This is a genomic window from Amycolatopsis sp. NPDC104819 (genome assembly GCF_055583145.1).
Map to the genome: position 1 here is coordinate 876250 of NZ_JBVJON010000001.1, position 54507 is coordinate 930756.

56 protein-coding genes and 1 pseudogene (1 of these 57 only partly in view) are annotated in these 54507 nt (G+C 71.9%); 36 read left to right on the plus strand and 21 right to left on the minus strand.

Annotated elements, in window-relative coordinates:
• A protein-coding gene (locus ACZ63E_RS04465) for an alpha/beta fold hydrolase (protein WP_465334212.1) crosses the window boundary here: on the plus strand, nt 1-340 show its 3' end. 533 nt of this gene lie to the left of the window's left edge; 340 of the gene's 873 nt are visible here — the last part of the coding sequence; its start codon lies off the left edge, out of view; its stop codon occupies nt 338-340.
• Here ACZ63E_RS04465 and ACZ63E_RS04470 read toward each other — a convergent pair.
• Together ACZ63E_RS04470 and ACZ63E_RS04475 are read right to left on the minus strand one after the other, a co-directional pair.
• Nucleotides 327-953: a TetR/AcrR family transcriptional regulator gene (locus ACZ63E_RS04470; RefSeq protein ID WP_465334213.1), complete on the minus strand. Its 627-nt coding sequence runs from the start codon at nt 951-953 to the stop codon at nt 327-329. The genes ACZ63E_RS04465 and ACZ63E_RS04470 overlap by 14 nt on opposite strands.
• Nucleotides 954-968: 15 nt before the next feature.
• Nucleotides 969-2354: an MFS transporter gene (locus ACZ63E_RS04475; protein ID WP_465334214.1), complete on the minus strand. Its 1386-nt coding sequence runs from the start codon at nt 2352-2354 to the stop codon at nt 969-971.
• Between the two features lie 126 nt (nt 2355-2480).
• Between ACZ63E_RS04475 and ACZ63E_RS04480 the strand changes: the two genes are divergently transcribed.
• A complete protein-coding gene (locus tag ACZ63E_RS04480; RefSeq protein WP_465334215.1) occupies nt 2481-3335 on the plus strand; it encodes an ion transporter in 855 nt (284 codons plus the stop codon).
• On the opposite strand, the gene ACZ63E_RS04485 is transcribed toward ACZ63E_RS04480, so the two are convergent.
• Entirely contained in the window at nt 3324-4001 is a 678-nt protein-coding gene (locus tag ACZ63E_RS04485) for a TioE family transcriptional regulator (protein WP_465334216.1), read from the minus strand. The genes ACZ63E_RS04480 and ACZ63E_RS04485 overlap by 12 nt on opposite strands.
• A gap of 80 nt (nt 4002-4081) precedes the next feature.
• Here ACZ63E_RS04485 and ACZ63E_RS04490 point away from each other — a divergent pair, with 80 nt between their 5' ends.
• Nucleotides 4082-4963 carry an erythromycin esterase family protein gene (locus ACZ63E_RS04490; protein WP_465334217.1) on the plus strand — a complete coding sequence of 294 codons (882 nt, stop codon included), beginning with the start codon at nt 4082-4084 and terminating at the stop codon, nt 4961-4963.
• A gap of 58 nt (nt 4964-5021) precedes the next feature.
• Here ACZ63E_RS04490 and ACZ63E_RS04495 read toward each other — a convergent pair whose 3' ends face one another.
• Nucleotides 5022-7343: a chitobiase/beta-hexosaminidase C-terminal domain-containing protein gene (locus ACZ63E_RS04495; RefSeq protein ID WP_465334219.1), complete on the minus strand. Its 2322-nt coding sequence runs from the start codon at nt 7341-7343 to the stop codon at nt 5022-5024.
• A 289-nt stretch (nt 7344-7632) separates the two neighbouring features.
• Between ACZ63E_RS04495 and ACZ63E_RS04500 the strand changes: the two genes are divergently transcribed.
• The 3 genes from ACZ63E_RS04500 (at nt 7633) to ACZ63E_RS04510 (ending at nt 10488) form a co-directional block, all read left to right on the plus strand.
• On the plus strand, nt 7633-8259 hold the full coding sequence (locus tag ACZ63E_RS04500; protein WP_465334220.1) for a hypothetical protein: 627 nt from the start codon (nt 7633-7635) through the stop codon (nt 8257-8259).
• A 136-nt stretch (nt 8260-8395) separates the two neighbouring features.
• Nucleotides 8396-9268, plus strand: coding sequence for an RNA polymerase sigma factor SigJ (gene sigJ / locus ACZ63E_RS04505; RefSeq protein ID WP_465334222.1), 873 nt, complete (start codon nt 8396-8398; stop codon nt 9266-9268).
• A 242-nt stretch (nt 9269-9510) separates the two neighbouring features.
• A complete protein-coding gene (locus tag ACZ63E_RS04510) occupies nt 9511-10488 on the plus strand; it encodes a methyltransferase domain-containing protein (RefSeq protein ID WP_465334223.1) in 978 nt (325 codons plus the stop codon).
• Here ACZ63E_RS04510 and ACZ63E_RS04515 read toward each other — a convergent pair.
• A complete protein-coding gene (locus ACZ63E_RS04515; RefSeq protein ID WP_465334225.1) occupies nt 10485-13658 on the minus strand; it encodes an RHS repeat domain-containing protein in 3174 nt (1057 codons plus the stop codon). The genes ACZ63E_RS04510 and ACZ63E_RS04515 overlap by 4 nt on opposite strands.
• A gap of 194 nt (nt 13659-13852) precedes the next feature.
• On the opposite strand from ACZ63E_RS04515, the gene ACZ63E_RS04520 reads away from it, so the two are divergent.
• The 8 genes from ACZ63E_RS04520 to ACZ63E_RS04555 all read left to right on the plus strand — a co-directional run bounded on the left by ACZ63E_RS04520 (nt 13853) and on the right by ACZ63E_RS04555 (nt 21603).
• On the plus strand, nt 13853-15484 hold the full coding sequence (locus ACZ63E_RS04520; protein WP_465334226.1) for a S8 family serine peptidase: 1632 nt from the start codon (nt 13853-13855) through the stop codon (nt 15482-15484).
• Nucleotides 15481-16056: an RNA polymerase sigma factor gene (locus ACZ63E_RS04525; RefSeq protein ID WP_465334228.1), complete on the plus strand. Its 576-nt coding sequence runs from the start codon at nt 15481-15483 to the stop codon at nt 16054-16056. The genes ACZ63E_RS04520 and ACZ63E_RS04525 overlap by 4 nt, the downstream gene beginning before the upstream one ends.
• Nucleotides 16053-16538, plus strand: coding sequence for a hypothetical protein (locus ACZ63E_RS04530; protein WP_465334229.1), 486 nt, complete (start codon nt 16053-16055; stop codon nt 16536-16538). Before ACZ63E_RS04525 ends, ACZ63E_RS04530 begins: the two co-directional genes overlap by 4 nt.
• A complete protein-coding gene (locus ACZ63E_RS04535) occupies nt 16535-17236 on the plus strand; it encodes a DddA-like double-stranded DNA deaminase toxin (RefSeq protein ID WP_465334230.1) in 702 nt (233 codons plus the stop codon). Before ACZ63E_RS04530 ends, ACZ63E_RS04535 begins: the two co-directional genes overlap by 4 nt.
• Nucleotides 17237-17285: 49 nt before the next feature.
• Nucleotides 17286-17711, plus strand: a complete 426-nt coding sequence (locus ACZ63E_RS04540; protein ID WP_465334232.1) for an Imm1 family immunity protein — start codon at nt 17286-17288, stop codon at nt 17709-17711.
• A 102-nt stretch (nt 17712-17813) separates the two neighbouring features.
• Nucleotides 17814-20363, plus strand: coding sequence for a CHAT domain-containing protein (locus ACZ63E_RS04545; protein ID WP_465334234.1), 2550 nt, complete (start codon nt 17814-17816; stop codon nt 20361-20363).
• A gap of 131 nt (nt 20364-20494) precedes the next feature.
• Nucleotides 20495-20983: a DUF4232 domain-containing protein gene (locus tag ACZ63E_RS04550; protein ID WP_465334236.1), complete on the plus strand. Its 489-nt coding sequence runs from the start codon at nt 20495-20497 to the stop codon at nt 20981-20983.
• A 20-nt stretch (nt 20984-21003) separates the two neighbouring features.
• Nucleotides 21004-21603: a DUF4232 domain-containing protein gene (locus ACZ63E_RS04555; protein WP_465334238.1), complete on the plus strand. Its 600-nt coding sequence runs from the start codon at nt 21004-21006 to the stop codon at nt 21601-21603.
• Nucleotides 21604-21770: 167 nt separating this feature from the next.
• Here ACZ63E_RS04555 and ACZ63E_RS04560 read toward each other — a convergent pair whose 3' ends face one another.
• Both ACZ63E_RS04560 and ACZ63E_RS04565 read right to left on the minus strand, forming a co-directional pair.
• Nucleotides 21771-23093 carry a DUF2079 domain-containing protein gene (locus tag ACZ63E_RS04560; RefSeq protein WP_465334240.1) on the minus strand — a complete coding sequence of 441 codons (1323 nt, stop codon included), beginning with the start codon at nt 23091-23093 and terminating at the stop codon, nt 21771-21773.
• A 56-nt stretch (nt 23094-23149) separates the two neighbouring features.
• Complete coding sequence (locus ACZ63E_RS04565) at nt 23150-24487, minus strand: sensor histidine kinase (RefSeq protein WP_465334241.1); 1338 nt, start codon at nt 24485-24487, stop codon at nt 23150-23152.
• Between the two features lie 66 nt (nt 24488-24553).
• Here ACZ63E_RS04565 and ACZ63E_RS04570 point away from each other — a divergent pair, with 66 nt between their 5' ends.
• Nucleotides 24554-25390 carry a maleylpyruvate isomerase family mycothiol-dependent enzyme gene (locus ACZ63E_RS04570; protein ID WP_465334243.1) on the plus strand — a complete coding sequence of 279 codons (837 nt, stop codon included), beginning with the start codon at nt 24554-24556 and terminating at the stop codon, nt 25388-25390.
• Here ACZ63E_RS04570 and ACZ63E_RS04575 read toward each other — a convergent pair.
• Nucleotides 25387-26367: a small ribosomal subunit Rsm22 family protein gene (locus tag ACZ63E_RS04575; protein ID WP_465334244.1), complete on the minus strand. Its 981-nt coding sequence runs from the start codon at nt 26365-26367 to the stop codon at nt 25387-25389. The two genes, ACZ63E_RS04570 and ACZ63E_RS04575, sit on opposite strands and share 4 nt — an antisense overlap.
• A gap of 146 nt (nt 26368-26513) precedes the next feature.
• On the opposite strand from ACZ63E_RS04575, the gene ACZ63E_RS04580 reads away from it, so the two are divergent.
• From ACZ63E_RS04580 to ACZ63E_RS04590, 3 genes are read left to right on the plus strand one after another with little or no spacing between them, the layout of a single operon-like run.
• Entirely contained in the window at nt 26514-26936 is a 423-nt protein-coding gene (locus tag ACZ63E_RS04580) for a YciI family protein (RefSeq protein WP_465334246.1), read from the plus strand.
• Nucleotides 26936-27286 carry a YciI family protein gene (locus ACZ63E_RS04585; protein WP_465334248.1) on the plus strand — a complete coding sequence of 117 codons (351 nt, stop codon included), beginning with the start codon at nt 26936-26938 and terminating at the stop codon, nt 27284-27286. Before ACZ63E_RS04580 ends, ACZ63E_RS04585 begins: the two co-directional genes overlap by 1 nt.
• Before the next feature lie 39 nt (nt 27287-27325).
• Complete coding sequence (locus ACZ63E_RS04590; RefSeq protein WP_465334249.1) at nt 27326-28591, plus strand: RNA polymerase sigma factor; 1266 nt, start codon at nt 27326-27328, stop codon at nt 28589-28591.
• Here the strand turns inward: ACZ63E_RS04590 and ACZ63E_RS04595 are convergent.
• Genes ACZ63E_RS04595 through ACZ63E_RS04605 form a run of 3 tightly spaced genes read right to left on the minus strand, consistent with a single transcriptional unit; the run spans nt 28588 to nt 31658 of the window.
• Complete coding sequence (locus ACZ63E_RS04595; RefSeq protein ID WP_465334250.1) at nt 28588-29142, minus strand: HD domain-containing protein; 555 nt, start codon at nt 29140-29142, stop codon at nt 28588-28590. The two genes, ACZ63E_RS04590 and ACZ63E_RS04595, sit on opposite strands and share 4 nt — an antisense overlap.
• A gap of 9 nt (nt 29143-29151) precedes the next feature.
• Nucleotides 29152-30837, minus strand: coding sequence for an L-lactate permease (locus tag ACZ63E_RS04600; protein WP_465334252.1), 1686 nt, complete (start codon nt 30835-30837; stop codon nt 29152-29154).
• Between the two features lie 38 nt (nt 30838-30875).
• The gene (locus ACZ63E_RS04605) at nt 30876-31658 is read right to left on the minus strand and encodes an IclR family transcriptional regulator (protein WP_465334254.1); all 783 of its coding nucleotides are present in this window, start codon (nt 31656-31658) and stop codon (nt 30876-30878) included.
• Between the two features lie 390 nt (nt 31659-32048).
• Between ACZ63E_RS04605 and ACZ63E_RS04610 the strand changes: the two genes are divergently transcribed.
• The 11 genes from ACZ63E_RS04610 to ACZ63E_RS04660 all read left to right on the plus strand — a co-directional run bounded on the left by ACZ63E_RS04610 (nt 32049) and on the right by ACZ63E_RS04660 (nt 39450).
• Nucleotides 32049-33242: a MurT ligase domain-containing protein gene (locus tag ACZ63E_RS04610; protein WP_465334255.1), complete on the plus strand. Its 1194-nt coding sequence runs from the start codon at nt 32049-32051 to the stop codon at nt 33240-33242.
• Nucleotides 33235-33942: a type 1 glutamine amidotransferase gene (locus ACZ63E_RS04615; protein WP_465334256.1), complete on the plus strand. Its 708-nt coding sequence runs from the start codon at nt 33235-33237 to the stop codon at nt 33940-33942. The genes ACZ63E_RS04610 and ACZ63E_RS04615 overlap by 8 nt, the downstream gene beginning before the upstream one ends.
• Nucleotides 33943-34009: 67 nt before the next feature.
• The gene (locus ACZ63E_RS04620; protein WP_465334257.1) at nt 34010-35398 is read left to right on the plus strand and encodes a sensor histidine kinase; all 1389 of its coding nucleotides are present in this window, start codon (nt 34010-34012) and stop codon (nt 35396-35398) included.
• A complete protein-coding gene (locus ACZ63E_RS04625) occupies nt 35398-36078 on the plus strand; it encodes a response regulator transcription factor (protein WP_465334258.1) in 681 nt (226 codons plus the stop codon). Before ACZ63E_RS04620 ends, ACZ63E_RS04625 begins: the two co-directional genes overlap by 1 nt.
• Nucleotides 36079-36384: 306 nt before the next feature.
• Nucleotides 36385-36816, plus strand: a complete 432-nt coding sequence (locus ACZ63E_RS04630) for a gas vesicle protein (protein ID WP_465334260.1) — start codon at nt 36385-36387, stop codon at nt 36814-36816.
• The gene (locus ACZ63E_RS04635) at nt 36813-37538 is read left to right on the plus strand and encodes a GvpL/GvpF family gas vesicle protein (protein WP_465334261.1); all 726 of its coding nucleotides are present in this window, start codon (nt 36813-36815) and stop codon (nt 37536-37538) included. The genes ACZ63E_RS04630 and ACZ63E_RS04635 overlap by 4 nt, the downstream gene beginning before the upstream one ends.
• Nucleotides 37531-37704 (plus strand): gas vesicle protein GvpJ, encoded by a 174-nt coding sequence (gene gvpJ / locus ACZ63E_RS04640; protein ID WP_465334263.1) that lies wholly within the window; start codon nt 37531-37533, stop codon nt 37702-37704. Before ACZ63E_RS04635 ends, gvpJ (ACZ63E_RS04640) begins: the two co-directional genes overlap by 8 nt.
• The gene (gene gvpK / locus ACZ63E_RS04645) at nt 37701-37916 is read left to right on the plus strand and encodes a gas vesicle protein GvpK (protein ID WP_465334264.1); all 216 of its coding nucleotides are present in this window, start codon (nt 37701-37703) and stop codon (nt 37914-37916) included. The genes gvpJ (ACZ63E_RS04640) and gvpK overlap by 4 nt, the downstream gene beginning before the upstream one ends.
• A complete protein-coding gene (gvpJ, locus tag ACZ63E_RS04650) occupies nt 37917-38294 on the plus strand; it encodes a gas vesicle protein GvpJ (RefSeq protein WP_465334265.1) in 378 nt (125 codons plus the stop codon).
• Nucleotides 38291-38848: a GvpL/GvpF family gas vesicle protein gene (locus ACZ63E_RS04655; RefSeq protein ID WP_465334267.1), complete on the plus strand. Its 558-nt coding sequence runs from the start codon at nt 38291-38293 to the stop codon at nt 38846-38848. The genes gvpJ (ACZ63E_RS04650) and ACZ63E_RS04655 overlap by 4 nt, the downstream gene beginning before the upstream one ends.
• A 74-nt stretch (nt 38849-38922) precedes the next feature.
• Complete coding sequence (locus ACZ63E_RS04660; RefSeq protein ID WP_465334269.1) at nt 38923-39450, plus strand: NHL repeat-containing protein; 528 nt, start codon at nt 38923-38925, stop codon at nt 39448-39450.
• Here ACZ63E_RS04660 and ACZ63E_RS04665 read toward each other — a convergent pair.
• From ACZ63E_RS04665 to ACZ63E_RS04675, 3 genes are read right to left on the minus strand one after another with little or no spacing between them, the layout of a single operon-like run.
• Nucleotides 39447-39848: a CoA-binding protein gene (locus tag ACZ63E_RS04665; RefSeq protein WP_465334271.1), complete on the minus strand. Its 402-nt coding sequence runs from the start codon at nt 39846-39848 to the stop codon at nt 39447-39449. The two genes, ACZ63E_RS04660 and ACZ63E_RS04665, sit on opposite strands and share 4 nt — an antisense overlap.
• Before the next feature lie 23 nt (nt 39849-39871).
• Nucleotides 39872-40444 carry a hypothetical protein gene (locus ACZ63E_RS04670; RefSeq protein ID WP_465334272.1) on the minus strand — a complete coding sequence of 191 codons (573 nt, stop codon included), beginning with the start codon at nt 40442-40444 and terminating at the stop codon, nt 39872-39874.
• A gap of 57 nt (nt 40445-40501) precedes the next feature.
• Entirely contained in the window at nt 40502-41005 is a 504-nt protein-coding gene (locus tag ACZ63E_RS04675; RefSeq protein ID WP_465334274.1) for a VOC family protein, read from the minus strand.
• A 138-nt stretch (nt 41006-41143) separates the two neighbouring features.
• On the opposite strand from ACZ63E_RS04675, the gene ACZ63E_RS04680 reads away from it, so the two are divergent.
• Together ACZ63E_RS04680 and ACZ63E_RS04685 are read left to right on the plus strand one after the other, a co-directional pair.
• The gene (locus ACZ63E_RS04680; RefSeq protein WP_465334276.1) at nt 41144-41944 is read left to right on the plus strand and encodes a 2-keto-4-pentenoate hydratase; all 801 of its coding nucleotides are present in this window, start codon (nt 41144-41146) and stop codon (nt 41942-41944) included.
• On the plus strand, nt 41941-42696 hold the full coding sequence (locus ACZ63E_RS04685; protein WP_465334277.1) for a 2-keto-4-pentenoate hydratase: 756 nt from the start codon (nt 41941-41943) through the stop codon (nt 42694-42696). Before ACZ63E_RS04680 ends, ACZ63E_RS04685 begins: the two co-directional genes overlap by 4 nt.
• Here the strand turns inward: ACZ63E_RS04685 and ACZ63E_RS04690 are convergent.
• From ACZ63E_RS04690 to ACZ63E_RS04710, 5 genes and pseudogenes are all read right to left on the minus strand, one after another.
• Nucleotides 42680-43561: an alpha/beta fold hydrolase gene (locus ACZ63E_RS04690; protein WP_465334372.1), complete on the minus strand. Its 882-nt coding sequence runs from the start codon at nt 43559-43561 to the stop codon at nt 42680-42682. The two genes, ACZ63E_RS04685 and ACZ63E_RS04690, sit on opposite strands and share 17 nt — an antisense overlap.
• The gene (locus tag ACZ63E_RS04695) at nt 43561-44376 is read right to left on the minus strand and encodes a WS/DGAT domain-containing protein (RefSeq protein WP_465334373.1); all 816 of its coding nucleotides are present in this window, start codon (nt 44374-44376) and stop codon (nt 43561-43563) included. The genes ACZ63E_RS04690 and ACZ63E_RS04695 overlap by 1 nt, the downstream gene beginning before the upstream one ends.
• A 130-nt stretch (nt 44377-44506) precedes the next feature.
• Nucleotides 44507-45025 (minus strand): annotated as a pseudogene (locus ACZ63E_RS04700) (wax ester/triacylglycerol synthase domain-containing protein); the annotation flags it as partial.
• A gap of 487 nt (nt 45026-45512) precedes the next feature.
• Nucleotides 45513-47420, minus strand: a complete 1908-nt coding sequence (locus tag ACZ63E_RS04705; RefSeq protein ID WP_465334375.1) for an ABC transporter ATP-binding protein — start codon at nt 47418-47420, stop codon at nt 45513-45515.
• Between the two features lie 355 nt (nt 47421-47775).
• On the minus strand, nt 47776-48243 hold the full coding sequence (locus tag ACZ63E_RS04710) for a DUF1579 family protein (RefSeq protein ID WP_465334278.1): 468 nt from the start codon (nt 48241-48243) through the stop codon (nt 47776-47778).
• 49 nt (nt 48244-48292) lie between these two features.
• Between ACZ63E_RS04710 and ACZ63E_RS04715 the strand changes: the two genes are divergently transcribed.
• Nucleotides 48293-48736 (plus strand): MarR family winged helix-turn-helix transcriptional regulator, encoded by a 444-nt coding sequence (locus ACZ63E_RS04715; protein ID WP_465334279.1) that lies wholly within the window; start codon nt 48293-48295, stop codon nt 48734-48736.
• A 3-nt stretch (nt 48737-48739) separates the two neighbouring features.
• Here ACZ63E_RS04715 and ACZ63E_RS04720 read toward each other — a convergent pair whose 3' ends face one another.
• Nucleotides 48740-49195 (minus strand): winged helix-turn-helix transcriptional regulator, encoded by a 456-nt coding sequence (locus tag ACZ63E_RS04720; protein ID WP_465334280.1) that lies wholly within the window; start codon nt 49193-49195, stop codon nt 48740-48742.
• Between the two features lie 90 nt (nt 49196-49285).
• Here ACZ63E_RS04720 and ACZ63E_RS04725 point away from each other — a divergent pair, with 90 nt between their 5' ends.
• Nucleotides 49286-49873 carry a dihydrofolate reductase family protein gene (locus ACZ63E_RS04725; protein WP_465334282.1) on the plus strand — a complete coding sequence of 196 codons (588 nt, stop codon included), beginning with the start codon at nt 49286-49288 and terminating at the stop codon, nt 49871-49873.
• 12 nt (nt 49874-49885) lie between these two features.
• Complete coding sequence (locus tag ACZ63E_RS04730) at nt 49886-50269, plus strand: PPOX class F420-dependent oxidoreductase (RefSeq protein WP_465301641.1); 384 nt, start codon at nt 49886-49888, stop codon at nt 50267-50269.
• 2 nt (nt 50270-50271) lie between these two features.
• On the opposite strand, the gene ACZ63E_RS04735 is transcribed toward ACZ63E_RS04730, so the two are convergent.
• The gene (locus ACZ63E_RS04735; protein ID WP_465334283.1) at nt 50272-50853 is read right to left on the minus strand and encodes a TetR/AcrR family transcriptional regulator; all 582 of its coding nucleotides are present in this window, start codon (nt 50851-50853) and stop codon (nt 50272-50274) included.
• A gap of 74 nt (nt 50854-50927) precedes the next feature.
• Between ACZ63E_RS04735 and ACZ63E_RS04740 the strand changes: the two genes are divergently transcribed.
• Together ACZ63E_RS04740 and ACZ63E_RS04745 are read left to right on the plus strand one after the other, a co-directional pair.
• The gene (locus tag ACZ63E_RS04740) at nt 50928-53354 is read left to right on the plus strand and encodes a beta-glucosidase (RefSeq protein WP_465334284.1); all 2427 of its coding nucleotides are present in this window, start codon (nt 50928-50930) and stop codon (nt 53352-53354) included.
• Between the two features lie 151 nt (nt 53355-53505).
• Nucleotides 53506-54408 (plus strand): GNAT family N-acetyltransferase, encoded by a 903-nt coding sequence (locus ACZ63E_RS04745; RefSeq protein WP_465334286.1) that lies wholly within the window; start codon nt 53506-53508, stop codon nt 54406-54408.
• Nucleotides 54409-54507: the final 99 nt, after the last annotated feature.

The following is a 54507-nucleotide window of genomic DNA, read 5'->3' on the forward strand; positions in this document are numbered from 1 at the left end:
GCTGCCACCGGCGGACCCGGCCCAGTTCGGCATGCCCACCGAGGACGACGGCCGCCGTGACGACCCGCTGATGAGCGATCGGTCGGCGGCCGTTACGGCGTACTCCCTCGACGTCGACGCGCTGAAGTCGGCGTCCACGCGGGTCGTGATCGCGGTGGGTGAGGAGTCGATCGAGGTGATGACCGGCCGCGCGGCCCTCGCGACCGCCGCCGCGCTCGGCCAGGAGGCCACCGTCTTCCCCAGCCACCACGGCGGTTTCCTCGGCGGCGAGTTCGGTTACGCCGGTCAGCCGGAAGCCTTCGCGAAGAAGCTGCGGGAGGTGCTGTCTACTGTGGACTGAGGTGCTCGATCAGCTTCGCGAGCTGGTCGGCGTACTGCCGCACGAAGTCGGGTGAGCCGGGGTCGCTCCCGGTGAGCCCTTCGACGACGTGCGGCAGCGTCACCGGCGCCATGGCCGCGGCCATCAGCAGCACCGTGAAGCTCGCGGGGTCGACCCACTCGGGAAGCCGGCCTGCGGCCTTCATCGCGGCGATCTGCTCGACCGTCCCGGCGAGGCGCTGGGCGCGGGGCGCGTGGTCGGGATCGGATTCCGGGCCGTCGTACTCCAGGCCCGACCACGCCAGGAGCCGGATGCCGTCGCGGTTGGCCGTCGCCTCCAGCGCGTACCGGCGCAGCTGTTCCGAGAGGGGAAGGTCCGGCGCCATCAGCTCGTTCTGGCGCTGCCCCCAGCCCTCGGACATCGCGCGGTACAGGCCTTCCTTGCCGTCGAAGTAGTACGAAATCAGCTGCTGGTTCACCCCGGCCCGCGCGGCGATCGACGCGATGCGCGCGCCCGCGTACCCCTTGGCGGCGAACTCGGCGCCCGCCGCCTCCAGGATGAGACGGCGGGTGCGTTCCGGATCCCGTTGCCGCTCCTGCGGTTTCGGCGAACGGCGGGGCTTCGGCGCGGTCACGTCCGCGACTATACGTCAACCAGCTGCTTGACTCTGCCGAACGGATGGTTGACGGACGGCCGCCGCCAGCGCGAGCACCAGCACCCCGGCGGCGACGACGAGCGCGCCGGTGGTCGCGGACGCGTAACCGCCGTCCAGCCGGGTGAAGAACACCGTGCCGAACAAGGCGATCCCGGTCGCGGTGCCGAGCTGGACCGTCGTGTTCACGATGCCGGACGCCGCGCCCGCCTCCGTCGGGTCGACGTCCGCCATCGACGCCCCGAACAGCGCGTTCAGCACCGCGCCCATCCCGAGCCCGACGGCGATGACCGGCACCAGCAGCGTCCACGCGCTCAGCGTGGAACCTCGCACCAGCAGCGCGATCGCGACGAGTCCCGCCAGCAGCACGCCGATGGCGCCGACGGTGAAGACCCGGCCGAACCGCGGGGCGAGCCGCAGGCCCAGGACGTTGCCCGCGACGATGCCGAGCGTCGACGGGGCGAACGTCAGCGCCGCTTCCCACGGGGAGAACCCGAGGCCGAGCTGCAGGTGCAGCGTCAGGATGAAGAACACGCCGACCCCGGTGTTCACGCAGAGCAGGACCACCTGGCTGCCGGCCAGCCGCTTCAGCAGGTCCGGCGCGACCAGCGGTTCGAGGCCGCGGCGGGCCTGGTTCCGCTGGTGCAGCGCAAAAAGCCCGAACAGCGGGACGGCGGCGACGAGCAGCACGACCGTCCACATCGGCCAGCCCAGCTCGCGGCCCTGCACCAGCGGGTAGAACACGGCGAAGAGCGCGGCCGTCAGCAGCGCGAGACCGCCGAGGTCGAGGCGGTGGCGGCGGAAGCCCGGCCGGTCCGGCATCGTGACCAGCGCGCCGGCCAGCGCCAGCACGCCGATCGGCAGGTTCACCAGGAAGATCGCGCGCCAGCCGGTGCCGAACAGGTCGGCTTCGGTGAGTGCCCCGCCGAGCAGCGGCCCGGCGAGCCCGCCCAGCGGGAACGCGGCCGCGTACCAGGTCATCGCCTTCGGGCGCTCGCGCTCGTCGAACTCCGCGTGCACGAACGACAGGACCTGCGGCACCATCAGCCCGGACCCGACCCCCTGGACCACCCGCGCGGTGATCAGCACGCCGACGTGCCCGGCGAGGCCGGCGGCCAGCGAAGCGGCGGTGAACACGACCATGCCTGCCACGAACAGCTTTTTCGTCCCGTAGCGGTCGCCGAGCCGGCCGCCGGTGATCAGCGTCAGCGCGAACCCGAGCGCGTACCCGGCCGAAATCCACTGCAGCGCGGCGTCCCCGGTGCCGAGCTCCCGCCGGATCGTCGGCAGCGCGACCGCGACGATCTGGTTGTCGATCATGTCGACGAGGACGGCCAGCACCGCGACCGCCAGCGCCCACCACCTGAGTGCGTGTTTCTCCACGACTTCCCCCTGTCCGCTTGGTCGCTCCGATAATCAGTCATCCATTCGACTGTGTCAACCATCTGTTTGATTAGCGGCACGCGGGAGTGGCACGGCTGATCAGCGCGGTGCGTGCCATCATCGGGCATGGCCACCCTTCGCGACGCCCGTGAGCCGGAGCTCAACAGTGGGATCCTGCCCGGGAACGTGCGCGCCGATGACTGGATCATGCTCATCCTGGCCGCCGGCTCGGTCGGGCTGCTGGGGTTCATGCTGCTGAGCCCGCCGGCGCGCGACGCCGGGCTCGTGATCTTCTACATCGACTGCGGGATCTGCGGGATCTTCCTGATCGAGTTCCTCTGGCGGTGGCGGAAACGCCGGTGGGTCAAGAAGTTCCTGGTGCGCAACTGGTACGAGCTGTTCGCGATGATCCCCGTCGCGCACCCCGCGATGGCCGCGCACAAGTTCATCAGCGTGGTGCTGCTGCTCATCCGGATCGGGCGGGCCGCGGACCGGGCCGTCGGGGAGCAGTTCACCTACCGGCTCGTCGACAAGCTGTCCGAGCCGATCGTGAAGGCCATCAAGAAGCCGGTGACCATCGCGGTGCTCGACGAGGTCGTCAAGGTCCTGGAAACGGGCAACTACCCCGAAAACCTCGCGAAGTCGCTCGGGGCCAACAAGGACGAGCTGCGCACGATCATCGCCGAGAAGATCGCCGCCGACCCGCAGCTCGGGAAGCTCAAGCGGCTCCCGTTCCACGACGAGATCGTGCGGACCGTCGTCGACACCTCGTTCCGCGTGCTCCTCGAAGTGCTGCTCGACCCGCGGATCGACGACTTCTTCTCCACCGTCGTCCGCGACAACCGCGAGCAGATCCGGCTGGCCGTCCAGCTCGGCCTCAACGAGATCGAGGACGACGACAAGGAGAAGTCCCTGCCGGTGCGCACCCAGCACTCGGCCGCGCTGGAGTACGACCGGCTGCACCCGAAGTCACGTTCGTAGGTACGCGCCGAGCAGGCCGCCCGCGGTGAGCATGGCCCGGCCGCGGTCGTTCAGCTTTCCCTGCCAGGTGACCAAAGCCCCGGCCAGCGACTCGGTGCCGCCGGCCGTGCGGACCTGGGCGACCACCGTCGCGATGTGCTCCAGCGGGTAACCGCCGCGGCGCAGGAGGTGCGCCAGCTCCGCGTCCCGGACGTCGGCCGCGCGGAAGACGCGGTAGCCGGTCGCCGGGTTCCGGTCGGGCACGAGGATGCCGGCACGCTCCCACGCCCGGACGGTCGCCGCGGTGACACCGAGGCGGTGGGCCAGCTCGCCGATGCTCCGGACGGCTCCCGACGGCTCGGGCGCCGCCGTCAGGTGGCCGATCGCCTTCCGCACCGCGGCCAGGGTTTCGCGGTCGCGGAGCAGCTGGGCGTGGCCGCGGTCGACCAGGGTGAGCGCGCGGTCGAGGTCGTCGCTGTGGACGGCGTTCATGACCCCGCCCGCCGTCGCGTGGCCGTACGCTGCGACGAGCGCGAGAAAAGCGCGCAGCGCGGCGGCGTGCGCCTCGGTGTAAACCCGGTAGCCGCTCGCGGTGCGCGAAGCGGGCGGGAGGAAGCCGTCCTGCTCGTAGTTGCGGACGGCCTGCGTCGAGATCCCGTGCTCGCGGGCGAGGTCGGCTGGTCGCACGAGTTGAGACTTTAGCCGAGGCTCAGCAGCTGAGGCTGTCTCAACTTTCAATAGAACCTTCAGCGATACGATCGAATCTCATGGACAACGCAGACTTCCTGGCCCACGGCGAGCCGACCCACGACGATCCGGCCATCGGGCAGCTCCGCAACACCCGGTTCGAGGAGCTGGCCGCTCGGGGCGTCCGGTCGATCGCGCTGGAGTCCGATCGTGTGGCCGGGCTGATCGTCGACGACTTCGTCCGGGACGGCGTGGGCACGCTCGACGAGGTGATGCGCGAAGGCTTCTCACACGGCTTCGGCGCGTTCGGCTTCAACCGCGACCTGGTCACCTGGATGCGCGAGTACAACGACGGCCGTCCCGCGGACGAACGCCTGGCCTTCCACGGCTTCGACGCCTCGACCGAGATGATGAGCGCCCCCAGCCCGCGCACCTACCTCGAGCACACCCGCGACTACCTGGGCCTCGACCTCGACATCGCCGGTCTCGCCGGTGACGACCAACAGTGGAGCCGTGAAGACGCCGCGCTGAACCCGGCGGTGTCCGTCGGGGACACGGCCGAGGCCCACCGGCTGCGCGTGCTGGCCGACGACCTGGTCACCGAACTGCACCTGCGGGCGCCGGAGCTGATCGCGGCGACGTCGCGCGCGGCGTGGTTCCGGGCCAAGACCCACGTCACCGCCGGGCTCGGCCTGCTGCGCTACCACCGTGAGGCGGCGCAGCCGGGGGACCAGCGCACGCGGTTGTGCCGCCAGTGCGGCGTCCGCGACGTGATCATGGCCCAGAACCTGCTCGACATCCGGGACGTCGAAGGCGGCCGGGGCGCGACCATGGTGTCCGCGCACAACAGCCACCTGCAGCGGGAAATCAGCCTCTGGCGTTCGCCGATGGTCGACTTCGAGTGGTGGAGCGCCGGGGCGATCGTCGCGTCGCTGGTGGGCGAGCGGTACACCTTCGCGTGACGCACGGCGGCCCCCGCACCGGGGTCGGGTCCGGTGCGGGGGCCGCCGATCACCCGGGTTACGGGTAGTTCACCACGTTCACCGGCACCGTGCCGGTGGGCGTGACGCCGCCCGCGTCGTTGATGACGTGGGTGATCGTGCCGCGGTAGTTGAGCGAAACCGTCAGCAGGTTGTGGAACCGGACGCCACTGGTGTTCGGCACCTCGAACGCGTGATAGCTGGACACCGCCGGGTTCGTGTCGAAGAAGCAGTAGCTCCCGAGCCCCCAGGCCTCATGGGACGTCACGTTCGCCCCGACCTTGTAGGCCGCGTACCCCGCGACTCCCGATGGCGCGTTCCACGACGCCTGGTTCGGCACGTCGTAGGGCATCTCGTTCTGGAAGAAGATCGTCTTCCCGCCCTGGCCGTTCCAGATCACCTGGTACTTCTGGTAGTGCTCGACGAACAGGCCGGTCGCCAGCACGTTCGCGCCGTTGACCACGAGCCCGGTGTCGGCCGTGTTCGTGTTCCAGCCGACCGTGCCGCCGTTGCCGTGGTCGGCGCGCCACGCCCAGATGTGGTCGATGACCGTGTTGGCGCTGTTGACGATCAGGCTGTTCGTCGCCTTGCCGGCGATCGCGCCGCCGATCCGGAAGAACACGTCCTGGACCGTGGTCGGGTTCGCCGCGTGGTTCGCCGACGACCCCGACTGGCCGACCGTCAGCAGCGCCTGCGAGTTCTGCGTGCCGGCGTCGAACAGCAGGCCCTTGAGCCGGACGCCGTCCACATCGGACACCTGCATCGCGTTGACGCCGTTGTCGGGCACCAGTGTCGGGTAGCCGATGCCGAGGATGGTCGTGTTCGCACGGGTCACGTTGAGCGTCTGGTTGAGGTGGTAGATGCCCGGCGTGAAGAACAGGTTGCAGCCCGCGGCGAGCGCGTTGTTGATCGACGCGGCCGTGTCACCGGACTTGACGACGTAGAACTGGCTCATCGGCGCCGACGTGCCGGGGGTGCTGCCGTTCGCCCAGCTCGGGCCGGACGCGTTGGTGCGCAGCGAAGGCAGGAAGACGCGGTACTTGCCGGTGCCGTCGACGTAGAGGTAAGGCACGTCGCGTGAGACCGGCGTGGTCGCCAGCGTCGTCTCGGGCGGGTTCGGGAAGGTGTTCGCCGGCGCGCCGCTGGTGCCGGAGAAGACCATGTTCCAGACCCCGCCGTTCCAGCTGCCGAGCTGAGAGTCTCGGGTGTACCACTGCTGCTGCGACACCGACGCGGCCTGGCCGGCCACCTTCGTGTCGGCGATGTAGCCGCCGCTGGCGTAGCCGTAGCTCGCCGGGTACAGCTGCAGCCCGCCGCGGACGTCCATCCGGCGGAACGGCGCGGCCTGCGCGACCGCCCAGCGCTCGTTGCCACCGGACGGGTTGACCGCCATGTTCTCGGCCGAGCGCCAGAAGTTCTGCAACGCGACGCCGTTGTCGGAGGCGTTGAAGGCGTCGACGGTGACGTCACCGTTGATCAGGACGTCGCCCGGGTTCTGGCCGAGGCCGGCGACCGAGGTGTAGAAGCCGACGTTGTCGTGCACGTTGTTGTACGTGCCCGGCTTGAACAGGTGGGCGACGCGCCGGTCCGCCATCTGCGCGGTGAGCGTGTCCTTCTGGTTGTTGAAGTCGGTGTCGAGCTGCGCCTGGATCGTCGCCGCGGACATGCCCGGGTCGAAGATCCGCACGTTCGGCCCGAAGTTCGGGGTGTCGGACTGCGTCGGGCAGCCGGCCTGGGTGCCGATCGTGTAGGTCGCGCTGGACACCGCGGACGTCGTCGAACCGGACTTGAGCGCGATCGCGTTGACCGTGCGCGAGGTCGGGACGCTGATCGGCGCGGTGTACTGCGGCGACGACGCGGTCGGCGTCGAACCGTCCACTGTGTACCGGATGGTGGCGCCCGAGGTGGCGCTGCTCAGGGTCACCGTCTGGGTGCTCGAGTAGGTGCCGCCGGGCGGGCTGAACGTCGGCGCGGCGACCGTCGTCGTGCTGCCGCCGACCGTGTAGGTGAAGTGCGGGGTGTCGTACTGCGGGCCGCTCTTCTCGTAGGTGAACCAGTAGTCCAGCGTGTTCCCGGTGCTCAGGCCGTTGACGGTGGTCCGCCAGGTGCCGGAGGAGTTGGTCATGCGGACGTTCTGCTGCCCGACACCCGGCACGCCGGTGTAGTGGACGTCCACGTACAACGCGGCCGTCGTCGGGGTGAAGTTGAGCTGCAGCTGGGTCGAGCTCAGCTGGGTGACGCTCTGGGTGTAGTCGTCCGCGGCGAGCGCGGCGGGGGCGTTGAGCCCGGCGCCGAGCAGGAGGGCCACCGCCGCGAAGGCGACGGCGCCGCGTCGTCGAAACTTGCCAAAGGTCCGGTTCACGCCGTGACACCTCCGCCGTTGGGGATCCACGAGCATTTGTTGCGAGTCACAACAAAGTAGCTTCCGCTGAACGGTACTTCGATTACTTTTTGGTAACACTTGTCTGGACCAATTACCCGGCCTGCCTGGGCGCGCCGGACCACGGGGTGCTGAGCCTTCGACCCGGCTCGGCGCGCGGTTCAGGCCGCGGTGAGCAGCGCCGCTCCCGCCGGGTGCGGCGGCAGACACGGACGGGTGACGTTCGCGTGTGGCATTTTCGCGCGTCGCGGTGCGGGGTAACGATGTCTGCATGCTGGACACCGATGTGCGGTCGCGGGGGCTCGCCGTGGTCACGCCCGCCGGCGCCGTGCGGTTCGCCGTGCGGGCCGACGGCTGGGACGTGCCCGCGCGGCCGGAGTTCACCGAGAAGCTCGGGGCCGCGGGGCGGCTGCTCCGGTGGCGGCACCGGTCCGTGCGGCTCGACGTGCTGACCGGGCCGAGCGTGCCGCAGCTGCCGGACGGCTGCCCGGTCGTCACCCGGGAAACGACCTTCTTCCGGGTGCTGGCCCGGGAACCGCTCAGCGAGTTCGTCGTCCAGGCCGAGCTGCCCGGCGAGCCGGCTGCCGACGACGGTGAAAGCGCCTTCACCGTCGAGACCGCCGACGCCGTGGTGAGCGTCGGCGGTCCCGGTCCGGACCAGCTTCGCGACTGCTCCCGAGCCGGGCAGCACGTGCCGCCGTACTGGGCCGGGCTGCTCGGCGATGACGCCGTCGAGCGGAGCGGGTCGACGCTCACCTGGCAGCTGCCCGCCGTCGAGCGCGGCGACTACGCCGAGCTGTGGGTCTCCGTCGCCTGGAGCGAACCGAGCGAGCACCCGGGCACGCGGCTCGCGATCGACATCGACCCGGCCCGGGTGCTGCGCGAGCTGACCCGGTGAAGTCCGGTCCGGGTCCGGAGCGCCGACCCGGATCGGGGTTGGCGCACGCGTGTCCATGAGGTCCGTCCGATCTGTCACATCTGCGGTGAGCGATCCGTCAAGGTGATGACCGAACACGACCGAAGGACGGAACCCCGTGGACGACCTGGCGCACCGCTTCGAGACCCATCGTGACCACCTGCGGTCCGTCGCCTACCGGATGCTGGGGTCGCTGACCGAGGCCGAGGACGCCGTGCAGGAGGCGTGGCTGCGGCTGAGCCGGAGCGACTCCGCCGCCGTCGAGAACCTGGGCGGCTGGCTCACCACGGTCGTCGGCCGCGTCTGCCTCGACATGCTGCGCTCGCGCAAGGCACGGCGCGAGGAGCCGCTGGACGGGTTCGTCCCCGACCCGGTCGTCAGCCGGGACGACGCCAGTCCCGAGCACGAGGCGCTGATCGCGGACTCGGTCGGGCTCGCACTGCTGGTCGTGCTGGAGACGCTGACCCCGGCCGAGCGGCTGGCGTTCGTGCTGCGGGACATGTTCGCGATGCCGTTCGAGGAGATCGCGCCGATCGTCGGCCGCTCCGAAGCCGCCACCCGCCAGCTCGCGAGCCGCGCCCGGCGCCGGGTCCAGGGCGCGCCGGTCGCGCCGGACCCCGACCTCGCCCGGCAACGCGAAGTCGTCGACGCCTTCCTGGCCGCCGCGCGCGGCGGTGACTTCGACGCGCTGGTGACGGTCCTCGACCCGGAGGTCGTGCTGCGCGCCGACCGCGGCGCGACGGGCGGCTCGGTCGAGGTCCGCGGCGCGGCGCAGGTCGCGAACCAGGCCCTGACGTTCTCCCGGCTCGGCGCGGGCGGCGGAGTGGTCCACCGGGCCCTGGTCAACGGCGCGGCGGGCGTGGTGGCGACCCGCGACGGCCGCCCGTTCTCGGTGCTGGGCTTCACGGTGGCCGGCGGCCGGATCGTGGAGATCGACATCCTCGCCGACCCCGACCGCCTCAGCCGGCTGGACCTGGCCGTGCTCGACTGACTTCGGCGACGGAATGGAATCGAATGGTCGCTGTGAGCTACACTGAAGATTCTTTCCGGGCACACCGGTGGCGACCCGGACGGTCCGGAAGGCGGTAAGCACCGCAAGTGACCAGCCTCGACGAGGCGTTCGTGCGGGTGGACCGAGCCGCTTTCGTGCCCGCCCGGATCTGGTTCGACGACGAGCACGGCCGTCCGCAGCCGATCGACCGCGAGACCGAGCCCAGGCGATGGCGGTCCGCGGTGGCCTCGGACGCGCCGATCGTCACCCAGCTCGACGACGGTGCCACCGCATGGCCGGCCACCGGCCTGAACGCCACCAGTTCGGCATCGGAGCCGTCCCTGGTCCGTGACATGCTCCGCCGGCTCGAAGTACGCCCCGGAAACCGGGTGCTCGAGATCGGGACCGGGACCGGGTACCACACCGCGTTGCTCTGCGAGCTGGCCGGAACGGGCAACGTGACCAGCATCGAGGTCGACCCGGTGCTGGCCGGCCAAGCGCGCGCGAGTCTCGCCGCCGCCGGATATCGGCCGGACGTCATCACCGGCGACGGCGCCGCCGGATTCCCCGCACACGCACCCTTCGACCGGGTGATCGCGACCTGCGCCGTCACGGCCGGGCACATTCCCGTTGCCTGGGCCGAGCAGACAGCCGAGGGTGGCACGATTCTTTCCCCCTGGGGCACCGCGTTCTGGAACGGGGTCCAGGTCCGGCTCATCGCAGATGGTCGAGGCCGCGCGGAGGGGCCGGTGGCCGGCTTCGCTTCGTTCATGCGGATGCGCGCGCAGCGCACGCCTTTCGGGCAGGCGAGCAGGCTGTCCGATCTGATCGAAGCCGCGTCGGTGCGGGTCGAGACGACCACCGTCGCGCCGGACGCGGTCCGGTCCGGTGCGGGCGCGTTCGCTGTTTCACTGCACCTCGCCGATGTGCAGCAGTCGACGGCCTACAACTTCGACGGCGAAGGCACCGACGAATTGTTGCTCTACCACGTGGCAAGCAATTCGGTGGCCACTGTGCACGTGACCGCGGAAGCGGTCGCGACGGGGAAATATCCGGTGCGCCAGCTCGGTTCCCGGCGGCTGTGGACCGAGGCCGAGCAGGCGCACGCGTGGTGGCAGCGCCGTGGCGAGCCCGAAGCCACGCGCTTCGGTTTGACGGTGTCCGGAACGGGCCAGGAAGCCTGGCTGGATGAGCCCGGCAACACGGTGCTCGCCTTCTAGCCCCGTTCCCGATCGACCACCGCGCCGCGCTCGTCGGTCACCAGGGCGACCCGGTCCTGGTCGTCGAAGTGCTGGTAGCGGCGGCGGCCGTCGGCGTACTGGCGGACCGTGCCCGCCACCGTGATCACCAGCTCGCCGTCCTCGATCGCGTAGAGCTCGTCCGGGCTCAGGACTTCGTGGATGCGCGTGCCGTTGGTGACCAGGGTGCGGACGCGGCGGCCGGTGTGGTCGTAGCCGTACAGCGCGTTGACCCCGTCGTCGCCGTGGACGCCACGCAGGCGGCCGAACGCGTCGCGGATTTCGCTGCCCGGCGGCGTTTCCGGGACCTCGGCCACGCCCGGCGCGATGTCGTGCAGCAGCCCGTCCGGGCCGGCGACCACGTGCCGGCCCGCCGCGAACAGTTCGCTGATGCCGTTCGCGTAGTGCACCGCCGTGCGCCGGCCGCGCAGGTCGTAGTGCACCGAGTCGATGAACCCCGGCACGCTGACCAGCCGGCCGACCTCGTCGTACTGGTGACGCACGGTCAGCCGCCCGTCGCCGGCGTCGGGGTACACCACCTCCGACAGCCTGCCGTCGGCCCGGCGCACGACGTCCAGCCGGTACTCGACGGCGACGTGCGCGGGCCGCCAGCGCCGCTCGGCGGGGTGGCCGAGCGCGTCGTACCCGAACAGCGTCACCCCCGATTCGTCGGTGACGCGCACCAGCCGTCCGCAGCTGTGCGGCCCCGCGCCGAGCGGCACCGGGGGCGCGCCGTCGTGGTAGGTGAACGTCGTGACCGGGGCGCCGCCCGGGTCGTCGACCCGCACCGCCACCAGCCGGCCGCCCGCGTCGTGGACCCGGTACACCGTGCGGCCGCCCGTGGACCGCGACTCCACCGCGTTCCCGGCCGCGTCCCGGACGTGCACCACCCCGTCCGCGCCGCGCAGCTTCCGCCCGAGCAGGTCGCGCGTGCCGTGCGGAACAGCTTCCTGGACGTCCGGCGCGGTGAGCGGGCGGCCGAGCGCGTCGTGGCGGAACTCCATCGCGGGCGGCCGCGGCTCGCCGTCGCGGAACGCCCGGCTCGTCCGGCACACCAGCCCGCGCGCGTTGTACTCGTGGTGTTCGTCGACGACGTCGCCGAGCAGCTCGGCGTGCCGGCGCTGCAGCAGCCGGCCCGCGCCGTCCCGCAGCTCCGACGTCACCAGCACCTCCGCCTCGCCGGACACCGCCCGCTGCTCGGTCGTCACCCGCACCGGCCCGCTGAGGTCGTAGCGGTAGCGGACGGTCGGCAGCTCCGCCGAGTCGCCCGGCCGCACGACAGTTTCGGGCCGCCCCAAGGGATCGTGGGTCACCGTCGTCACTGCGCCCGCCGGGTCGGTCACCTCGCACACCCGCGCCGTGCGGACGTCGTAGCGGGTGGCCGTCACGTTCCCGAGCGAATCCGTGACCACCTCGGGGAAACAGCGGTCCTCCGAATACCGCACCTCGCGGGACTGCCCGTCCGGCCCGGTCGTCGTGGTGCGCAGGCCGGTGACGGTGTCGAACCGCCCGTGGAACGTCGTGACCCACCAGCCGTCCTCCCCGGGACGGCGGTGGTAACCGTGGTGGCGGAAGTCCGGCGGGACCAGCCCGTAGACCTCGGCGACAAGCGCGTCGGTGAGCACCAGCTCTTCTTGCGCGGTGAGCACACCGCGGGTGCCGGCCGTGCCGTCCGGTCGCTCGTCGTACCGGAACAGCTTGTCGGACAAGACTTTCCCGGCGCCGTCCAGCTCGCGGACCCGGGCGGGCAGCGCGATGAAGCGGTGCTCGGGATCGGTCGTGTACGTCGTGCGCGTCTCCCGCACCACCGGCTCACGGCCGGGGCGCTCGGTCGTTTCCACCTCCCGGACGGGGTTCCCGGTGGTGTCGAGGGCCGTCTCGGTCGTGGTGACCGAGACCGGCGCTTCCCGGCGCTCGAACTCCGTCGTCACCGTTCGAGTCCACTGAGGACGGCGTGCGCGTTCGACCCGGCGGTAGGGGCGATCCGCGTCGGGCGAGCCGTCGAGGCCGTACGTCTCCTCCTTCTCCAGGAAGCCGTCGGCTCCGAACCAGCGGAGGGTCCGGAGTGTCGGGACGTGCTCGTCCCCGAGCTCGTCCTGGACCACCCGGCCGAACCCGGTGAAACCCGGGATGAAGCGGGCTTCGTCGTACTCGAACTCGGTCACGCCGGCCTGGCCGGTGGCCGACTCCAGCAGTGAGACGCGCCGGACCACCGGAACCGCCTCGACGGTCGTGTACTCGATCTCGGTGCGCAGCCCGATGCCGTTGTCGATCCCGCTCAGCCGCCCGGCACGCGGGGTGTCACCCGGTTCGAGCGAGACGTACGGCATCGACTCCTCGGCGTCGAGCAGCAGGACGCCCTGGTCGGCGCCGCCCCCGGCCCGGGCCCGCGTGGCGAGCTGCACCCGCCGCGCCGGCTGCGGTTCCGCCCGGGTGTAGGCCAGCCGCAGCACGGGCGCGGCCGCTTCGGCGCCGCGCGCGTCGAACCCGGTCAGCGCCACGGACGTCAGCATGGACGCGCCGGTCACCTCGTCGGTGTTGTACCCGAGGGACCACCGCTTCACGAGCGGCCGCGCGTCTCCCGGCACCCGCAGGTCGATCCGGGCGCAGCGCAACGCCGTGGTAACGAGGGCGCCGCCGCGGCCCCAGCGCAGCACGTCCGGCCGCGGCTCGTAGGAGAAGTCCACTTCGTACGGTCCGTAGGCTACGCGGGCGAGGTACGCCTGGCCGCTGTGGTGCGCCCAGGTGAACGCCGCTGTGTTGCCCAGCGCGTCCTCGGTCCGCTGGAGGTTCCAGGCGGACCCGCCGCCCTCTTCGGGTGCGAGGAAGTGGCGGACGCCCGACCGGGTGGTGAGCAGGTAGCCGTCACCCCGGCGGAACAGCCGGCCCGCGGCACTGGCCCGCGCGCGGCCGTCGTGCGGCCGGACGTGCGGGAGCGGCACCGAGAAGCCGGCGCCGAAGAGCCCGTTCGGCGCGCCGGTGGCGTACCGCAGCACGAGCGCCGGCGCGATGCCGCCGGGCCCGGGCGGCAGGTCGAGCGGCACCGTGAACCCACCACCGCCGGTGGCCGGCTCCGGCGTGAAGGCGCCGCCCGGCCCCCGGACCGGCGCGGGCCGGCCTGCTTCCTGCGCGCCCGACCCGAGCGGAACCATGTGATCTCCCTGGTGGCTGCGTGACTTCCGGAGGGCCAAGTGGGTGAGGCGGGCACGTCAGATACGTCGTCACCCGTTTGCCGTCTTAGTTATGCGTTCGTGACTTCGATGTCGTATTTCAGTGGCGGCTCACCGGTCTTTTCCGGGTGCCACGTGATCAATGCGAGGGCCGAGGCAGCAGGAGGGTGGACCCGATGGTCGTCAGGTTCGTGCGGGACGAGACCACGGAAGTGGCGGCGGAGGAATCGAGCACGCTCAACGAGCTGCCGACCCCGCCCCGGCAGCTGCTCGACCGGCACGGCGCGCGGGTGCTCGACCCGGCCACGGCGGTGGTCGCCGCCGGGCAGCCGGTGCCGCGCACGACCGTCTACCGGCCGGGCGTGTTCCTCCTGCCGAACCGGTTCGTGCGTGACCAGGAGACGCTCGCCGCGATCAACCGCGTCCTGGCGCGCATCGGCATCTACGCCGCGCCGGCCGGCCGCGGCGACGGCAAGGAAACCGAGCGCGCCCGGCAGCTCGACGACCTGCCTGTGCGGGCCCTGCTGCACGTCCGTGAGGACTCCGACCCGGTCGTCGTCGACTGCTGGAAGGCGCTGCAGCTGCTGAGGTCCGCGGCGTCCGGTGAGAAGCCCGAGCTCGACCCGAAGATCGCCGCCCAGGTCTCCGTCGAGCACCTGCTGTTCAGCACGCCGGTCTTCGGCGGGGTGCCGTGGGAGACCAGCGGCCTCGGCGGCACCCCCTGGGAGACCAGCGGGTTCGGCGCCGGCAGCTCGTACGGGCGCACCCGCGGCGCCAACCGGATCCCGGTCACGCTGGCCGCCGACCCGCCGTTCCGCAGCGAGAAGCCCGGGCACCGGCGGCCGGTCGTCGCGGTGCTCGACACCGGCATCGGCCCGCACCCGTGGTTCGGCCTCGCCGACCGCAGCGGCCCGCCGCCCGCCGGCGCCGGGCTCACCGTCGCGCCGGACATCCAGGCGGCGATCCTGCAGGCCCAGCTCGACTCCGGCAGCACCCTGCCGACCCAGCTGCTCAGCGACTACTGGGACGCGCCGACCACCGGCCAGCCGCTGATCGGCGACGTCGACACCGACACCGGGCACGGCCTGTTCATCGCCGGCATCGTCCGGCAGGCCTGCCCCGAAGCCGACACGCTCGCGATCCGCGTCGTGCACAGCGACGGCGTCGCGTACGAAGCCGACGTGCTGCTCGCGTTGCACCTGCTCGCCGACCGCGTGCGGGACGCGCAGGCGAACAACCGGCCCGAGAACATGGTCGACATCGTTTCGCTGTCGCTCGGCTACTACGAGGAGAACGCCGCCGACATCGCCTACACCGGCCAGTTCGGCGCGGCCATCGCCGAGCTGCTCGGCCTCGGCGTGCTCGTGGTCGCCGCCGCGGGCAACGACGCCACCACCCGCCGCTTCTACCCGGCGGCCTTCGCCGACCAGCCGCTCGCCAGCGGCTGCGGCCCGCAGGTGATCAGCGTCGGCGCGCTGAACCCCGACGTCTCCGCGAGCAAGGCGCTCTTCTCCAACGAAGGCCCGTGGGTGCGCTGCTGGGCGACCGGCGCCGGGGTCGTCAGCACCTACCCGACCGACGTCCGCGGCACCGCGGCCGCCGACCACGAAGTGCCCGACCAGGGCCGGAACTCGTTCGACCCGGACGACTACAGCGCCGGCTTCGCGGTCTGGGACGGCACGTCGTTCGCCGCGCCGCTCGCCGCCGCCGAAATCGCCAAGGCCCTGTTCCCCTTCGGCTCCGAGCTGGCGACGGTCGACCGCGACACCGTCGTCAAACGAGCTTGGGCCGCGCTCGGTTCGCTGTGAAAGTGGCCAAGACCGACCACGGGCGCGTCGCCGCCCTGTTCGACGCCGCGCGGGAGGGCGACCGCGCGGCGCTGAACGACCTCGTCGCCCTGCTCACGCCGCTGCTCTGGCAGGTCGCGCGGGACCAGGGGCTGGACGCCGACCAGGCGGCCGACGTCGTGCAGACGACGTGGCTGCGGCTGCTCGGCGCGTTCACGGAGATCCGCTCGCCGGTCGCGCTCACCGGCTGGCTGATCACCGTGACCAAACGGGAAGCCTGGCGGGCTGGGGAAAAGCGCCAGGTCGAACGGCCGCTGCCGGAACTGCCGGAGCGGCTGACCGAAGCGTCACCGGCACCCGAGGAGGGGGTGCTGCGCGACGACCAGCGCGCGCGGTTGTGGCGCGCGGTCGACGCCTTGCCCGAACGCTGCCGCAGCCTGCTGCGGATCGTGGCGTTCGTGCACCGGCCGGACTACGCCGAAGTGGGCGCCCGGCTGGGAATGCCGAGGGGGAGTATCGGCCCGACCAGGGGACGTTGCCTCGCGCGCCTGCGCGAGCAGCTACTCGCCAACGGCGAAGGAGATTGGCTGTGACCACCGTCGAACCACCCGGCGCGAACGAGCCGTTGGACGCGCTCGACTTCCGGCTGCTGGCCGGGCTGCGCGAACTGTGGGAAGACGCCGACCCGATGCCCGACACGCTGGTGGAGCAGATCCGGTTCGCGATCCAGCTGGAGGACGTCGACCTCGAAGTGATGCGGATTCGGGAACAGGAGGGGCTGACCGCCGCAAGAAGTGCTGCCGAACAGGGCAGGCTCATCACTTTTGACAGCGAAAGCCTGACCATCATGGTGAATGTGAGCCCCGAATCCGGGGGTACGATCCGGCTGGACGGCTGGCTCACCCCGCCCGCCGAGCACCCCATCGAGGTCCGCACCGTGAACGGGCCGCTGACGACGGACTCCGACGCCGAAGGCCGGTTCGCCGTCGGCGGTGTGCCGCACGGGATGGTGCAGGTCCTGGTCCGGACGCTCGGGCGGTCGAGGACGGTGAGCACGCCGGCCATCGAGCTGTGACCCGCCCTTCTCCGAACTCCGACGGAATCGGGGAGCTGGTGGCCGGAGTCCGGACGGCATTGCGCAAGCTCACGCCGACCGGCCTGGATCGAGCCTCCAACTTGGCCGAGGAGGCTCGGCGAGCGCTGGCCGGACTCGGCTCGGAGCAGCCTGAACTACGCCAGGCGGTCGTCGGCTTGGGACAGGTGACGGCCGAAACGTGTGGTGTCCAGCAGCTTCTGGGCAGTGTGACGAACCTGCTGACGAGTTACCTGGCCGGCCTTGGAGCCGACGCAGCGGGAGTGCCGGTCGAGCCCGTGCGGTCATCGGCCGCCGGTGAGTCGGTGGCCAAGCCCTCGAAGCCGGACGGCCGGCGCCTCACTCGCGAGCAAGCGGAAGCTCTGCAGCGGGAGATGCCGCCGCAGGTTGTCGGCAACAGCGGAACCAAGACGCACGGGCGGTGGGTGGACGAGCGGGGCAGGGCACACGAGATCGTCAGCGGGAGAGACGAGGATTCCGCCGAAGCGGCCCGCATCCTCCGCGAGAACGGCATACCTCCTCGAGGCGAGCTGGCCACGACGGCCGATGTGGAACAGAAGCTGGCGGCGCGAATGGCGAGAGAAGGCCGAAGGCATTTGGATGTGTCTCTCAACAACCGGCCCTGCAAGGGGCCATACGGCTGCGACACCTTGGTGCCGATTATCCTGCCCGAGGGATGACTGTTCACGCGCCGAACTACCGCAAGACGTTCACCGGAGGAGCCAACCCGTGGTCACGCTAGAGGTCTGGTACAACCAGGAACCGGACAACGACTACGGCCCGGGTGATCCGGCGATTCTCGTGAGTTCGGCGGGGGAACTGGACGCACTCATCACACGAGTACAAGAGGACACCAAAGACCTTCCGGTGCCCTCGATGGTCGAATGCTCCGTCGCCGGAGATCCGAAGTCGGGAGTTTTCGACATGGGTATCGGGCAGGAGACAGGCTTTGTTCTCTTCATGACACCGGAAGCCGTGCAGACGCAAGGTGACGGGAATCTTGCCGGGTATGTCATTTACGACTACATGGCACACGTACGGGAAATCCCCGCCAGCTACCAAGTGGCGATGGACGAAGTCAGGCGAGTGGCGCTGGCTTTCCTGGAGACCGGGAGCGTTCCGGCAGGACTGGTTGCCGACCGGTCCCCGGGGTAGTTCGGCCGGCAAAAGAGGCTCTGGGACGGTGCCGCGCCGGAGGTACGGTTGTGCCCCGCCCTTCTCGGCCGAGGGGGACGGTCCCGGCCGGAAGGGCAGCCCGTGGTCGCGTCTGGGCAGGGCGTCGAAGACCGGGTGCGCGACCTGCACAGACGTGCGGTCGCGGCGACGAACAACGGCCAGCCGGTGGTCGGCGGCCGGCTGATCCGCTCCGCCGCGCGCCTGCTCGGCCTGCCCGCGACCGCGCCGCCGCCGGAGTGGCCCGCCTGGCCCGACCTCGCGACGCGCGTGCTCGGCACGTACGCGGCCGTCGAAACCGCGCTGGGCAACAGCACCCGCGGGCTCGCCCTGCTCGACGAGGCCGACGTCCTCGTGTCGGACGCCGGGCGCGGGATCCTGCGCCAGCAACGGGGTCTCGTCTTCATCCTGATCGGCCGGATGGACGAGGCGCTGACGTGCTTCGACGAGGCGATCCCGCTGCTGCGGCAGGTCGGCGAGTTCGTCGTGCTCGCCCGGACCCTGCTCAACCGCGCGATGCTGCACCAGTACGCCGGACGCGTCCGGCTCGCGCTCGCCGACCTCGACCAGTGCGAGCAGATCGGCGCCGGGCAGGCGTCGGAAGAGGGCCTGGCACGGATCTTCGCGAAGGCGGCGCACGGCCGCGGCCAGGCGCGGGTGCTGACCGGCGACATCCCGGGCGCGCTGCGCGACTTCGACGCGGCGAGCGGGTTCTACGCCGAACAGAGTGTCGGGATGCTGCCGGTGCTGGCCGTCGACAAGGCCCGCGCGCTGCTCGCCGCCGGGCTGCCGAACGAAGCCGCCGCCGAGCTCGACGCGGCGCTCGAGCAGTTCCCGCGGCTGCGGATGAACCAGGAGCACGGCGAGGCCGAGCTGACCCGCGCGCTGGCCGCGCTGGCGAGCGGCGCCCCGGCCACCGCGCGCAGCTGGGCCGTGCGCGCCGAACGGCGCTTTCGCCGCCGGGGCAACGAAACCTGGGCCGCGGTCGCGCAGCTGACCGTGCTGCGCGCGGACTTCGCGACCGGCCGCCGGGTCGCGCGCGTCGTCGCGGAGGCGACCGCGCTGGCGGACCGGCTGACCGGGCTGGGCCTGCGCAACGACGCCGAAATCGCCGCGCTGCTGGCGGCCCGGGCCCGGATCGCCCGGGGTGACCTCGACGGCGCCCGCGCCGCGATCGCCCCGCGCGACCGGCGGACCGCGCCGCTGGAGAACCGCCTCTTCCGGCGGCTGGCCCTGGCCGAGCTCGGCGCGGCCGCCGGCAACCGGCGCGTCACGTTCGCGAACGCGCGCGCCGGGCTGACCCAGCTGCAGCGGCACCGCAGCCGGTTCGGCAGTGTCGACCTGCAGACCGGGACGACGTCGCTGGGCAAGGAGCTCGCGGACGCCGCACTCGCCGCGGCGCTCGCCCAGCGCTCGCCCGGCGTGGTGTTCCGCTGGCTCGACCGCTCGCGCGCGCAGGCGTTCCGGTTCCGGCCGGTGCGCCCGCCCGCGCACCCGCAGACCGTCGACGCCGTCGCCGAGCTGCGGTTCCTGTCGATGCAGATCCGCGCGGGCGAGCTGTCCGGGAAGCCGGACAGCCAGGCCGTGAAGCGCTGCGCCGCACTGGAACGCGAGATCCGCGCCAAGGGCTGGCAGGCCGAAGGCGCCGAGGTCGACCACCCGGAGGCCAAGCTCGGCGAGATCGGCGACGAGCTCGCGGCCACCGGCAGCGCGATGGTGTGCTTCCTCGCCGACCACGGCGCGTTGTGCGCGCAGGTGATCGCCGACCACCGGGTCGCGCTGATCGAGCTCGGCCCGGCTTCGGCCGTCGTCGAGCCGGTCGCGCGGCTGCACAGCGACCTCGACGCGTTGTGCGGGCGGCAGCTCCCGCCGCAGCTGGACCGGGTCATCCGCCGCTCGGTGCGCACCCAGGTCACCGCGCTGGACTCGATCCTGCTGGCGCCCCTGGCGTCCCGGCTCGGCGACCTCGACGTCGTCGTGGTGCCGACCGGCGCGCTTTCGGCGATCCCGTGGGGGCTGCTGCCGACGTTGCACGGCCGCCCGGTGACGGTCACGCCGTCGTCGTCGGCCTGGCTCGACGCGGGCCGCCGTCCGCGCCAGGCCGCCGGGGCGCCGCTGCTGGTCGCGGGCTCCGACCTGACCCACGCGGAAGCGGAGATCGCGCTGCTGAAGCCGTTGTACCCGGAGGCGGAGGTGCTGACCGGGCCGGACGCGACGGTCACGGCGACGCTCAAGGCGTTCGACGGCTGCCGGCTGGCGCACTTCGCCGCGCACGGCCACCACGAGCAGGAGAACGTGCTGTTCTCGCGGCTCAACCTGGCCGACGGGCCGCTGATGGCCTACGACGTCCAGCAGCTTTCGACGGCGCCGGAGCAGGTGGTGCTGTCTTCGTGCGACGTCGGCCAGACGGTGGTCCGCGCGGGTGACGAGGTCCTCGGGTTCACCGCGGCGCTGCTCTACGGCGGGAGCCGCACGGTGGTTTCGAGCGTGGCGCGGGTCGACGACCGCACCGCGGGCGGCGTGATGCTGGCCTACCACCGGGCGCTGTCGACGGGCACTCCGCCGGCACGGGCGCTGGCCGACGCGGCACAGGCGGAACCGCTGATGCCGTTCGTCTGCTTCGGCCGTAGTTGACAATTGTCTTGACGTCCGGCGCGGCGGTGGGTTGCTTTCGGGTGATCGACCCCATCTCGGCGCATCCCCGAGGGGTTCGTGGGCATCTTTCCCTGTGAGTCCAGTTGATCACGGAACGAGGGAGGATCACCATGAAGCGAACCGCTACCGCGCTGATCGTCGGGGGCCTGGCGGCCGGTGGGCTGTTCCTGGCCGGCGGGGCCGCGAACGCCATGCCGAGCGACACCCCGTGCGGCGCCTCGGACGTCCACGTGTCGGTCACGCCGGACCCGTCGAACGCCGCCGGGCACGAGGCCTACGTCCTCACCTACACCGCGACGTCGCCGAACACGAACTGCAAGCTCGAAGGCACGCCGACGGCGTTGAGCTTCCTCGCCGGCGGGCAGCGGCTCCCGGTGACCACCACCGCGGACGGCAGCCAGGCGCTCCCGGTGAACCTGCGTGACGGGCACCCGGCGGAGTCGCGGATCGTGCAGCGCTCGGCCGAGGCGGGGGTCGCGGCGGACTTCGTCACGTTCGACCTGCCGACCGGGCCGTTCGGCCAGCCGGTGAGCGTCGCGTGGCCGGCGGGGGCGCTCGTGAAGGGTGCCGCCGTCCAGGTCACGCCGGTCAGTAACTGATCTTCGGGAGGGGAACCACCATGAAGCGCATCTTGATCGGGATCGGCACGGCGGCGGGGGCGTTCGCGTTGGCCGCTTGTGGCACTTCGGCGGCTGCTCCTGCCGCTCCGGCTCCGGCTGCTCCGGCTCCGGCCGCTGCTCAGGGGGCTTCCGGGGGCGGGGTCGCGCCGGCTTCGACCGCCACACCGCGCTGCACCACCGCGGACCTGGAGGTCCTGCTGGGCAAGCCGGCCGAGAAGAACGACGCGCCGGGCCAGTACGACATCCCGCTGACCTACCGCAACACGACGGACCACACGTGCGGCCTGTACGGCGTCCCGGGCGTCGACCTGGTCGGCCCGGACGACGCGACGTTCGGCCCGGTGTACCACCTGCCGCGCGTCGACAACGGCGTGAAGTACAACGAGGTGACGGCGGGGACAACGGCGTCGGCGACGATCACGGTCGTGAAGCCGGCCGCCGGCGAGCCGACGTGGACCCCGAAGAAGCTGGTGACGATCCCGCCGGGGCAGCGGACCCCGCTGGAGGCGAGCTGGCCGGCGGACCTCCCGGTCCTCCGCCAGGACGCGGCAACCCACCCGGGCTCCTACGTGAACGGCATCCTGGCCGACCCGGCCTGAGCCCTGCCCCAGCGCCCCAAGGCCACCTTGGGGCGCTGGAGCCTGGGTCACTCGATCGGGTGAAGCGGGGGGCCGCGCGTCATTCCGGGCGTGGGGCTCCCTCTTTCTCGGTGCGGCGGTAACCGGCCGGCACGCCCCCCGACTGGCCGGTTACCGCTGCGATTTCTCTACGCACGGTGGAGCAGCACAACCGCGTCCGTCTCCGCGACGCTCACGTAGCCCGTGCTCCGCAGCTCACCGAGCGCAAAAGCCTTCGTCTCCAGCGTGGTCGGCCAGGACTGCTCCGGCTTCGCGACCACCACCCACTCCGGCCGCTCCGCCGACACTCCGTCGAAGAACAACACCGTGCAGCGGGACGTCAGCCGCGGGGCCAGGCGGTTGGACGCCAGGACCGTCGCGCCGTCCGGGATGCGGGACAGCACCGCGCTGACGCCGTCCCGCTGCGACGGCGTCCAGACTCCGCTCGTCAGGTGCGCCGCCTGCAGCGCCAGCGAGCCCAGCCCTGCGACCAGCGCGCACGCCGGCAGGAGCCACCGCCGGTCGAAGCGGCGGACGCCGTCCGCCGCCGCGAGGAACACGATCGGCATCAGGACCGCGCTGTAGTGGTATCCCAGGCCCCAGTAGCGGTCGTTCGCCGACACCAGCCGCCACAGCAGGGTCGGCGCCGCCAGCAAAAGCACCGGTGAGCGCACGGCCGCGAACGCCGTCGGCGCGACCAGCGCCAGCAGCATCGAGACCTTGACGATCGACCCGCCGAAAGGGTTCAAGCCACCGCTGTGCGCGTACGCGCCCGCCGGGTTCAGCGCCGGCAACACCACCGTCACCAGCAGGATCGACGAAGCCACGCCGAAGACGACGACCGCCCAGCCGAGCCGTCGCTGTTTGTTCAGGACCAGCACCACGCCGACCGCGGCGAGCGTCAGCGGCAGGTCCTCCTTGACCAGCACCAGCGGCAGCGCGCACCAGACCGCGGCCCGCCACCGTCCGCGCAGCAGGTGCTCCGCGGCGAACGCCACCATCGGCACGGCGAAGCAGACCTCGTGGAAGTCGAAGTTCACCGCGGACAGCAGCCCCCACGACAGCACGTACCCCGCGCCCACCACCGCACCCGGGCGCGCGCCCAGCACCCGCGACGCGCAGCGCGTCACGGGCACGGCGGAGAGCGCGAACAGGAACGCCTGCGCGACCAGCAGGCACCCCGGCCCCGGCCAGAGCAGGTAGAACGGCGCCAGCAGCACCAGGACCGGGTGGAAGTGGTCACCGAGCGTCGGCGCGCCCGGGCCGAGCAGGTCCGACACCGGCCAGCGCCCGTGCGCGTAGGACCGCACGGCCTGCTCGAAGATCCCCAGGTCGAACCCGCTCGCGTCGAACGTCCGCAGCCGCTGCAGCGACCAAGCCGCGTACCCGGCGAAGGCGACCGAAGCGACGACGTAGGGGACCGCGCGGCTTTCGCGCGTGCGCGCCGGAGCCGGCGCGAGATCGATCAGCATGGCCGGATGCTCGGGTGGCCACGCTGAACCGGAGCTTAAGCAAGCTGAAGAAGTCTTCAGGCGATCGGCAGGCGGAGCTCCAAGCGCGCGCCGGACGTGCTGTCGGTGACGCGCAGGGTGCCGCCGTGCGTCCGCGCGATCTCGGCGGCGATCGCGAGGCCGAGCCCGGAGCCGCCGTCGTCTTCGCGGGCGCGGTCTTCGTCGAGCCGCACGAACCGGTCGAAGACGCGCTCGCGGTCTTCGGCGGGAATGCCGGGACCGTCGTCCTCGACCGTCAGCACGGCCTGGCTGCCGAACGCGGTGAGCGTGATCGTCACGCGGCTCTTCATGTGCCGCTCGGCGTTGTCGACGAGGTTGCGCAGCACGCGCTCCAGCCGTCCCGCGTGGCCGCGCACCACCGGCATCGCCTCGATGTGCGTCGTGATTTCGACGCCGTCCCGCGGGAGCCGCTCGGCGACGTGTTCGGAAACCAGGTCTGCCAGCGCGACCGGCGCGGTGCCGGCCGGCTGGTCCGTGTCGAGCTTGCTGAGCAGCAGCAGGTCGCCGGCCAGCGCCTCCATCCGCGTGACGTCGAGGACGGCGTTGCGGTAGCTGCGGCGCCAGTCGAGCCGGTCCGGGTGGGCGAGCTGCACCTCCAGCTGCGTGCGCATCGACGCCAGCGGCGTCCGCAGCTCGTGCGACGCGTCCGCGGTGAACCGGCTCTGCCGCTGCACGGCCCGGTCGAGCCGGGCCAGCATCTCGTTCATCGTCACGGCGAGCTGGGTGATCTCGTCCCCGGAGTCCGGCACCGGGACACGCCGGCCGAGGTCACCCGCGCGCACGCCGTCGACCTCGGCGCGGATCGCGCCCACCGCCCGCAGTGACCGCCGGACGGCGAACCAGGCGACCGCGCCGATCAGCAGCGCGGCCGCGGGCACGCCGCCCCAGAGGATCCGCTGGGCGGTTTCGACGGTCTGGAGGCCGATGGGGTCGAGCGGCACCGACGCCTGGACGAAGTGCTGCTGGTCGGTCGTCCCGGTCTGCGACACCACGGTGTCGTCCCCGCCGAAGGGCCATCCCAGGACGCAGTCCGGTCCGTAGACCCGTGCCCGGCCGACGGTCGTGCCGGTGTTCCCCGGCTCGTCCGGGCAGCCGGTGTCGCCCGACTTGTCACGCCTGATCCAGTACCCGGCGTAGTCGAGCTGCCGGGCGACCTCGACCGGCTTGACCCCGGCGTCGAGCAGGGACCCGATCGCGCGGGCCTTCTCGCTGGCGAGCTGGTTCGCGGACGTTTCGAGGCCGCTTCTCAGCGCGTTCACGAACCAGTACGAACCCAGGCCGAGCACGAGCGCCGAAGCGAGAGCGGCGAAGAGGGCGACCCGCACCCGGGTCGACCGAGGCAGGAACCGGGCCATGCGGCGAAGATACCTGCGCACCTTGGAAGATCCGCCCGGCGCGTCACGCGCTTACCGTCGGAAGCTGTGACGGGCGAAAAGTGGCAAGCCGTGCGCGCCGCGCTGCCGGAGGTCGGCGGCCGGTTCGCGGACCTGGTGGCCGGCGTGCCGGACGCGCACGCGCGCTCGCTCGGCGAGTGGTCGGTCGCCGAAACGGCGTCCCACGTCGGGATGATCGCGCTGATGTACACGGCGATGATCCGCGGCGACGGCGGCCCGCTCCCGCTGCCGGGCCTGAAGGACCCGATCGGCGCGGCCAGCGTCGACACGATCTCCGACATGAACGCCCTCGCGCTCGAGCTCTACCCCGAGCGCGACCCGGTCCGGCTGGCCGAGCGGCTGCGCGCGGACATCGCCGAGGTGCTGCTGGTCAGCTCTGACCTGGACCCGGAGAAGCCGGTGTGGTGGCTGGGCAGCTCGCGCGTGCCGGTCGCGGGTGTGCTCGCGCACCTGGTCAACGAGATGCTGATCCACGGCCTCGACATCGCGCGTGCGGCGGGGAGGCAGTGGCCGATCCCCGCGGCGCACGAGGCGTTGTTCCTGGAGCTGTTCCTGTTCGGCTTGGTGCGCAACGACATGGGCCGCCTCCTCGACGACGCAACACCGTCACCCCGCCGGATCGCGGTCGAGTTCCGCTCGGCGCACACCCGCCCGGGAGTGCTGGCTCTCCAACACGGCGAGCTGCGCTTCGAGGAACCGGACGGCACGGCGGACGTCCGGCTGCGGTTCGACCCGGCGGTGCTGGTGCCGATGATGTTCGGCCGGATCTCGCGGGTGCGCGCGGTGTTGAGCGGTGGAGTGCGGATCGGCGGGCCGCGGCCGTGGCTGCTGCCGGCGTTCCTGCGGACCGTGCGGATGCCCTAGTTCGCCGACCAGCCGTCGCCCCACTCGGCGTCGCGGGCGGCTCGGTACCGCGGGCCCTGCTTCTTCGACACCGCGACGCCCGGCTTCAAGCCGTCCGGGGTGCACAGGTCGAGGGCCACCCAGCCCTTGTGCTTCTTCGGGTGCCGGATGATCCGCGCGTCCGGGCGCTCCGGCGTGAAGCGCGCCGCGACGACGTACGCGAACTTCTCGTCCTCGAACCCGAGCGTGCCCGCCTTCAGCCGGCGGTGCAGGCCCGACCGGGGGAGCCGCGCGGCGAAGTGGCACCAGTCCTCGCCCGGCACGATCGGGCACGCGGCGTCGTGCGGGCAGGGCGCGATGACATGCAGGCCCTCGTCGACCAGCTGCGCCCGCGCGGCGCGGACCCGCTCGTACCCCGCCGGGGTGCCCGGCTCGATCAGCGCGACGGCCCCGGCTTTCGCGGCCAGCCACCGCACGACGTCGGCGCGCGTCGCCTCCGGCAACTCGCCGAGGACGTACGACAGCGTCACGAGGTCCGCCTCCGGGGCGGGCGCCGCCGGGTCGACAAACCCGCGTCGCCACTCCGCGCTCCGGACCGCCGGCAGCGACGCGCCGGCGGCGAGCCGCTTGCCGAGCCCGATCGCGCCGGCGACCTGCTCGAGCACCGTGCACTTCGCCAGCGACGGCCAGACAGCGGCGGCCGCCCAGACCGCGGCGCCCGTGCCCCCGCCGACGTCGACCTGCGTACGCGGCTCGAAGCCGGGCGCGCGCGAAGCGGCTTCGGCGAGCACAGCGTGTACGGCCGCGTAGGTGGCGGGCATCCGGTAGCCCGCGTACGCGGCGACGTCGGCTTCGGAGCTGAGGATGGGCGAAGTCGCCGCGTCACCCTGGCGGTAGCGCGTGCTGAGCCGGTCGACGGACTGCGTCAGCCTCGGCACGGGGTGCCTGGCCAGCTCGTCGTCGAGCGCGGAGGAGAGGTCGTCGGGGAGAACCGCCACGGCCGTTGATTCTCCCCTGTCCGATTTGCCCACCCGGACCGACCCTGAGCTGCTAGTTTTCCCGCGCGAAAGTTTTTTGGCGGACGCTGTCGATCCGGGGCACGGCCGTTCGACGCGTGGGCAAGACCGAACGAAGGGACTCCGCGATGCGCTTCATGGTGATCGTCAAGACGAACGAGCACACCGACAGCAAGGCCCCCAGCGCCGAGCTGCTCGCCGAGATGGGGAAGTTCAACGAAGAAATGGTCAAGGCCGGCATCATGCTCGCCGGCGAGGGCCTCGCGCCGAGCGCGGAAGGCGCCCGGGTCGTCTTCGACGGCAAGGAAGAGCCCAAGGTCGTCGACGGGCCGTTCACCGAGTCGAAGGAGCTCGTCGGCGGGTTCTGGATCCTCCAGTGCCGCGACCGCGACGAGTGTGTCGAGTGGATCAAGCGGATGCCGAACCCCGAGGGTGAGCACGGCGAGGTCGAGATCCGGCGTGTCGCCGAGGCGTCCGACTTCGAGAACATGACGCCCGAGGTCGCCGAGCTGGAAGGACGCCTGCGCGCGCAGGCTGCCGGGGACGCCTGATGCGCTTCCTGGTGATGGTCAAGGCCAGTCCCGAGTCCGACGCGCTCGGCTTCCAGCCCGCCGCAGAAGAGCTGGCCGCGATGGCGAAGTTCAACGCGCGGCTGCTCGACGAGGGCCGGATCGTGCTCGCCGAGGGCCTCACCTCGAGCGCGGACGGCGTGCGCGTCGTGTTCGAAGGGGACGCCGAGCCGAAGGTCATCGACGGGCCGTTCACGGAGACGAAAGAGCTCGTCGCCGGGTTCTGGGTGCTGAACGGCGATTCGCTCGAGGACGTCGTCGCGCTGATGAAGCAGGCGCCGAACCCGGAGGCCAAGGGCGGCACGGTGGAGATCCGGGCCATCGCCGGGTAGTGGGTTGCACCGCGGCCGATCACCCTGTCGAATGGCCGGGTGACGGTAGCGGACACCCGGAGCACGGTCGAGACGGTGTGGCGGATCGAGTCGCCGCGGCTCATCGCGGGCCTGGCCCGGATGGCCCGTGGCGACGTCGGTCTCGCCGAGGAGCTGGCGCAGGACGCGCTGGTCGCGGCGCTGGAGCAGTGGCCGGAGTCCGGCGTGCCGCGCAACCCCGGCGCGTGGCTGATGACCATCGCGAAGCGCCGCGCGGTCGACCAGTTCCGCCGCAACGAGCGGTACGCGGAGAAGCTCGAAGAGGTCGGCCGCGACCAGCAGCTCGGCGAAGGCGTGCTGCCGGACTTCGACGCGGCCCTCGACGACCACATCGAGGACGACCTGCTGCGCCTGCTGTTCGTCGCCTGCCACCCGGTGCTGAACACGCAGGCCCGCGTCGCGTTGACGCTGCGGATGCTCGGCGGCCTGACGACCGACGAGATCGCGCGCGCGTTCCTGGTGCGCGAGTCGACGATCGCGCAGCGGATCGTGCGGGCGAAAAAGGCGCTGGCGGCGGCGAAGGTGCCGTTCGAGGTCCCGGAGGGCGACGAGCGCGTCGCGCGGCTTTCGTCCGTGCTCGAGGTCATCTACCTGGTGTTCAACGAGGGGTATTCGGCGACCCGCGGCGACGACTGGATGCGCCCGGCGATCTGCGACGAGGCGATGCGCCTCGGCCGCGTCCTCGCCGCGCTGATGCCGGGCGAGTCGGAGATCCACGGCCTGGTCGCGCTGATGGAGCTGCAGGCGTCCCGGGCGAAGGCCCGCACCGGCCCGAACGGCGAGCCGGTGCTGCTGCTCGACCAGGACCGCGCCCGCTGGGACCGCCTGCTGATCCAGCACGGCTTGGCGGCGCTGGCCCTGTCGGAGCAGATCGCGGAGGGGGCGTACGGCCCGTACTCGGCCCAGGCGGCGATCGCGGCCTGCCACGCCCGCGCCCGCACGGCGGACGAGACGGACTGGGTCCGCATCGCGGCCCTGTACGAGGGGCTCGGCCAGCTCCAGCCGTCCCCGGTGATCGAGCTGAACCGCGGGGTGGCGGTGGCGATGGCCTACGGGCCTGAGGCCGGCCTGGCGGTGGTCGACGCGGTGGCGGAAGAGCCGGCGCTGAAGGACTACCACCTGCTGCCGAGCGTCCGCGGCGACCTGCTGCAGAAGCTGGGACGGCCGGAGGAGGCGGAGAAGGAGTTCCGCCGGGCGGCGGAGATGACGGAGAACGCGCGGGAGCGGGCGCTGCTGCTGGACCGCGCGACCGCGGTGGGCCGTTAGCGGTCCCGCCAGGACAGCGGTGACAGCGTCAACGCCGCTTCCGCGATCTTCCGGGCCGTCTCCGTCGTCAACCCCTGCCGCGCCGACTCGATCCACTCGTCGACCCGCTGCACCCCGACGTCGCGATACTCCAACGCCTGCAACAACATCTCCAGCTTGTCCGCGTCCTTCGCGCACAACGCCTCGGCCGAAACGCGGCTCTCGTACTCGTCCACGGCCGACCGCACCACCGACTGCGAGCGCGGCGGCAGCGCGGCCGTCTGGTCCGCCGTGATGGCTCGCGGGGACGGCTTTTCCAGGTAGTCCACCGCCGTCAGCGGGAGGTCGCCCGTTCGTGTCTCCTGCGTGTCGTGCCAGACGGCCAGGAACGCCGCCCGCTCCGGGGACGCTCCCTCCTCGGCCGCGATCAGCGCCGCCAGCTGGGCGGCGCGCAGGCTGTGCTCGCCGACCGACTCGGGGTCGCGGACGCCCGCGTGCCACCAGCCCGACCGGCGGACGCGTTTCAGCAGACCCAGCTCGTAGCCGAAGGAGGCAAGCCCGTCAGAAGCCATGCCGCCAGCCTAGGGCGAGGGGATCATCGCCGTCAGGATCGTGGCCTGCAGCAGCGAGATCACGCCGACCACCGCCGTCAGCAGCAACGACCAGAGGAACGTCTGCCGCAGCAGGGACCCTTCCTTGCCGCTCTGGCCGATCGCCGTCGCGCCGATCGAGAGATTCTGGGGCGAGATCATCTTGCCCATCACGCCGCCGGAGGTGTTCGTCGCGCCCGCCAGGATCGGGTCGATGTGCAGCTGCTGGGCCGAAATCACCTGCATCGGGCCGAACAGGCTGTTCGTCGACGCGTCCGAGCCGGTCAGGAACACCCCCAGCCAGCCGATGTAGGCCGAGAACAGCGGGAAGATCACGCCCGTCGTCGCCAGGGCGAGGCCCAGCGTCTGCGTCGCGCCCGAGTAGTTCATCACGAACGCGATCGCCAGGATCATGAAGATCGTGGCCAGCGCCCAGCGCATCTGGACCAGCGTCTTCCGGTACGTCGCGAGCAGCAGACCCGGCCGCCCGCCCATGACGAACCCGGCGATCACCGCCGCGACCAGCGCGACCGTGCCCGGCGAGAACAGGAAGTCCACCGTGAACGTCGCCGCGTAGGGCGCGTTCTTCGCCGTGATCGGCGGGTGCTGGACGACGTGGTTGTGCAGCCCCGGCCAGGCGAAGATCCAGTCCGCCTTGTGCAGCAGCTTCGTCAGGTCGAGCCAGACCGGCAGGTTCTTGAAGATCGTCCCGATCCGCGACAGGAAGATCGCCAGGATCAGGATGATGTACGGCGTCCACGCGTAGAGCGCGCCGCGCTCGGCCTTCGCGGCGCCCAGACTCTTCGCGACGGCCTCCTCGCCGTCGAAGCGCCAGACCGAGGCGGGCTGCCAGAAGCGCGTGAGGATCCACAGCGCGGCCATCGCGGTGAGCGCGGCGAGGACGTCGACCAGGCTGGCGCTGATGTAGTTCGACACCACGAACTGCATCACCGCGAACGCGAGCCCGGCGGTCAGCACCGCCGGCCACACCTCGACCATCCGCTTCCAGCCCGCCAGCACGACGACCAGGAACGCCGGGATGATCAGCGCGAGCACCGGCACCTGCCGGCCGACCATCGCCGAGAACAGGTCCGTCGCCTGGTCCGGCTTGAGGTGCATGATCGGCGCGGTCAGCCGGCCGAGCACGATCAGCGGGTTGCCGAGCCCGCCGAACGCCACCGGCGCGGTGTTCGCCAGCAGCGCCAGCACCACGGCCTTGACCGGCGGGAAGCCGAGCGCGGCCAGCATCGCCGCGGTGATCGCGATCGGGGAGCCGCCGCCGGCGACCCCTTCGAGCAGCGCGCCGAAGCCGAACGCGATGAGCAGCGCCTGCAGCCGCCGGTCCTCGCTGAACCCGGCGAGGACCCGCTTGATGCTGTCGAACCGGCCGGTCGCGACCGTGACGTTGTGGAAGTACACGGCGTGGAAGGCGATCCAGGCCACCGACCAGACGCCGAACAGCACCCCCATCGCCGCCGAGTCGAACGCCAGCGCGGCCGGCATCCGGTACAGCAGCAGGGCCACGCCGAGCGCGGTGACCAGCGCGAGCGCCGCCGAGAGGTGCGCGGAGAGGCGGACCACGCCGAGCGCGACCAGCAGCACGATGATCGGGAGCGCGGCGAGCGCCGCGGAGACCCACAGTCCGCCCGCCGGCTGGTAGTCCTGGATCCAGGTCACGCTCGGCTCCTTCGCCGTGGTCGCAGGGGGGAGCGGGGTCAGGCCGGCCGGCCCCGCACGTAACCGAGGCGCAGGGACAGGGCGGCGGCGGTCCCGGCCACGGAGGCGCCCAGCTCGTCGAGCCGGCGCAGCACCCGCGGGGCCGGCCCGGCGATGCTGATGGCGGCGATCGGCCGGCCCGAGTGGTCGCGGACGGCGGCGGCGACGCACCCGACGTCCGGCTCGTTCTCGACCTCGTCGACCGCCCAGCCGCGTCGGCTCGTCTTCGCGAGCTCGTCGAGCAGCCGGTGCGGGTCGACGATCGTCTTGAGGGTCAGCGAGTCCAGCTTCATCCGGCGGACGCGCTCGGCGCGGTCGATCTCCGGCAGCGCGGCGAGCCACGCCTTCCCGAGCGACGTCGCGTGCTGCGGCCGCCGGGTGCCGAGGCGGCAGGCGAGCGTCACGGCGCTGGCACTGCGTTCGGTGGCGACGTAGACCATGGTGTCGTTGTCCGGCACGGCCAGGTAGGTCGTCTCGCCGGAGCGTTCGGCGAGCGAGGCGAGGTACCGCGGGGCGCAGCGGTGCAGGTCGGTCGCTGCCATCGCGCGGGCGCCGAGCTCGACCAGCCGCGTCCCCAGCCGCACGCGGCCGGTGACCTGGTCGGCTTCGAGGTATTCGAGGTTCTTCAGCGTGCCGACGATGCGGTAGGCGGCGCTGCGGGAAAGCCCCAGTTGCCGCGCGATCGCATTGGTGGAAATCTCCTGGTGCCGACCCACGTGCTCGAGCACCGCGAGCCCGCGTTCGAGAGTGCCGCTCTGTTCCAGCCCGCGCTCCGGTCCCACGTTGCCCTCCGTTGGACGTTCGGGTTTCCCGCTCAGCGGCAAGGCTTTCCGCTGGGTGGGCTTGGACGGTAACACCTCCGATGTATCTGCGGAAGATCTTGAAACGCTTCAGAAGAATGCGGTTACTTGCGGACGCTAATTGGTACAACCTCCGATCGTTAAGTTCCCTACCTATGGCGGTTGTGCGCCCGTGACGAGGCTCGTTCGACAGCTTCGACACGGGTGGGCGTTCAGATCCATGAATGTCACATTCGTGAACGTGAATTGTTTGCGGTCACCATTCATGTCCTTTTCGGACCGTCCGGCGGCCGCGCACTCAGCAAAATCACAGCGCCCGGCAGGCACCTTCGGGGCGTGACCGTCCGAAGCCCTCTCCGTACCCGCGCGTCCGTGGCCGCCGGGCGCCTCTCCGCCTGGCTCTCGCGCAGCGCCGGCCTCGGCCGGGGCGGCGTCATCGGTGGCCGGGTAACGCTCGCGCTCGACCCGAAGGCCCTCCGCCGCCTCGGCCGGGAGCGCGCCGTGGTGCTCGTCACCGGCACCAACGGCAAGACCACCACGGCCCTGATGATCACCTGCGCCCTCGAAGCCCTGGCCGAGGTCGCCGCCAACAGCGACGGCGCCAACATGCCCGACGGCGTCCTCGCCGCCCTGGCCGCGCGCCCCGACGCGCCGTATGCCGTCCTCGAAGTCGACGAGACCTACCTGCGCTGGGTCGCCGGCCAGCTGAAACCCGCGATGCTCGTGCTGCTCAACCTCAGCCGCGACCAGCTCGACCGCGTCGGCGAGGTCCGCTCGACCGAGCGCGAACTGCGCGCCGCGATCGCCGAACATCCCGAAACCACGATTGTCGCCAATGCTGACGACGTTCTCGTCACCTCCGCGGCGAGCGTGGCGGCGAAGCTGGTGTGGGTCGGGACCGGCCGGCGGTGGACCGGCGACTCGACCGCCTGCCCGCGCTGCGACGGCCCGATCGAACACGAGAAGGAGCACTGGAGCTGCGCCTGCGGCCTCGCCCGGCCCGAGCCTGCCTGGACCCTGGACGGCGACCTCGTCGGCACGCCCGGCGGCCGTGAGGTCGACCTGGACCTGCGGCTGCCCGGCGACGCGAACCGGGCGAACGCCGCGTTCGCGCTCGCCGCCGCGCACCGGCTCGGCGTGCCGCCGCACACCGCCGCCGCCCGGCTGCGGACCATCACCGACATCGGCGGGCGCTACCGGACGATCCGCCGGTCGCGGCACTCCGTGCGGCTGATGCTGGCCAAGAACCCGGCCGGCTGGGCCGAGACACTGCGCGTGCTGGACGAGGACACCCCGGTCGTCGTCGCGGTCAACGCCCAGGAGGCCGACGGCCGCGACCTGTCCTGGCTCTGGGACGTGCACTTCGAACGGCTGCGCGGCCGCCAGGTCGTCGTCACCGGCGAGCGCGGCGCCGACCTCGCCGTGCGGCTCTGCTACGCCGAGGTCGCGCACTGGGCCGAGCCGGACCCGGTCGCCGCGATCGACGCGCTGCCGCCCGGCGGCGTCGAGCTAGTCGCCAACTACACCGCGTTCCGCGACCTGGTGGGCCGGCTGCCGGATGCGTGACTCGATCGTCCACATCGGACTCCTGCTCCCCGAGGTGCTCGGCACCTACGGCGACTCCGGCAACGCGCAGGTCCTCTACCGGCGGTTGCGCTGGCGCGGGTTCGACGCCGAGGTCGTGCCGGTCGGGCTCGGCGAGCCGGTGCCGTCGACCCTGGACCTCTACCTGCTCGGCGGCGGTGAAGACGGCGCGCAGGCCCTGGCCGCGGCGCACCTGCGGAAGCACCGGCGGGCGATGACGAGCGGGGCCGTCGTGTTCGGCGTCTGCGCCGGCCTGCAGGTGCTCGGCACCCGCTTCCGCGGGCTCGACGGGGTCGACCACGACGGCCTCGGCCTGCTCGACGTCACCACCGAGCCCGGCGAGCGGCGGGCGGTCTCCGAGCTGGTCGCGACGTCGTCGGACCTCCTCGGCGGCGCCCCGCTCACCGGGTTCGAGAACCACCTCGGCGCCAGCAAGCTCGGCGCCGGCAGCGAACCGCTCGGCCACGTCGTGCGCGGCACCGGCAACGGCGACGGCACCGAGGGCGCGGTGACCGGCCAGGTCGTCGGCACGTACCTGCACGGCCCGACGCTCGCCCGCAACCCCGCGCTGGCGGACCTGCTGCTGACCTGGGCGGCCGGGCAACCGCTGCCGCCGCTCGAGCTGCCCGAGGTCGACCGCCTGCGCGTCGAACGGCTCACCGCGACCCGCCGGCGCCGGTGACGGCGGCAAAATGGACGTGACCGTGCCGGCTCCGCGCGCCGGCCTCACCCGCGGTTACGCTGCGTTGATGAACCTCGGCAGGGTGATCGCCGCGACCGGTGTCCGGATGCGCACCACCGCGGTGGCCGTGCTCGCGCTCGCACTGGCCATCGCCGCCGCCGGGGTGGTCGTGGTGCTGCTGCTGGAGGAGTCGCTGGACCGCAGCGTCACCGAGAGTGCCCGCGGCACCGGGCGGCAGGTCGCCATCCAGCTCGTCCGGGAGGGTGCGCGGGATCTCAGCGCGAGCGACGTCGCCAGCACCGGCGACACCGAGGCCGTCACCCAGGTCCTGAACGCGCGCCGGGTGCCGATCGCGAGCGACCCGGCCATCGTCGGGCACCCGCCGCTGACCACCGCGCAGCCGACCGTCGGGCACGAGACCGTCGAGACGCTCCCGCTCGGCCTCAACGGCGACGGGGACGACTACCGCGTGGTGTCCCAGGAGGTGAACGGGCCGGGCGGGCCGTTCACCGTCATCTCCGCGCGCTCGCTGGAGCCGGTCACCGAGGCGTCGACCCGGCTGACCCTGCTGCTCGGCCTGATCGCCGTCCCGCTGCTGGCCATCGCCGGGTTCGCGGTGTACCGCGCGGTCGGCTCGGCGCTGCGGCCGGTGGAGCGGATGCGCCGGACCGTCGCGGAGATCTCGACGCACGACCTCGCGGCGCGTGTCCCGCTGCCGCCGGGCGGGGACGAGGTGCACCGCCTCGCCGTGACGCTCAACGGGATGCTCGGGCGGCTCGCGTCGGCCCAGGCGGCGCAACGCCGGTTCGTCGCCGACGCCAGCCACGAGCTCCGGTCGCCGCTCTCGACGATCAGCACCGCGCTCGACGTCTCCGGCCGGCACCCGGAAAGCACCGGCGACCTGGTGCCGGTGATCGGCCGGGAGACCGCGCGGCTGCGGGAGCTCGTCGACGACCTGCTGATGCTGGCCCGCACCGACGACACGACCGACCGGCCGGCGCGCACCGAGGTCGACCTCGACGACATTGTCCGCGCCGAGGCCGAGCGGGTCCGCGGCGAATGCACGCTGGCGGTCGAGGTCCGGGCCGGGCCGGCGAAGGTCCGCGGCAGCGAGGCCCAGCTGCGGCGGGCGGTGCGGAACCTCGTCGACAACGCGCGCGGCCACGCGCGTTCGCGGATCAGCGTCACCAGCTCGGTGCGCGGTGAGCTCGCCGTCGTCGAGGTGAGCGACGACGGCCCCGGCGTCGGCGAGGCCGACCGCGACCGGATCTTCGAGCGGTTCGTCCGGCTCGACGCGTCGCGCCAGCGCGGGCACGGCGGCACCGGGCTCGGCCTGCCGATCGTCGCGGGCATCGCGGCGCGGCACGGCGGCCGGGCGCGCTACGCCGCGTCGGACGGGCCGGGCGCGCGGTTCGTGCTGGAGCTGCCGGTCTTCGAACTGGCGAAGGAGGAGTAGTGCGGCTGCTGATCGTGGAGGACGAGCGCGAGTTCGCGGAGACGCTGCGACGCGGGCTCGTCGCCGAGGGCTTCACCGTCGACGTCGCGCACACGGGCGCCGACGGGCTCCGCCGCGCCCTCGGGCACGAGCACGACGTCGTGGTGCTCGACATCATGCTGCCCGAGCTGTCCGGTTACGAGGTCCTCAAACGCCTGCGGGCGGCGGAGAACTGGACGCCGGTGCTGATGCTCACCGCGAAGGACGGCGAGTACGACGAGGCCGACGCGTTCGACCTCGGCGCCGACGACTACCTGTCCAAGCCGTTCTCCTTCGTGGTCCTCATCGCCCGGCTGCGGGCGCTGCTGCGCCGCGGCGCACCGGCCCGCCCCGCCGTGCTGGAGGCGGGCGACCTGCGGCTCGACCCCTCGGCCCGGACCGTCTACAGAGGACAGAAACGGATCGAGCTGACCGCGCGGGAGTTCGGGCTGCTGGAGTTCCTGCTGCGCCGGGCGGGCACCGCGCTGACGAAGAACGAGATCCTCGCCCACGTCTGGGACGCGCACTACGACGGTGACGAGAACGTCGTCGAGGTGTACGTCGGGTACCTGCGCCGCAAGATCGACGTCCCGTTCGGCACCCGCACCATCGAGACGGTCCGGGGCGTCGGGTACCGGCTCGTGGACGTTACTCGATCGTAACTTCGCGCGGGAAATCGGGAAATTGGTGCGCCCGGGTGTTCCGGGTTCCGCCGTTTGCCGCGGCGGGTTGCCGCGGAGAGCCCATCTGTTCCCGCGAACCGGTGAAAAATAGCGTCCCGCAGCACACCTGCGGATGGTTGTGGCCGTTGCTACGGTGGGCACCCACCCGCGACGAGGAAAGCGATGACCGAATCGCCACCACCGTTCCCCGCCCCCAGTGACAATGTTCAAGAGCCCCCCGAGAAATCCGTTTCCCGGCTTCGCGCGGCCGACGCCATTCGCGAAGCGAGGGTCCTGTTCGGTGTCGTGACCGGACTGACCCCGCACGCCGTGACCGGCGTCCGGACCCGCGCCGACGGCGGCTGGTCCGTGCTCGTCGACGTCGTCGAGCCGGCCCGCGGCTGCGGCGGTTCACCCGGGGTGCCACCGATTCCTGAAAGGAAGGTCGACCGATTGGCCGCTTCGTCCGATTCATTGGCGGACATTCTGGAACGAGTGCTCGACAAGGGTGTGGTGATAGCCGGTGACATCGGGGTCAGTGTCGTCGACGTCGAATTGCTGACCCTGCGGATCCGGTTGTTCATCGCGTCCGCGCAGACCGCCCGGGAAATGGGGATGGACTGGTGGACGAACGACCCGTTCTTCTCGCCGAACGCCCAGCGTGAAGAACTGGCGTCGCGCGTCGCCGACCTCGAGGCCCGGCTGCCCGCGCCGCGCGTGACGGGAGAGCAGCGGTGAACGACTGGCTGTTCGCCTACGCGATCACCCGTAACCGACCGGCCACTTTGGACATCGAGCCCGCGTCGCGGCTCGTCGGCTACCGCGACCTCGGCGTGGTCGTCTCCGAGGCCGCGCCCGCGCGCTTCGACCGGATCGACACGCTCGACCCGGTCGACGGCACGCTGGCCGAGCTGGCCCGCGAGCACGACGCCGTGGTGCGCGCGGTGTTCCGGCACGAACCCGTGCTGCCCCTGCGGTTCGGCACGGTCCTCGATGGCGAGGCTTCGGTGAAACGGCTCCTGGAGGTCGCCTACGACCAGGCCCGCGACTGCCTCGACGAGGTCGAGGGCCACCGCGAGTGGGGGGTGCGCGTGCGGCACACCGAGCCGGCGACGACCACCCGGCCGGACGCCGCGGGCCTGACCGGCACGCAGTACCTCGTCCGGCGCCGCGAACGGCTGAAGGCGGTCGACCGCGCCCGTGCGGACATCGCCGGCGCCGCCGGGCGGCTCGAGGGCGCGCTGCGCCGGCACGCCGCCGACAGCATCGGGCGGGCCCGCCCGCACGGCGTGCTGGTCAACACCGCCTACCTCGTCGAAACCGGGCGGGAAGCCGCGTTCCACGCCGAGTTCGAGTGGTTCGCCCGCGAGCTGCGCACCGCGGGCGCGGTGGTCGAGACGTCCGGGCCGTGGCCGCCGTACTCGTTCACCGACGTCGAGCTGGGCGTGGCCGATGGCTGACCACGTGGCGATCACGGGGACCAATCCCGCCGAAGCCGTCGCCGACCTGCTCGACCGGGTGGTGCACCGCGGCGCCGTCGTGACCGGGGACGTGGTGATCTCGCTCGCCGGCATCAACCTCGTCCGGCTCGACCTGCGGTTGCTGCTGATCGGGATCGCGGAATGACCGAACCCCTCCGCATTCCCGCCGACGCGGGCCGCGGGCTCGGCCACCTCGTGGTCACCGTGCTCGACATCCTCCGCGAAGTGCTCGAACGCCAGGCGCTGCGCCGCATGGACACGCTCACCCCGGCCCAGGTCGAAGACCTCGGGCAGGCCCTGATCGCGCTGGAGATCCGGTTCGCGGAGATCCGCGCCGCCCTCGACGAAAGGCTCTAGGTGACCAGACCCGGACAGCACACTGCTTCAGGGGGTCCGGGTGGCGGAGCCCCCGGCCCGGGGCGAAGCCCCGGTTATCGCAGCGGCGGCCTCGCCGACACCCTCGACATCCTGCTGGACAAGGGACTCGTGATCGACGCGTCGGTGCGCGTGTCGGTGATCGGGATCGAGCTGCTCGCGATCGAAGCGCGGATCGTGATCGCCAGCGTCGACACCTACATCCGGTACCTCGAAGCGATGCAGCGCCTGCAGAACACCACCGTGCCCGGGCAGATCTCGCAGGGGCTCGGGCAGACGACCGGGCTGATCCCGCCTCCGCCGCCGACACCCGCGGTGGCCGTGCCGGTGGAACCGGCCGTCCCGGTCGACCGGCCGTGACGCTGCAGCTCTACGGCGTCGTGCGGGCCGGGCACCCGCGCGCGCCGCGGACGGTGTGCTGGGAAGACCTCGCGATGGTCGTCGGCGAACCCGAGCCGGACCCGGCCGTGCACCTGGCCGTGGTGTCCGCGCTCGTCGAAGGCGGCCCGGTGCTGCCGGTCCGGTTCGGCACGGTGGCCGACGACGAGGACGCCGTCCGCACCGACGTGCTCGCGCCCGCCGCCGACGAGTACCGCGCCGATCTCGAGCGGCTCGACGGCCTGGCCGAGGTGCACGTCTGCCTGCGGTTCACCGAACCCGGGTCGGCGTGGCGGGCGGCGCGCTCCGACGTGCTGCTCTCGGCGGTCGCCGAACGCGCCCGCGACTCGGTGTCGCTGCCGGCGGGCGAGTCGGCGGACGAGCGGTGGGCGTTCCTCGTCGGGATGGGAGACCTGCTCGTCGTCCGGGACGCCGTCGCCGGTCTCGCCGATGGCGGGGTCGAGGCGGACTGGCTCGGACCGCTGCCCGCGTACAGCTTCCTGGCGCGGCGGACGTGCTCCCGCTGGAGCTGGTGAGCGCGGGCGGAACAGCGGTTGAACACTCTTTTCGGGACTGGTCGTCGCGGCCCGTGATCGGCGATCCTGGCGACGTGACCACCAGCGAAGCCGCTACGCGCGAGCGCGCGTTCGGCGGGCCCGGCTCGGGGCCGGGCCAGTTCAGGGCGCCGCGCGGCATCGCCGTCGACGCGCGTGGACGGGTGTGGGTGGCCGACACCGGCAACAACCGCGTGCAGGCGTTCACCGGCGACGGCGCGCTCGTGCGCGTGCTGGCCGGGCGGCTCAAGGCGCCCGAAGCCGTCGCGGTCGACGCGGCGGGCAACGTCTACGTCGCCGACACCGGCAACCGCCGCGTGGTGCAGTACTCGTGGCAGGGCAGGTTCGTGCGGGAATTCGGGACCTTCGACCGGCCGAGCGGGGTCACGATCGACCCGGCCGGCCGGCTGCTGGTCGAGGACCTCGGGCGCGTCGCCCGCTTCGACATCCGCACGGGCGCGGCGCTTCCGGACGCGACCGAGGGCATCAGCTCACCGCGGGACGCCGCCGACGACGGCGCGGGCGGGGTCTGGGTCGCCGACCCGGACCGCCACCGCATCGTCCACTTCGGAGCGTCCGGCTAGTTCTTCGAGATCGCGGCCGTCGCGCGCACCACGGCGGTGCAGCGGTTCTCGACGTACTCGAGCCCGCCTTCCTCGGCGATGCGGCGCGCTTCGGCGGAGACGATGCCCTGCTGCAGCCACAGCGCCTTCGCACCGATCTCGAGGGCCTCCCGCGCGATACCGGCGGCTTCGGGGGACGGCCGGAAGACGTCGACGAGGTCGACCGGCTCCGGGATGTCCTTCAGCGACCGGTAGACCTTCTCACCGAGCAGCTCGGTCGCGGACGGGTGCACCGGGATGATGCGGAAGCCGTGGGCCTGCAGCACCGCCGGCACACCGTGCGCGGCCTTCGCCGGGTCCCGGCTCAGCCCGACGACGGCGATGGTCTTCGCGCCTTCGAGGATTTCCTCTGCCTTCATGCAGGGGGAACGCTCCGGCGGTGTCAAAGCTTCCAGAGCCGCAGGCCACGCACGCGGTAGACCGGCCACAGGACGTGCCACGGCTTGCGACGGGCGAACGTCCCGGCGCAGGTCAGGATGTTGCGCGCGGACGTCGTGGTCACCTCGTGGCGGTCCGGCCAGATCTCGCCCTGGGCCCCGACGGCGATGCGGAAGACCGTCAGCAGGCCGCGGCCCTGCAGGTCGTACTTCGCGCCGGTGTCCCCGGAGCCGGGTGCCAGCTCGGCGATCTCGGCGCCGAAGGCCCGCGCGGCCTGCGGCGCGACCTCCGCCGGAACCACGCCGACACTGCGCGTGATCGCCTTGCCGTGCAGGCGCCGGGCGTACCGCGCGAGCAGCAGCCGCTCCCACAACGGCAGCAGCCGGCGGTGCGCCAGCAGCGCGGCGCACTCGCCGTGGCCGATCGCGAAGATGCTCGTCAGCTCGTCGTAACTGCCGTTCGTCGCCGGCTCGTTCAGGTGCAGCCGCACCTCGAACCGGGTGCGCGCGGTCAGTTCGTCGAGCAGCTCGCGGTGATCGAGCCGCGCTTTCGCGCGGGAGAGCGACCAGTCGGGCATCGGACCTCCAGACGTCGCGCACAGGCTAAACGGCGCACGACGTCTCCGACCACGCTTTCAGCCGATCTTCTCGCCGTACATCTCGCCCAGCGGGTCGGAGATCAGCTCGACGCGGGCACCGTCCGGATCGGACAGGTAGAGGGAGGTCTCGCTCTCCAGCAGGTACTGCGCGCCGGCTTCGTCGAGCTTGTCCTTGATCACGCTCCACCGTTCGGGCGTGACGGACAGGGCCAGGTGGTGCAGTCCACCGAGGACTTCCGCGTACGGGCCGAGGTCGAGGCCGGGCAGGTCGAAGAACGCGACGGCGTTGCCGTTGCCGACGTCGAAGAAGAAGTGGCTGGAGCCGGGGTAGTCGCGGTTCTCGATCAGCTCGGTGAGCGGGAAGCCGAGGATGTCCTGGTAGAACTCGATGGTCCGCTCGACGTCGCTGGAGATCAGCGCGGTGTGGTGGATGCCGCGCCCGTTCGTCTCCGGGCGTTCCGCGGCCGGGCGCAGGTGGCGCTCGCGCAGCTCGTCGCGGATCTCGGCGAGCTTGGTGACCTCGGCCTGGGTCGGTGCCATGTCCCTCACGTCCTCTCCTGGTGGTACCGGGAACGCTACGCCGTAATTCTCTCGCGCGCAAGAGATTGCCTGGCGAGAGTTCCGCTGAACGGAACAAGCGGGCTTGTGCGTGCGCCCGCGCGCGGGCAGAGTCCGGGTGTGGAAGTCAGCAGGGTGCAGGAGGCCGCCGCGATCCTGGCGCGGGCCTACGCGACGCGGGAACCGATCGAACCGCTGATCAAGACCTTCCCGGAGGCGACCGTCGAGGACGCCTACCGGATCCAGCAGGAGCAGGTGCGGCACTGGACCGAAGCGGGCGACGCCGTCCGCGGGCACAAGGTGGGCCTCGCGTCCGCCGCGATGCAGCGGCAGATGGGCGTCGACCAGCCCGACTACGGGCACCTCACCGGCACCATGTTCCACCTCGAGCACCAGCCGATCCCGACCTCGGCGTTCCTGCAGCCGCGGATCGAGCCGGAGATCGCGTTCGTGCTCGGCTCGGCGCTGCGCGGCCCCGGCGTCACGGTCGCCGACGCGGTGCGGGCCGTCGACTTCGTGCTGCCGTCACTGGAGATCGTCGACTCCCGGATCCGGGACTGGAAGATCTCGCTGTTCGACACGATCGCGGACAACGCGTCGTCCGGCGGGGTGGTGCTGGGCAGCCGCCCGACGGCACTGGGCGACGCGGACCTGCGGCTCGCCGGCTGCGTGCTGCACCAGAACGGTTCGGTGGCCGCGACGGGTGCGGGTGGCGCGGTGCTCGGCTCGCCGTTGAACTCGCTGGTGTGGCTGGCCAACACGGTCGGCCCGCTCGGCGTCACGCTGGAACCCGGGCACGTGGTGCTGCCGGGGTCGATGACCCGCGCGATCCCGGTGTCCCCCGGGGACACGGTGGTCGCCACGATCGCCGGGCTCGGCAGTGTCACCGCGGTCTTCGCGCCCGCTTCGGAGGAATCGTGAACGTGCGAGAGGCAGCCGCCGAGCTGCTGGGGACGGTTTCGGAGCGGGCCCCGCTTTCGGAGGACTGGCCCGGGCTCGACGTCGACACGGCGTACGCGATCCAGGACGAGGCCCTGCGGCTGCGGCGGGCCCGCGGCGAGACGCTGGTCGGGCTCAAGCTGGGGCTGACGTCCCGGGCGAAGCAGGAACGGATGGGCATCGACTCGCCGTTGCTGGCCTGGCTCACCGACGCGATGGTGCTGCCGGCGGGCGTCCCGGTGCCTTCGTTGATCCACCCGCGCGCCGAGCCGGAGCTGGTTTTCGTGCTGGGCTCGCGGCTGGCGGGCCCGGGCGTCACGGCGGCGACGGCGCTGGCCGCCGTCGACCGCGTCTACGGTGGCATCGAGATCATCGACAGCCGGTACACGGACTACCGCTTCACGCTCCCGGACGCCGTCGCGGACAACGGCTCGTCGGCGTACTTCAGCGTGGGCCCGGTGGGCCTGCCGCCTGCTTCCCTCGATCTTTCGCTGGAGGCGGCGCTGCTGGAGGTCGACGGCCAGATCGTCGACACGGCGACCGGCGCGGCCGTCCAAGGCCACCCGGCGGAAGCGCTGGCCTTGGCGGCGAACGCCCTGGGTGCGCGGGGCCTGGCTTTGGAGCCGGGCTGGCTGGTCCTGACCGGTGGCATGACCGACGCGGTCCCGCTGCGGCGCGGCTCGCGGGTCGCCGCCCACTTCTCGCACCTGGGCTCGGTCACGCTTTCGGGGTGACCTCGGCGCGGTCGGCGATCCGGGTGATGCCCTTGACCACCCGCGGCCAGACGGCGCGCGGGAAGTCGTGGCCCATGCCGGGGACGACGTCGAGGTCCGAGCCCGGGATCGCGCGGGCCGTGGCGCGCCCGCCCGAGACGTGCACCAGCGGGTCGCGCGCGCCGTGCACCACCAGCGCCGGCACCCGCACCTTGCGCAGCCGCGGCCCGCGGTCGCGCTCGGCCATGATCGCCGCGAGCTGGCGGAGGGTGCCGCCCGGGTGCACCCCGCGGTCGAAGGTCCGCTCGGCGCGGCGTCGCATGCGTTCTTCGTCGAACGGGTAACCCGGCGAGCCGATCAGCCGGAAGGTGCGCACGAGCATGTCGACGTAGTCCGCGCGGCTGCGCGGCGGCGTGCTGAGCAGCATCGACATCGCCTTGGGGCTCGGCCTGCCGACCAGGCGGCCGCCGGTGCTGGACATGATCGACGTCAGCGACAGCACCCGCTCGGGGTGCCGGATGGCGAGGGTCTGCGCGATCATCCCGCCCATCGACGCCCCGGCGACGTGCGCGGCGGGGATGCCCAGCGCGGCCAGCAGGCCGGCGGCGTCCCCGGCCATGTCGGCGAGCGAGTACGGCGCGCGGTGCAGCACGTAGGCCTGCGGCAGGCTGGCCCGCCCGCGCATCCGGCTCGACCGCCCGGAGTCGCGGTTGTCGAAGCGGACGACGTAGAACCCTTGTGCGGCAAGGGTTTCGCAGAACTCCTCGTCCCACCAGATCATCGGCGCGCCGAGACCCATCACGAGCAGCAACGGCCGCCCGCCCGCGTCACCGAACGTCTCGTGGCACAGCTCGACACCGCCGACCTCCGTGACGCGCTCCGCCATCAGGCCTCCCGGGTGTGCTCGGCGGCCAGCTTGGTGAGCTCGGCCAGGGCGTCGTGCAGGTGGTCGATCAGGTCCCAGACGTCCGGGATCAGCTCGCGGCAGGCGACGAGCCCGAAGTCCAGCTTGCCGTCGTAGGACATCACGGTGATGTTCAGGCCGCCACTCGCGTCGGTGATCGCGGAGACGGGGTAGTTCGCGAGCAGCCGCGCCCCGGCGAGGTAGAGCGGGCGCTGGGAGCCGGGCACGTTCGAGACGACGAGGTTCACGACCGGCGCGGTGGCGCCGAGGAACCGCATGGTCGCGCGGGCGGCGAGCCCGCCGAGCGCGGCCGGCAGCATCCCGCTGAAGTCGACCAGCCACGACGCCGGCAGCGGCTGGTAACGCTGTTTCGCGGCGATCATGGCGCTGGTGACCTCGGCCAGCCGCGCGGCGGGATCGGCAAGGTGCGTCGGCAGTGGCGCAAGCATCACCGACACCTGGTTGCCGGCGTCCTTCGCCTGTTCGGGGGTCCGGACGGACAGCGGCACGAGCGTCACGAGCGGCTGCTCGGGCAGGGCGTCGTGGTCGACGAGCCAGCGGCGCATGACGGTGGCGCACAACGCCATCACCACGTCGTTGACGGTGACGCCGAAGGCTTTCTTGACCTGCTTGACCTCGTCGAGCGGCAAGGAGCCGTACGCGAACCGGCGGTGCGGGCTGATCGGGCCTGTCCGGCGCGACGAGCCGCGGCCGGTCGGCCTCGTGGCGTCCGGAGCCCTGACGGGTGACGCGGTTGAGGACGCTGCCGGCTTTGGAGAGCAGCCCGACCCCGGGATAGCGGCTGAGGCCCGGGACGTCGTCGAGGTGCTGGAGCAGCTTCGGCACCTGCAGGGCGGCTTTGACGGGGTGCAGCGCGAGTCGTTTCACCCCGTTGAAGGCCAGGGTCAGCTCGGTGGGCACGGACTCCTTTTGCGGCGTTTTCGGCGGTTTCACCGGAGGCGGCTCGGCGGTGGTGTCCATGAGCACGCCGATGAGCTCGGCCCCGGAGACACCGTCGATGGCGCTGTGGTGGACCTTCGTGTAGACGGCTTTGCTGCCGTTTTGCAGCCCGTGGATGAGGTAGGCCTCCCACAGCGGCCGCCGCCGATCGAGGGGGCGCGCGGTGAGCCGCGAGATCTGCTCCGCGAGCTGCCGTTCGTCGCCGGGCGCGGGCAGCGCGATCTCGCGGACGTGGTACTCGAGGTCGAACTCGGGATCGTCGATCCAGTAGGGATGGTCGAGCCCGAGCGGCACGGGCAGCAGCCGCCACCGCAGCGGTTTGGCGAGGTGCAACCGGCCGCCGATGAGGTTCCGCAGGTCATCGAGGCTGAGCGTCCGACCGGGCGCGGTCGAGGGATCGAGGATCGAGAGGCCCCCGACATGCCCGGTGGTGGTGGTCGACTCGGCGTTGAGGAACTGCACGTCAAGCGCGGTGAGCTGGCGCATCGGACCCTCCTCGGAGCTCGGCAGGCCAGTCTGCCCCGAGGGGTGGTGGGGGTGGAACCGCTGCCTGGGTGTGGGCCGGCCGCCGAGCCCGGTGGCCGCCGGGGCGCGGCTGCGCGCGCGGGGTGGGGTGGTCGGGCTGCGATCGTCGGGTGCTTGGGCGGCTGGCCGCCGGGCCTCGGCCGTGCGGGCGGTGTGGCTCGGGCTGCGAGTTCAGAGCCGCGCTCGCCGGGTGCTTGGGCGGCTTGCCGCCGAGCCTCGGCTGTGCACGCGTGGTGGGTCGGGCTGCGAGTTCGGAGCCGCGCTCGCCGAGTGCTTGGGCGGCTTGCCGCCGAGCCTCGGCTGCGCGCGAGGTTGGGTGGTCGCCCGGGTTCGGCTGGGCATGGGTGTTTGCCCGATCGCCGTGGCCGCTGTGCGCAGGCCGGTCCGGCCGCCCGCCGGCGTGCGCTCGGCTACCTGCCCCGGCGCGGGAAAGCCCGTCTCCTCGCGCCTACGGTGACCGATCCGCCTGGCTTCGGGCCGCTCGGGGCGCCGGGACCTCCGTGCCCTTCCGGTACGCGCGGGCCTGGATCTCGTACAGCTCGTGGTACGTCCCGCGCGCCCTGATCAGCTCCTCGTGGGTGCCCTCCTCGATCAGCCTTCCCTTGTCCAGTACCAGGATCCGGTCGGCCGAACGGATGTTGGCCAGCCGGTGGGTCACCAGGACCGTCGTGCGGCGGCCGCGGGCCGAGGTGCTCGCGTGCTGGAGGCCCGCGAACACCCGGGCCTCCGCGCGGGCGTCGAGCGCGGCCGTCGGCTCGTCGGCCACCAGGACCGATGCGTCGCGGTAGATGCCGCGGGCGATGCCCATGCGCTGCCACTGGCCGCCGGAAAGGTCCTGGCCCTCGTCGAACTTCTTCGACAGCACCGTGTTCTCCTTGGCGGGCAACGATTCGATCACCTCGGCCGCGCCCGAGCTGTCCACCGCTTCGCGCCACGCGCGGCCGTCCGGGTCCGCGCGGCCGAGGCGGCCCACCGTGACGTTGTTCGCCGCCGTCATCGGCCACTCCGCGGGCTCCTGCGCGATCACCGCGATGTTCGTGTGCACCGACGCCGGGTCGGCCCGCGCGAGGTCGACGTCGTCCCAGTGCACCGTGCCCGCGTCCGGTGGGTAGAGCCCGGTCAGCAGCTTGCCGAGGGTGGTCTTGCCCGAGCCGTTCTCCCCGACGAGCGCGACCACCTCACCGCGCCGGATCGTCAGCGAAATGTCCCGCAACGCCGGTTTCTGCTGGCCCGGGTAGGTGAACGTGATGTCCGTCAGCCGGATCTCACCCGGGTCCGCGGGCGCGGTCAGCGCCGTCGGCGGCGGCTGCCGCTTCACCGACTCCGCCAGCAGCTGGTTGTAGAACCCGATGTAGAACGAGTCCTCGTACAGCGAGTTGACCGCGCGCATGGTGTTGGACAGCGCCGTCGACGCCGTGCGCATCGCCAGCACCGCCGTGCCGGCCAGCGCCAGCTCCATCGCGCCGGTGTAGAGCAGCCAGCCGAGCACGAGGTACGCGACGGCGGTGCCGAAGCCGGCCGCCGCCCGCCCGGTCGTCCGCACCAGGTTGCTGCGGTGCGCCAGCCGGACCTCCTCCCGCGCGAGGCTGCGCGAGATGCGCCGGTACTCGCCGAGCAGCGGTTCCTGCAGCGTCAGAGCGTGGCGTTCGAGGGCCATCGACCGCCAGGTCGCGACCTCCTCCACGACGGACTTGCGGATGTTGCGCCCGACCGTGTCGATGAAGTGGCGGTAGTTCAGTTTCGCGATGCGCGCGGCCGCGAAGCCGTCGGCGGCCGCGGCGAGCAGCAGCACCGGCGCCAGCCACGGGTTCAGCAACCCGGCGGTGAGCATCGCCGCCGCGAGCGAGATCGCCGACGACGTCAAGTCGGCGACCCGGCGCAGGCTCGTCTCGATGGACCGCACGCCGAACCGCGCGCCCTGGCGGGCGAGCTCCCGGAAGTCCGCGTCCTCGAACGCGATCAGCCCGACGCGCACCACCGCGGCCGTCACGGCGTCGTCCGCCGCTGCGGTGACCCGCGGCCGCAGCGCGCCCTCGACCGCGGCGACGGCGGCGTCGAGCAACGCGCGCGCCGCGTACGAGCCGGTGACCACCGCGATCGCGGGCAGCGACTGCAGCACCCGCTCCGGTGTCGGGCCCTGTTCGAGCAGCGCGGTGAAGACGTTCGCCGTCGCGAGCAGCCCGAACGCCGTGACGCACCCGGAGATGACGTGCACGAAGCCGGCCAGCAGCGTCAGCCGTCGCGATGTCCGCCACGCGAGCCGCAGCACGACCTTGATCGCGGTGGGCAGCGCGCGCACGGCCTGGCCGAAGCCCGCGGCGGCCACACGTTCGTCGACGCGCGCCCACTCGGGCATCTTCACGTTTTCGACCCCGATCAGCGGGGGTGGGTCCTGGGCGGGTTCGGGCACGGTTCATCTGTACTCCGGGGGTCCGACAGTTCCGGGCGTGGCCGGTGTCGCGCTGTCCCGGTGGTCAGCCGATGAGACTAGGCCGTTCGGGTGAAAGTAATCGTTTTCTCTGGGCCTCCGGCGATATCCGGGACACACTCGCTGCATAGCGCAAAAGCGAGCAAGACCGAATAACTAATAATTGTTGTTTAATTCGCCCACCGTGAGACCGCCCGAGGCGGCAGGTTCGCGGATGTGGTGGCAGAGACCGGAAACGGGCGACGTCCTCAAGTAAGGGGGGAGGGGCGTCGCCTGTTTCCTCCTACCCGTTTTTCCGGGTGTACCGGGCGCGCAGGAATGGGCTGAATTCGCCGTCTTCGCCCATCTTGACATCGATTTCGTGGGTGAGGGTGTCGCCGTCCGGCGTGAGGCGGTGCCGGGCGACCCCGCGGGCGGTGTTCTTGGTCAGGACCAGCGTGCCGCCGTCCCAGTCGCCGCGAGCGGGTGACTCGGGCGGGAAGCCGTAGCTGTCGAAGCCGTACCAGAGGGTCTCGCCGGTTCGCGGGTCGGCGGTGAAAATGTTGTGGCCCAGGAACTCCGTGCCGTCTTCGCGGCGCTGGCGGTAGTGCTGGACCAGGGCGAAGCCGTTGAGCGCCAACCGGTATTCACAGTCGGCGCTCGCGGTCGAAGCCGGCGCCCACGCCGAGGCGGCGAGCTCTTCGGTGCCGGTCCAGTCGCCGGCGAAGGCCTTCAGGGCGTCGTGCGCGGGTCCGAGGGTGGGCATGTCCATGGTCGTCTCCATTTCGACAGGTACCTGTCGATATGCGAGACTAGCACGCATGTGGTCGCACCGAGCCGAAACGTTCACCCGAGTGATCGACGCGGTCTTCGCGTGCAACGGCGGCTTCCTGGCAGCGGGTGACGCGCTGACGGAGCCGGTGGGGCTGACGGCGGCGCAGTGGCAGGTGCTCGGTTTCCTGAAGGACGGCCCGGCGACGGCGGCCGAGGTGGCCCGGCGGCGAGGGTTGCGGCGGCAGAGTGTGCAGGAGACGGTGAACCGCTTGCTGCGCAACGGAATGCTGGATCGCTTGCCGAACCCGGCGGATGGGCGGGCGCCGTTGTTGTCGTTGACGCGGCAGGCTCGGGAGGCTTTGGGGGAGCTGGGTGTGGCACAGGAGGCTTGGGCGGAGGGGGTGGCTGCGGAGGTGTCGCAGGGGGATTTGGAGACGACGTTGCGCACGTTGCGGAGGCTGCGGGAGGTCTTGTCCACGGGGCAGCCGTGAGGGCTACACCTCGGCACCAGGTCCGGGGAGGACGTCCACGTCCCTTGCGTGCATGGGCTTGCCGCAGTTTGTGCAGGTCAGGCCGGCTTGGGTGATCTCGCCGCAGTCGTGGTGGCGGTACACCACCGGGGGGCCTGCCTCGCCCGCCAGCCACTTGTCGCCCCAGTGGGTCATCGCCATCAGCATGTCCACCAGGTCCAGGCCCTTTTCCGTCAGGACGTACTCGTAACGGGGGCGGTTGTCGTACGGGTGGCGGCTGAGGACTCCCCGGTCGACCAGGTGGTTCAGGCGCTCGGTCAGGACCTTGCGTGAGATGCCCAGGTCGGCCTGGAGCTGCTCGAAGCGGCTCAGCCCCACCCACACGTCCCGCAGGATCAGGGGGGACCAGGGTTCTCCGATGACGTCGAGGGTGCGCGCTATCGAGCACGCCGCCAGCTCGCTGAAGTTCGTGCGCTGCATGGACCCAGATTACCACTTGGGGTTCCCTTAGGGAACTGACACTGCTACGGTCTTGGAGTCTCCTCAAGGAACTTCGAAAGGATCGCGGCGATGAGCAAGGTCTTCAGCGCCCACGCGGTGTCGGTGGACGGGTACATCACCGGGCGTGGGGCCGGCCCCGGGCGCGGGCTCGGCGACGGTGGCTCGCTCTTCGACTGGTACAGCGGCGGTGACACGCCCAGCCGTGCTTTCGACTTCTTCAAGCTCAGTGAGCCCAGTGCCCGCGTCTTCGACGAGCTGGCCGAGCGGGTCGGGGCGATCGTCGCCGGGCGCACCACCTATGAGGACTCCGAGCACTTCGGTGGCGGGAGCCCGCATCCGGCCGCGCCGGTCGTGGTGCTCAGCCGCCGGCCGGTGCCGGAGCTGACCGCGCGGCAGACCCTGGCCACCTCCATCGAGGACGCGATCGAGAAGGCCCGCGAGATCGCCGGCGGCAAGGACGTCGGCCTCATGGGCGGCGGCGTGCTGACGTCGGCGCTCGAGGCCGGGCTCGTCGACGAGGTTGTCCTGCACCAGGTGCCGGTGCTGCTCGGCGGCGGCCGGTCGTTCTTCCGGGAGCTGCCGTCGCACGTACGGTTGCGGCTCGTCGAAGCAGTTCCCGCTCCCGGGGTCACCCACCTCCACTACGCCATCGCCTGAAGGAGAACCACCATGCTCGACAACGAAGTCCGCCGCATCCTTTCGACCACCGTCGTTGCGCACCTCGCCACCGTGCTGCCCGACGGCGCCCCGCACTCGATCCCGCTCTGGGTGGACCCGGAAGGCGAATACATCGCGATCATGACCGGCCCGGACTCGCGCAAGGCTCGCAACCTGCGGCGCGACCCGCGCGTGGCGCTCTCCCTCACTCCGGCGGACAACCCGTTCGAGCCGGTCGTCATCCGCGGCCGCGTGGAACGGTGGGTCGACGGCGACGCCGGCTGGGCGATCGTCGACCGGATCGCGACGAAGTACATCGGGACGCCCTACCCGCGGGAGCAGGAGCGGGTCGTGGCGCTGATCGCGGTCGAGCGGCAGAGCGTGGGCATGGGCTGACGTCAGTCCGGCTTGATCCCCAGCGCCGTGAGGAACGTGCGGAACCCGGCGGGCATGTCGACCGCCGCCGGGTCGAGGAGCCACTGCAGCTGCAGCCCGTCGAGGACGGCGACCGCGATCGGCGCCAGCTGCTCCGGCGTGGTGCCCGGGGGCAGCTCGTCGCGATGGCGTTCGAGCATCTCGGTCATGCCCGCCCGGACGCGCACGTAACGGTCGTGGAAGTACTCCCGCGCCGGATGGTCGTCCGTGACGCTGTCCGCCGCCAGCACCGTGTACGTCTGCACGATGCCCGGCCGCGTCGCGTTGTAGTCGACCAGCTCGGCCAGCTGGTTCACCGTCATCGAAGACGGGTCGCCCGCCGGTGCGTGGCCGAAGTGCAGCAGGTCCCACTCGTCCCGGGTCTCCAGCACCGCCGTGAGCAGGTCTTCCTTCGTCGGGAAGTAGTGCATCAGGCCCTGCTGGGTCAGCCCGACCCGGTCGGCGACGGCGGCCAGCGACGTGCCGCGGTAGCCGCGCTCGGCGATCACCTCGAACGCCGCGCGGACGATGCTCGCTCGGCGGTCGGCGCCCCTGGCCCGGGTCATGATCCCGAGCCTACGGGACACGTCGTCACGGAACCATAACGTTCGCTACTCGCCGCCAGGTAGAGTAGGCGCTCATGAGCTTCGACGTCGACGCGCTGCTGGCCGAGCTCGACCTGGACGCCAAGGCGAGCCTGCTCGCCGGCCAGGACGTCTGGTCGCTCCCCGCCCGCCCGGAGATCGGGCTCGGGTCGCTGGTGCTCTCCGACGGCCCGATCGGCGTCCGCGGGGTGCGGTGGAGCCCGGACGACCCCTCGGTGACGCTGCCCAGCCCGACGGCGCTCGCCGCGAGCTGGGACCCGCGCCTGGCCGTGCGCGCCGGCCGGTTGCTCGCGCAGGAGGCCCGCCGCAAGGGCGTGCACGTGCTGCTCGCGCCGACGGTCAACCTCCAGCGCTCGCCGCTCGGCGGCCGGCACTTCGAGTGCTACTCGGAAGATCCCCTCCTCACCGGGATGATCGGCGCCGGGTACGTCACCGGCGTGCAGGACGGCGGGGTCGCCGTCACGGTCAAGCACTTCGTGGCCAACGACTTCGAGACCGAGCGCTTCACCGCCGACGTCCACGTCGGCGAACGCGCGCTGCGCGAGCTCTACCTCGCGCCGTTCGAGCTCATCGTCCGGCGGGCGAAGCCGTGGGGGATCATGGCCGCCTACAACAGCGTCAACGGCACCACGATGACCCAGCACGCCGAGCTGCTCAACGGCGTGCTGCGCGACGAATGGGGTTTCGACGGCTTCGTCGTCTCCGACTGGCTGGCCGCGCGCGACACCGTCGCCTCCGCCAACGGCGGCCTCGACGTCGCCATGCCCGGCCCGCGCACGGTGTTCGGCGAACGGCTCGCCGAAGCCGTGCGCGGTGGCGAAGTCGACGAAGAGGTGCTCGACGACATGGTCCGGCGGGTGCTCCTGCTGGCCCACCGGACCGGCGCGCTCGGCGACACCCCCGGGCCGGAGAAGTCCGATGTGGACGGTGAAGCTGTCGCGCGCGAGGTCGCGCGCCGGTCGTTCGTGCTGCTCAGCAACGAAACCGGCGTGCTTCCGCTGCGCGAGCCGCGGAGCATCGCGCTCATCGGCGCGCTCGCCGCGGACCCGAAGATCCTCGGTGGTGGCAGCGCCACCGTGTTCCCCGACCACGTCGTCTCCCCTCTTGACGGTCTCCGCAAGGCCGTTCCGCCGGGCACCGACCTCACTTTCGCCATCGGTGCCGATCCGCGAACGACGCTACCGCCGGCCACCGACAATTTCCGGCTCCGGGCGACGGCGAAGGCCGCGGACGGCACCCGATTGGCTGAATTTCCGCTCAGGGAAGCCAAGATCACGTGGATCGGGGAACTCCCCGCCGGCCTCGACATGGGCAGCCTCGCGTCGGTCGAGATCGCCGGCACCTACCTGCCGGAGCGAAGCGGCACGCACACCTTCGCCATCACCGGCCCCGGCGACCTCCGCCTCACCGTCGCCGGCCAGACCCTCTTCGACGGCGTGAACCTGCCGGAAGGCGGCGACGTCTTCACGTCGATCATGCAGGTCAACGAGCAGCGCCGGGAGATCGAGCTGACCGCCGACGAGCTCGTGGACGTCAGCCTGACCTACTGGATCCCGTCGGAGATGGCGGAGTTCGCGAGGGGCACCTTCGCCTGGGTCACCTTCGCGCTCGGGCACCGCGGCCCGGTGCTCGACCCGGACGCCGCGCTCGACGAAGCCGTTGCCGCGGCAGGGAAGTCGGACGTCGCGGTGGTCGTCGTCGGCACCACGGCGGAGGTCGAGAGCGAGGGCTTCGACCGGACTTCCCTGGCCCTGCCGGGACGGCAGGACGAACTGGTCACGCGGGTCGCCGAAGCCAACCCCAACACCGTCGTCGTCGTGAACGCGGGTTCCCCGGTCGAGATGCCGTGGCGGGACGACGTCGCCGCGGTGCTGCTCACCTGGTTTCCCGGCCAGGCCGGCGGTGACGCGCTCGCCGACGTCCTCTTCGGTCTCGAAGAACCCGGCGGCCGCCTGCCGACGACCTGGCCGGCGGTCCTCGAAGACGCGCCCGTCACGAACGTGACACCGGAAGAAGGCGTGCTGCCGTACGAAGAAGGCGTCTACATCGGGTACAGCGCGTGGGGACGCACCGACCGGCAACCCGCCTACTGGTTCGGCCACGGCCAGGGCTACACGACCTGGGTCTACGAAGAGCTCGACGTCTATCCGGACGACGAAGGCGGAACGCGTGTCCGAGTCCGCGTACGCAACTCCGGCAAGCGCAGGGGCCGCGAAGTCGTCCAGCTCTACCTGGCCCCGACCGAGCGCGGTGACCGGCCGCACCGGTGGCTCGCCGGCTTCGCGAGCGTCGAAGCCGGGCCCGGCGAGGCCGTCGAGACCGACATCGCGATCGCGCCGAGGTCGGTTTCGGTCTGGCAGGACGGCTGGCGGCACATCGCGGGCGAGTACGTCCTGGAGGCTTCGCACTCCTACGCGCAGCCGCGGTTGCGCACCCGGGTGGTGCTCCAGAAAATCCGTTGACGCACGGCGCGGCGGCTCGTAACTTCACGCGGGCACCCCAGACCAGCGGAAGGAGGTGGGTCCGATGATCACGCAACCGATCACGCGCTCCCACCTCGCGACGAGGGTGCCGGGTACCTGACCGGGAGCGCGTACTCCTGGAAGGACTGTCATGACCGATCTGGTCGTGCGCCCGCTCGAAGCGGGCGAAGAATCCCTGTTCACCTCCCTGCCGGACCGCGGTCTCGTCGGCCGCAAGCTGCTGGGCGACGACTTCACCGAGATGGCGGCCAAGGGCGAGTACCGGCCCGGGTGGATCTGGGTCGCGCTGCGCGCCGACGTCGTCGTGGCGCGGGCCGCGTGGTGGGGGACTCCGAAGGACGAGGAGCCGATCGCGCTCGACTGGTTCGACTTCACCGACTTCGACGCGGGCGTCGAGCTGCTGAAGAGGGCGCCGCTGCGTGCGGAGTACTCCGTGACCACGCCGCCGGGCTGGCGGGACGACCCGGAGGTCGCGCACGAGGTCACCATCCGCGTCGAAGCGGCCGAGAAGGCGGGCTACCGCAAGCTCGTCGAGCGCCACCGCTTCTGCTGGACACCGGAAAGCGGCCTGCCGGAACGGCCCGGCCGGCTCGTCTTCCGGCCCGAGCCGGACGACGACGTGCTCTTGGCCGTCTTCCGGCGGGTGCACGTCGGCAGCCTCGACGCGCACGTGCGCAAGACGGTCGAAGAGCACGGGCTCGACGCGGCCGCGCGCGAGGACCTCGACATCATGCGGTGGATGCCCGCGCCGCGGGAATGGTGGCGGCTGGCGTACACGCCGGAGGGTGACCTCGTCGGGCTCACGCTGCCGAGCCGCAACGCCTACGACCCGGTGATCGGGTACGTCGCCGTGGTGCCCGAGCACCGGGGGCACGGCTACGCGTACGACCTGCTCGTCGAGGCCACGCACGACCTCGTCGGGTACGGCGCGGAAAAGATCGTCGCGGGCACCGACGTCGGGAACGTCCCGATGGCCAAAGCCTTCGCGAAGGCGGGCTACCCGGTGACGCAGCACCGCATCGACCTCGTCTGAGCCGGAGCTTTCACGTGAAAGCTCCGCGCCGGGGTTTCCCGTGAAAGCCCGGTGTGGGGCCGTCTCTGGAGAGGGCTATCCAATCGGGTTAGGGGGACC

What these genes read in the sequence shown, in the direction of transcription:
- ACZ63E_RS04480 (WP_465334215.1), top strand. Translation starts at nt 2,481, where the DNA reads ATGGCCACCCTTCGCGACGCCCGTGAGCCGGAGCTCAACAGTGGGATC.
- ACZ63E_RS04490 (WP_465334217.1), top strand. Translation starts at nt 4,082, where the DNA reads ATGGACAACGCAGACTTCCTGGCCCACGGCGAGCCGACCCACGACGAT.
- ACZ63E_RS04500 (WP_465334220.1), top strand. Translation starts at nt 7,633, where the DNA reads ATGCTGGACACCGATGTGCGGTCGCGGGGGCTCGCCGTGGTCACGCCC.
- ACZ63E_RS04515 (WP_465334225.1), bottom strand. Translation starts at nt 13,658, where the DNA reads ATGGTTCCGCTCGGGTCGGGCGCGCAGGAAGCAGGCCGGCCCGCGCCG.
- ACZ63E_RS04520 (WP_465334226.1), top strand. Translation starts at nt 13,853, where the DNA reads ATGGTCGTCAGGTTCGTGCGGGACGAGACCACGGAAGTGGCGGCGGAG.
- ACZ63E_RS04550 (WP_465334236.1), top strand. Translation starts at nt 20,495, where the DNA reads ATGAAGCGAACCGCTACCGCGCTGATCGTCGGGGGCCTGGCGGCCGGT.
- ACZ63E_RS04555 (WP_465334238.1), top strand. Translation starts at nt 21,004, where the DNA reads ATGAAGCGCATCTTGATCGGGATCGGCACGGCGGCGGGGGCGTTCGCG.
- ACZ63E_RS04560 (WP_465334240.1), bottom strand. Translation starts at nt 23,093, where the DNA reads ATGCTGATCGATCTCGCGCCGGCTCCGGCGCGCACGCGCGAAAGCCGC.
- ACZ63E_RS04565 (WP_465334241.1), bottom strand. Translation starts at nt 24,487, where the DNA reads ATGGCCCGGTTCCTGCCTCGGTCGACCCGGGTGCGGGTCGCCCTCTTC.
- ACZ63E_RS04580 (WP_465334246.1), top strand. Translation starts at nt 26,514, where the DNA reads ATGCGCTTCATGGTGATCGTCAAGACGAACGAGCACACCGACAGCAAG.
- ACZ63E_RS04585 (WP_465334248.1), top strand. Translation starts at nt 26,936, where the DNA reads ATGCGCTTCCTGGTGATGGTCAAGGCCAGTCCCGAGTCCGACGCGCTC.
- ACZ63E_RS04595 (WP_465334250.1), bottom strand. Translation starts at nt 29,142, where the DNA reads ATGGCTTCTGACGGGCTTGCCTCCTTCGGCTACGAGCTGGGTCTGCTG.
- ACZ63E_RS04615 (WP_465334256.1), top strand. Translation starts at nt 33,235, where the DNA reads ATGCGTGACTCGATCGTCCACATCGGACTCCTGCTCCCCGAGGTGCTC.
- ACZ63E_RS04620 (WP_465334257.1), top strand. Translation starts at nt 34,010, where the DNA reads ATGAACCTCGGCAGGGTGATCGCCGCGACCGGTGTCCGGATGCGCACC.
- gvpJ (WP_465334263.1), top strand. Translation starts at nt 37,531, where the DNA reads ATGGCTGACCACGTGGCGATCACGGGGACCAATCCCGCCGAAGCCGTC.
- gvpK (WP_465334264.1), top strand. Translation starts at nt 37,701, where the DNA reads ATGACCGAACCCCTCCGCATTCCCGCCGACGCGGGCCGCGGGCTCGGC.
- ACZ63E_RS04665 (WP_465334271.1), bottom strand. Translation starts at nt 39,848, where the DNA reads ATGAAGGCAGAGGAAATCCTCGAAGGCGCGAAGACCATCGCCGTCGTC.
- ACZ63E_RS04670 (WP_465334272.1), bottom strand. Translation starts at nt 40,444, where the DNA reads ATGCCCGACTGGTCGCTCTCCCGCGCGAAAGCGCGGCTCGATCACCGC.
- ACZ63E_RS04675 (WP_465334274.1), bottom strand. Translation starts at nt 41,005, where the DNA reads ATGGCACCGACCCAGGCCGAGGTCACCAAGCTCGCCGAGATCCGCGAC.
- ACZ63E_RS04690 (WP_465334372.1), bottom strand. Translation starts at nt 43,561, where the DNA reads ATGGCGGAGCGCGTCACGGAGGTCGGCGGTGTCGAGCTGTGCCACGAG.
- ACZ63E_RS04705 (WP_465334375.1), bottom strand. Translation starts at nt 47,420, where the DNA reads ATGCCCGAGTGGGCGCGCGTCGACGAACGTGTGGCCGCCGCGGGCTTC.
- ACZ63E_RS04710 (WP_465334278.1), bottom strand. Translation starts at nt 48,243, where the DNA reads ATGGACATGCCCACCCTCGGACCCGCGCACGACGCCCTGAAGGCCTTC.
- ACZ63E_RS04715 (WP_465334279.1), top strand. Translation starts at nt 48,293, where the DNA reads ATGTGGTCGCACCGAGCCGAAACGTTCACCCGAGTGATCGACGCGGTC.
- ACZ63E_RS04720 (WP_465334280.1), bottom strand. Translation starts at nt 49,195, where the DNA reads ATGCAGCGCACGAACTTCAGCGAGCTGGCGGCGTGCTCGATAGCGCGC.
- ACZ63E_RS04725 (WP_465334282.1), top strand. Translation starts at nt 49,286, where the DNA reads ATGAGCAAGGTCTTCAGCGCCCACGCGGTGTCGGTGGACGGGTACATC.
- ACZ63E_RS04730 (WP_465301641.1), top strand. Translation starts at nt 49,886, where the DNA reads ATGCTCGACAACGAAGTCCGCCGCATCCTTTCGACCACCGTCGTTGCG.
- ACZ63E_RS04735 (WP_465334283.1), bottom strand. Translation starts at nt 50,853, where the DNA reads ATGACCCGGGCCAGGGGCGCCGACCGCCGAGCGAGCATCGTCCGCGCG.
- ACZ63E_RS04740 (WP_465334284.1), top strand. Translation starts at nt 50,928, where the DNA reads ATGAGCTTCGACGTCGACGCGCTGCTGGCCGAGCTCGACCTGGACGCC.
- ACZ63E_RS04745 (WP_465334286.1), top strand. Translation starts at nt 53,506, where the DNA reads ATGACCGATCTGGTCGTGCGCCCGCTCGAAGCGGGCGAAGAATCCCTG.